Annotated in this window: 57 protein-coding genes (2 of these 57 running past the window's edge); 24 read left to right on the top strand and 33 right to left on the bottom strand. The window is 71.9% G+C overall.

Going from position 1 to position 54,956, the window contains the following annotated elements:
• From ACFYNP_RS33230 to ACFYNP_RS33220, 3 genes are all read left to right on the top strand, one after another.
• Positions 1–250, top strand: the 3' portion of a protein-coding gene (locus ACFYNP_RS33230; protein WP_388790815.1) for a sporulation protein. It extends 533 nt beyond the left edge of the window; 250 of the gene's 783 nt are visible here — the last part of the coding sequence; the start codon falls outside the window, past its left edge; the stop codon is at positions 248–250.
• Between the two features lie 55 nt (positions 251–305).
• Positions 306–842 carry a YbhB/YbcL family Raf kinase inhibitor-like protein gene (locus ACFYNP_RS33225; RefSeq protein WP_388419693.1) on the top strand — a complete coding sequence of 179 codons (537 nt, stop codon included), beginning with the start codon at positions 306–308 and terminating at the stop codon, positions 840–842.
• Between the two features lie 179 nt (positions 843–1,021).
• Positions 1,022–1,537 (top strand): HNH endonuclease, encoded by a 516-nt coding sequence (locus ACFYNP_RS33220; RefSeq protein WP_385019473.1) that lies wholly within the window; start codon positions 1,022–1,024, stop codon positions 1,535–1,537.
• Between the two features lie 106 nt (positions 1,538–1,643).
• Here the strand turns inward: ACFYNP_RS33220 and ACFYNP_RS33215 are convergent, their stop codons facing one another.
• From ACFYNP_RS33215 to ACFYNP_RS33200, 4 genes are all read right to left on the bottom strand, one after another.
• Positions 1,644–2,417, bottom strand: coding sequence for a sulfite exporter TauE/SafE family protein (locus ACFYNP_RS33215; protein WP_388419695.1), 774 nt, complete (start codon positions 2,415–2,417; stop codon positions 1,644–1,646).
• A 142-nt stretch (positions 2,418–2,559) separates the two neighbouring features.
• Entirely contained in the window at positions 2,560–3,507 is a 948-nt protein-coding gene (locus ACFYNP_RS33210) for an SPFH domain-containing protein (protein ID WP_388419697.1), read from the bottom strand.
• 80 nt (positions 3,508–3,587) lie between these two features.
• A complete protein-coding gene (locus ACFYNP_RS33205; RefSeq protein ID WP_388790821.1) occupies positions 3,588–4,019 on the bottom strand; it encodes an NfeD family protein in 432 nt (143 codons plus the stop codon).
• 46 nt (positions 4,020–4,065) lie between these two features.
• Positions 4,066–4,857, bottom strand: a complete 792-nt coding sequence (locus ACFYNP_RS33200) for an ABC transporter ATP-binding protein (RefSeq protein ID WP_388419699.1) — start codon at positions 4,855–4,857, stop codon at positions 4,066–4,068.
• 149 nt (positions 4,858–5,006) lie between these two features.
• Between ACFYNP_RS33200 and ACFYNP_RS33195 the strand changes: the two genes are divergently transcribed.
• On the top strand, positions 5,007–5,792 hold the full coding sequence (locus ACFYNP_RS33195) for a hypothetical protein (RefSeq protein WP_388790813.1): 786 nt from the start codon (positions 5,007–5,009) through the stop codon (positions 5,790–5,792).
• A gap of 76 nt (positions 5,793–5,868) precedes the next feature.
• On the opposite strand, the gene ACFYNP_RS33190 is transcribed toward ACFYNP_RS33195, so the two are convergent.
• The 3 genes from ACFYNP_RS33190 to ACFYNP_RS33180 form a co-directional block, all read right to left on the bottom strand.
• Positions 5,869–6,111: a chaplin gene (locus tag ACFYNP_RS33190; RefSeq protein WP_388419703.1), complete on the bottom strand. Its 243-nt coding sequence runs from the start codon at positions 6,109–6,111 to the stop codon at positions 5,869–5,871.
• A gap of 174 nt (positions 6,112–6,285) precedes the next feature.
• Entirely contained in the window at positions 6,286–6,930 is a 645-nt protein-coding gene (locus ACFYNP_RS33185) for a response regulator (protein WP_388790811.1), read from the bottom strand.
• Positions 6,923–8,101, bottom strand: coding sequence for a GAF domain-containing sensor histidine kinase (locus tag ACFYNP_RS33180; protein ID WP_388419707.1), 1,179 nt, complete (start codon positions 8,099–8,101; stop codon positions 6,923–6,925). The genes ACFYNP_RS33185 and ACFYNP_RS33180 overlap by 8 nt, the downstream gene beginning before the upstream one ends.
• Positions 8,102–8,402: 301 nt before the next feature.
• Between ACFYNP_RS33180 and ACFYNP_RS33175 the strand changes: the two genes are divergently transcribed.
• From ACFYNP_RS33175 to ACFYNP_RS33165, 3 genes are all read left to right on the top strand, one after another.
• Positions 8,403–9,113 (top strand): SDR family NAD(P)-dependent oxidoreductase, encoded by a 711-nt coding sequence (locus tag ACFYNP_RS33175; RefSeq protein ID WP_388790809.1) that lies wholly within the window; start codon positions 8,403–8,405, stop codon positions 9,111–9,113.
• Positions 9,110–10,240: an S-adenosylmethionine:tRNA ribosyltransferase-isomerase gene (locus ACFYNP_RS33170; protein ID WP_388790807.1), complete on the top strand. Its 1,131-nt coding sequence runs from the start codon at positions 9,110–9,112 to the stop codon at positions 10,238–10,240. The genes ACFYNP_RS33175 and ACFYNP_RS33170 overlap by 4 nt, the downstream gene beginning before the upstream one ends.
• A 269-nt stretch (positions 10,241–10,509) precedes the next feature.
• Positions 10,510–11,187 (top strand): transglycosylase SLT domain-containing protein, encoded by a 678-nt coding sequence (locus ACFYNP_RS33165; protein ID WP_388419713.1) that lies wholly within the window; start codon positions 10,510–10,512, stop codon positions 11,185–11,187.
• A 91-nt stretch (positions 11,188–11,278) separates the two neighbouring features.
• On the opposite strand, the gene ACFYNP_RS33160 is transcribed toward ACFYNP_RS33165, so the two are convergent.
• Entirely contained in the window at positions 11,279–13,810 is a 2,532-nt protein-coding gene (locus ACFYNP_RS33160; RefSeq protein ID WP_388790805.1) for an FHA domain-containing protein, read from the bottom strand.
• Positions 13,811–14,157: 347 nt separating this feature from the next.
• Between ACFYNP_RS33160 and ACFYNP_RS33155 the strand changes: the two genes are divergently transcribed.
• Together ACFYNP_RS33155 and serB are read left to right on the top strand one after the other, a co-directional pair.
• Positions 14,158–15,915 carry a streptophobe family protein gene (locus tag ACFYNP_RS33155; RefSeq protein ID WP_388790803.1) on the top strand — a complete coding sequence of 586 codons (1,758 nt, stop codon included), beginning with the start codon at positions 14,158–14,160 and terminating at the stop codon, positions 15,913–15,915.
• Positions 15,916–16,088: 173 nt separating this feature from the next.
• A complete protein-coding gene (gene serB / locus ACFYNP_RS33150; RefSeq protein ID WP_388419719.1) occupies positions 16,089–17,330 on the top strand; it encodes a phosphoserine phosphatase SerB in 1,242 nt (413 codons plus the stop codon).
• Between the two features lie 142 nt (positions 17,331–17,472).
• Here serB and ACFYNP_RS33145 read toward each other — a convergent pair whose 3' ends face one another.
• The 4 genes from ACFYNP_RS33145 to ACFYNP_RS33130 all read right to left on the bottom strand — a co-directional run bounded on the left by ACFYNP_RS33145 (position 17,473) and on the right by ACFYNP_RS33130 (position 20,003).
• Positions 17,473–17,991, bottom strand: coding sequence for a SixA phosphatase family protein (locus ACFYNP_RS33145; RefSeq protein WP_388790801.1), 519 nt, complete (start codon positions 17,989–17,991; stop codon positions 17,473–17,475).
• A gap of 93 nt (positions 17,992–18,084) precedes the next feature.
• Positions 18,085–18,291, bottom strand: a complete 207-nt coding sequence (locus ACFYNP_RS33140; RefSeq protein WP_100574322.1) for a hypothetical protein — start codon at positions 18,289–18,291, stop codon at positions 18,085–18,087.
• 272 nt (positions 18,292–18,563) lie between these two features.
• Complete coding sequence (locus tag ACFYNP_RS33135; RefSeq protein ID WP_261711291.1) at positions 18,564–18,680, bottom strand: SGM_5486 family transporter-associated protein; 117 nt, start codon at positions 18,678–18,680, stop codon at positions 18,564–18,566.
• Positions 18,681–18,710: 30 nt separating this feature from the next.
• Complete coding sequence (locus tag ACFYNP_RS33130) at positions 18,711–20,003, bottom strand: CynX/NimT family MFS transporter (RefSeq protein ID WP_388790798.1); 1,293 nt, start codon at positions 20,001–20,003, stop codon at positions 18,711–18,713.
• Between the two features lie 166 nt (positions 20,004–20,169).
• Between ACFYNP_RS33130 and ACFYNP_RS33125 the strand changes: the two genes are divergently transcribed.
• Entirely contained in the window at positions 20,170–20,853 is a 684-nt protein-coding gene (locus ACFYNP_RS33125) for a FadR/GntR family transcriptional regulator (protein ID WP_388419727.1), read from the top strand.
• A gap of 46 nt (positions 20,854–20,899) precedes the next feature.
• Here the strand turns inward: ACFYNP_RS33125 and ACFYNP_RS33120 are convergent, their stop codons facing one another.
• The 3 genes from ACFYNP_RS33120 to fabG form a co-directional block, all read right to left on the bottom strand.
• The gene (locus ACFYNP_RS33120; RefSeq protein ID WP_388419729.1) at positions 20,900–21,241 is read right to left on the bottom strand and encodes a hypothetical protein; all 342 of its coding nucleotides are present in this window, start codon (positions 21,239–21,241) and stop codon (positions 20,900–20,902) included.
• Between the two features lie 260 nt (positions 21,242–21,501).
• Positions 21,502–22,269, bottom strand: a complete 768-nt coding sequence (fabI, locus tag ACFYNP_RS33115) for an enoyl-ACP reductase FabI (RefSeq protein ID WP_388419731.1) — start codon at positions 22,267–22,269, stop codon at positions 21,502–21,504.
• A 5-nt stretch (positions 22,270–22,274) separates the two neighbouring features.
• Positions 22,275–22,994 (bottom strand): 3-oxoacyl-[acyl-carrier-protein] reductase, encoded by a 720-nt coding sequence (fabG, locus tag ACFYNP_RS33110; RefSeq protein WP_388790796.1) that lies wholly within the window; start codon positions 22,992–22,994, stop codon positions 22,275–22,277.
• Between the two features lie 212 nt (positions 22,995–23,206).
• Here fabG and ACFYNP_RS33105 point away from each other — a divergent pair, with 212 nt between their 5' ends.
• The 3 genes from ACFYNP_RS33105 to tyrS all read left to right on the top strand — a co-directional run bounded on the left by ACFYNP_RS33105 (position 23,207) and on the right by tyrS (position 27,527).
• The gene (locus ACFYNP_RS33105) at positions 23,207–24,718 is read left to right on the top strand and encodes a TldD/PmbA family protein (protein ID WP_388419873.1); all 1,512 of its coding nucleotides are present in this window, start codon (positions 23,207–23,209) and stop codon (positions 24,716–24,718) included.
• 91 nt (positions 24,719–24,809) lie between these two features.
• Positions 24,810–26,207 (top strand): metallopeptidase TldD-related protein, encoded by a 1,398-nt coding sequence (locus ACFYNP_RS33100; protein ID WP_388790794.1) that lies wholly within the window; start codon positions 24,810–24,812, stop codon positions 26,205–26,207.
• A 51-nt stretch (positions 26,208–26,258) separates the two neighbouring features.
• Positions 26,259–27,527, top strand: a complete 1,269-nt coding sequence (gene tyrS / locus ACFYNP_RS33095) for a tyrosine--tRNA ligase (protein WP_388790792.1) — start codon at positions 26,259–26,261, stop codon at positions 27,525–27,527.
• Positions 27,528–27,625: 98 nt separating this feature from the next.
• Here tyrS and ACFYNP_RS33090 read toward each other — a convergent pair whose 3' ends face one another.
• Positions 27,626–27,901 carry a GlsB/YeaQ/YmgE family stress response membrane protein gene (locus tag ACFYNP_RS33090; protein ID WP_161244563.1) on the bottom strand — a complete coding sequence of 92 codons (276 nt, stop codon included), beginning with the start codon at positions 27,899–27,901 and terminating at the stop codon, positions 27,626–27,628.
• Between the two features lie 214 nt (positions 27,902–28,115).
• Here ACFYNP_RS33090 and ACFYNP_RS33085 point away from each other — a divergent pair, with 214 nt between their 5' ends.
• Positions 28,116–28,490 (top strand): DUF3099 domain-containing protein, encoded by a 375-nt coding sequence (locus ACFYNP_RS33085; RefSeq protein ID WP_388419875.1) that lies wholly within the window; start codon positions 28,116–28,118, stop codon positions 28,488–28,490.
• A 218-nt stretch (positions 28,491–28,708) separates the two neighbouring features.
• Positions 28,709–28,942 (top strand): hypothetical protein, encoded by a 234-nt coding sequence (locus ACFYNP_RS33080; RefSeq protein ID WP_388419739.1) that lies wholly within the window; start codon positions 28,709–28,711, stop codon positions 28,940–28,942.
• Here ACFYNP_RS33080 and moaA read toward each other — a convergent pair.
• The 3 genes from moaA to ACFYNP_RS33065 form a co-directional block, all read right to left on the bottom strand.
• Complete coding sequence (gene moaA, locus ACFYNP_RS33075) at positions 28,925–29,914, bottom strand: GTP 3',8-cyclase MoaA (protein ID WP_388419740.1); 990 nt, start codon at positions 29,912–29,914, stop codon at positions 28,925–28,927. The genes ACFYNP_RS33080 and moaA overlap by 18 nt on opposite strands.
• A gap of 198 nt (positions 29,915–30,112) precedes the next feature.
• The gene (locus ACFYNP_RS33070; RefSeq protein ID WP_388419742.1) at positions 30,113–31,741 is read right to left on the bottom strand and encodes a cation acetate symporter; all 1,629 of its coding nucleotides are present in this window, start codon (positions 31,739–31,741) and stop codon (positions 30,113–30,115) included.
• Positions 31,738–32,103, bottom strand: a complete 366-nt coding sequence (locus tag ACFYNP_RS33065; RefSeq protein WP_388419744.1) for a DUF485 domain-containing protein — start codon at positions 32,101–32,103, stop codon at positions 31,738–31,740. Before ACFYNP_RS33065 ends, ACFYNP_RS33070 begins: the two co-directional genes overlap by 4 nt.
• Positions 32,104–32,542: 439 nt before the next feature.
• On the opposite strand from ACFYNP_RS33065, the gene ACFYNP_RS33060 reads away from it, so the two are divergent.
• Positions 32,543–34,084 carry a S8 family serine peptidase gene (locus ACFYNP_RS33060; protein ID WP_388790790.1) on the top strand — a complete coding sequence of 514 codons (1,542 nt, stop codon included), beginning with the start codon at positions 32,543–32,545 and terminating at the stop codon, positions 34,082–34,084.
• 70 nt (positions 34,085–34,154) lie between these two features.
• Here ACFYNP_RS33060 and ACFYNP_RS33055 read toward each other — a convergent pair whose 3' ends face one another.
• The 3 genes from ACFYNP_RS33055 to ACFYNP_RS33045 are packed head-to-tail and all read right to left on the bottom strand — an operon-like array spanning position 34,155 to position 36,874.
• The gene (locus ACFYNP_RS33055) at positions 34,155–35,198 is read right to left on the bottom strand and encodes a zinc-dependent alcohol dehydrogenase family protein (protein ID WP_388790788.1); all 1,044 of its coding nucleotides are present in this window, start codon (positions 35,196–35,198) and stop codon (positions 34,155–34,157) included.
• Between the two features lie 18 nt (positions 35,199–35,216).
• Entirely contained in the window at positions 35,217–35,897 is a 681-nt protein-coding gene (locus ACFYNP_RS33050; RefSeq protein WP_388790786.1) for a lysoplasmalogenase, read from the bottom strand.
• The gene (locus ACFYNP_RS33045; RefSeq protein WP_388790784.1) at positions 35,894–36,874 is read right to left on the bottom strand and encodes a sterol desaturase family protein; all 981 of its coding nucleotides are present in this window, start codon (positions 36,872–36,874) and stop codon (positions 35,894–35,896) included. Before ACFYNP_RS33045 ends, ACFYNP_RS33050 begins: the two co-directional genes overlap by 4 nt.
• Before the next feature lie 178 nt (positions 36,875–37,052).
• Between ACFYNP_RS33045 and ACFYNP_RS33040 the strand changes: the two genes are divergently transcribed.
• A complete protein-coding gene (locus tag ACFYNP_RS33040) occupies positions 37,053–40,106 on the top strand; it encodes an NACHT domain-containing protein (protein ID WP_388790782.1) in 3,054 nt (1,017 codons plus the stop codon).
• A gap of 5 nt (positions 40,107–40,111) precedes the next feature.
• Here the strand turns inward: ACFYNP_RS33040 and ACFYNP_RS33035 are convergent, their stop codons facing one another.
• Genes ACFYNP_RS33035 through ACFYNP_RS33015 form a run of 5 tightly spaced genes read right to left on the bottom strand, consistent with a single transcriptional unit; the run spans position 40,112 to position 45,082 of the window.
• Complete coding sequence (locus ACFYNP_RS33035) at positions 40,112–40,825, bottom strand: VIT family protein (RefSeq protein ID WP_388790780.1); 714 nt, start codon at positions 40,823–40,825, stop codon at positions 40,112–40,114.
• Between the two features lie 25 nt (positions 40,826–40,850).
• Positions 40,851–42,077 carry an amidohydrolase family protein gene (locus tag ACFYNP_RS33030; RefSeq protein WP_388790778.1) on the bottom strand — a complete coding sequence of 409 codons (1,227 nt, stop codon included), beginning with the start codon at positions 42,075–42,077 and terminating at the stop codon, positions 40,851–40,853.
• Positions 42,074–43,384, bottom strand: coding sequence for an amidohydrolase family protein (locus ACFYNP_RS33025; protein WP_388419760.1), 1,311 nt, complete (start codon positions 43,382–43,384; stop codon positions 42,074–42,076). The genes ACFYNP_RS33030 and ACFYNP_RS33025 overlap by 4 nt, the downstream gene beginning before the upstream one ends.
• 13 nt (positions 43,385–43,397) lie before the next feature.
• Positions 43,398–44,282 (bottom strand): SDR family NAD(P)-dependent oxidoreductase, encoded by an 885-nt coding sequence (locus ACFYNP_RS33020; protein WP_388790776.1) that lies wholly within the window; start codon positions 44,280–44,282, stop codon positions 43,398–43,400.
• 2 nt (positions 44,283–44,284) lie between these two features.
• Positions 44,285–45,082: an acetoacetate decarboxylase family protein gene (locus tag ACFYNP_RS33015; RefSeq protein WP_388790774.1), complete on the bottom strand. Its 798-nt coding sequence runs from the start codon at positions 45,080–45,082 to the stop codon at positions 44,285–44,287.
• 112 nt (positions 45,083–45,194) lie between these two features.
• On the opposite strand from ACFYNP_RS33015, the gene ACFYNP_RS33010 reads away from it, so the two are divergent.
• From ACFYNP_RS33010 to ACFYNP_RS32985, 6 genes are all read left to right on the top strand, one after another.
• Entirely contained in the window at positions 45,195–45,872 is a 678-nt protein-coding gene (locus ACFYNP_RS33010; protein WP_388790772.1) for a TetR/AcrR family transcriptional regulator, read from the top strand.
• A gap of 103 nt (positions 45,873–45,975) precedes the next feature.
• A complete protein-coding gene (locus ACFYNP_RS33005; RefSeq protein ID WP_388419767.1) occupies positions 45,976–46,956 on the top strand; it encodes a DEDDh family exonuclease in 981 nt (326 codons plus the stop codon).
• A 54-nt stretch (positions 46,957–47,010) separates the two neighbouring features.
• Positions 47,011–47,244, top strand: a complete 234-nt coding sequence (locus ACFYNP_RS33000) for a hypothetical protein (RefSeq protein WP_100574681.1) — start codon at positions 47,011–47,013, stop codon at positions 47,242–47,244.
• A gap of 153 nt (positions 47,245–47,397) precedes the next feature.
• The gene (locus ACFYNP_RS32995; protein ID WP_388790770.1) at positions 47,398–48,192 is read left to right on the top strand and encodes an SURF1 family protein; all 795 of its coding nucleotides are present in this window, start codon (positions 47,398–47,400) and stop codon (positions 48,190–48,192) included.
• 66 nt (positions 48,193–48,258) lie between these two features.
• A complete protein-coding gene (locus tag ACFYNP_RS32990) occupies positions 48,259–50,067 on the top strand; it encodes a glycoside hydrolase family 15 protein (protein WP_388419771.1) in 1,809 nt (602 codons plus the stop codon).
• Between the two features lie 5 nt (positions 50,068–50,072).
• Positions 50,073–50,828, top strand: a complete 756-nt coding sequence (locus ACFYNP_RS32985; protein ID WP_388790768.1) for an SDR family oxidoreductase — start codon at positions 50,073–50,075, stop codon at positions 50,826–50,828.
• Positions 50,829–50,986: 158 nt separating this feature from the next.
• Here ACFYNP_RS32985 and amaP read toward each other — a convergent pair whose 3' ends face one another.
• From amaP to ACFYNP_RS32960, 5 genes are all read right to left on the bottom strand, one after another.
• Complete coding sequence (amaP, locus tag ACFYNP_RS32980; RefSeq protein WP_388419775.1) at positions 50,987–51,565, bottom strand: alkaline shock response membrane anchor protein AmaP; 579 nt, start codon at positions 51,563–51,565, stop codon at positions 50,987–50,989.
• A 3-nt stretch (positions 51,566–51,568) separates the two neighbouring features.
• Positions 51,569–52,261: a DUF6286 domain-containing protein gene (locus ACFYNP_RS32975; RefSeq protein ID WP_388790766.1), complete on the bottom strand. Its 693-nt coding sequence runs from the start codon at positions 52,259–52,261 to the stop codon at positions 51,569–51,571.
• A complete protein-coding gene (locus tag ACFYNP_RS32970; RefSeq protein WP_388419778.1) occupies positions 52,258–52,602 on the bottom strand; it encodes an iron-sulfur cluster assembly protein in 345 nt (114 codons plus the stop codon). The genes ACFYNP_RS32975 and ACFYNP_RS32970 overlap by 4 nt, the downstream gene beginning before the upstream one ends.
• A gap of 3 nt (positions 52,603–52,605) precedes the next feature.
• Positions 52,606–52,797: a hypothetical protein gene (locus tag ACFYNP_RS32965; protein ID WP_388790764.1), complete on the bottom strand. Its 192-nt coding sequence runs from the start codon at positions 52,795–52,797 to the stop codon at positions 52,606–52,608.
• A gap of 207 nt (positions 52,798–53,004) precedes the next feature.
• Positions 53,005–53,508 (bottom strand): Asp23/Gls24 family envelope stress response protein, encoded by a 504-nt coding sequence (locus tag ACFYNP_RS32960; protein ID WP_388790762.1) that lies wholly within the window; start codon positions 53,506–53,508, stop codon positions 53,005–53,007.
• An 88-nt stretch (positions 53,509–53,596) separates the two neighbouring features.
• Here ACFYNP_RS32960 and ACFYNP_RS32955 point away from each other — a divergent pair, with 88 nt between their 5' ends.
• Positions 53,597–54,262: a hypothetical protein gene (locus ACFYNP_RS32955; RefSeq protein ID WP_388790760.1), complete on the top strand. Its 666-nt coding sequence runs from the start codon at positions 53,597–53,599 to the stop codon at positions 54,260–54,262.
• Between the two features lie 85 nt (positions 54,263–54,347).
• On the opposite strand, the gene ACFYNP_RS32950 is transcribed toward ACFYNP_RS32955, so the two are convergent.
• Positions 54,348–54,956: the 3' portion of an enoyl-CoA hydratase/isomerase family protein gene (locus ACFYNP_RS32950; RefSeq protein ID WP_388790758.1), read on the bottom strand. It continues 192 nt past the right edge of the window; only the last 609 of its 801 coding nucleotides appear in the window; its start codon lies beyond the right edge, outside the window; it ends in the stop codon at positions 54,348–54,350.

Below are 54,956 nucleotides of genomic sequence, written 5' to 3'. Positions count from 1 at the left end.
CTACCAGGAGATCGAGTTCTATCCGCCGGCGCAGTACCGGGGTCTGAACCAGGTGGAGCTGTCGTTCGTCGCGGACGACCGCGAGATGGACGTGGTCCTGGAGATGGACAAGAAGCCGGGCCTGTTCAGCGAGGGCAGCGACTCCTACCGCTCGTTCCGGGTCGGTCTGCACGATTTCCACGGGACGGACTGGACCGGGTACGTCAACGAGTGGCTGGCCGAGGTCGGCGGGCGGCGGGCCTGGTTCTGAGTGCGGGCCCGTAGGCTCGGGCGTACCAGTTGCCGACGAATCAGGAGGTGCCGACGTGAGCGAGCTCAAGAGGCCGCCGCTTCCCCATGACTTCCACCCCGAGGTGCCGTCGTTCACGGTGGTGAGCGAGGACGTCGAGCCGGGTGCCGTGCTCAAGGACGCCCAGGTCTACGCGGCCGGAAACACTTCGCCGCAGCTGCGGTGGGAGGGTTTCCCGGCCGGCACGAAGAGCTTCGCGGTGACGTGCTTCGACCCGGACGCGCCGACGGGCAGCGGGTTCTGGCACTGGTCGGTGTTCGACATCCCGGCGTCGGTGACGGAGCTGCCGGCGGGCGCGGGCAGCGGGAAGTTCGAGGGGCTGCCGGCCGGCGCGGTGCAGGTGCGCAACGACTACGGGTCGAGGGACTTCGGCGGGGCCGCGCCGCCCGCCGGGGAGACGCACCGGTACGTGTTCACGGTGTACGCGGTCGACAGCGAGAAGCTCGGTCCGGACGCGGATGCCTCGCCCGCCGCGGTGGGTTTCAATCTGCGCTTCCACACGCTCGGGCGGGCTCAGCTCGTCGGTGAGTACACGGCTCCCGCGGAGAGCTGAGCGTTCGTTTTCCGTTTGCCCTGCCCTGGTCTTGGAGAGATCAGGGCAGGGCATTTTTCTGTTGTCGGTCCGGGTTCACCGCCCGGGCGGGCGCGGATATTGCGTTGTCCATCGTGGCGAGCCCGGCCAGAGTTGATCCCAGCCCGCGTCGGTGGGCCGGCACTACGGAGGTGGGCAGGATGCGGGACACGCTGGTACTCAACGCGAGCTTCGAGCCGCTGTCGACGGTGACGCTCAACCGTGCCGTGGTGCTGGTGCTCCAGGACAAGGCCGTGGTCGAGCAGTCCCATCCCGAGCTGCGGATGCGTGCGGCGACGATGGACATACCGGTGCCGCGGGTGATCCGGCTGTGCAGATATGTCCGGGTGCCCTTCCGAAGACAGGCTCCGTGGTCGAGGCGGGGGGTGCTGATCAGGGACCAGCAGCGGTGCGCGTACTGCGGGCGGCGGGCGACGACCGTGGACCATGTGGTGCCGCGGGCGCAGGGCGGCCGGGACGGGTGGCTGAACACGGTGGCGTCGTGTGCCGAGGACAATCACCGCAAGGCGGACCGGACGCCGGAGGAGGCGGGGATGCCGTTGCTGCGGCAGCCGTTCGTGCCGTCGCCCGCCGATGCGATGCTGCTCGCGATGGCGGTCGGGGACCGCTCGGAGCTGCCGGAGTGGCTGTCCACGGGGGCCGTGCCGGCGGCGTAGGGGGCGCTCCGGCTGGAGTGACGTACGGGGTCTATGGGTTTGCGGGAGCCCGCCTTCGATCGAATCGAGGGCGGGCTCTTTGGTGTGCCTACGGGGCGTACTGCCTTTATTTGAGCGTCAGTTGGAGGATCGCGACGATGCCGACGGCGATGATCACCGCACGCAGTACGGCGGGCTTGAGGCGGCGGCCGACCTTGGCGCCGATCTGGCCTCCTATGGTCGAGCCGACGGCGATGAGCAGGACGGCGGTCCAGTCGAACTCGGCGACGAAGAGGAAGAAGACGGCCGCGATGCCGTTGACGACGGCGCCGAGGATGTTCTTGACGGCGTTGATGCGTTGCAGGCTCTCGGAGAGGAGCAGGCCCATCAGGGAGAGGTAGAGCACTCCTTGTGCGGCGCCGAAGTAGCCGCCGTACATGCTGGCGAGGAAGAGGCCGGCGAGGAGGGCGGGGCCGCCTTCGGGGTGGGCTTCGGTGCCTTGGGCCTCGCGGCGGCGCTTGATGGCGGCGGCCAGGCGGGGCTGGAGCAGGACGAGGACGAGGGCCAGGCCGACCAGGACGGGGACGATGGCGTCGAACGACGAGGAGGGCAGGGCGAGCAGCAGGGCCGCTCCGGCGAGCCCGCCGGCGAGGCCTGCGGCGCCGAGGCGCAGGACGCGGCTGGTCTGGCCGCGCAGTTCGTGGCGGTAGCCGATGGCGCCGCTGATGGAGCCGGGGACCAGGCCGAGGGCGTTGGAGACGTTGGCGGTGATCGGCGGCAGGCCGGTCGCCAGGAGCACGGGGAAGGTGAGCAGCGTGCCGGATCCGACGATCGTGTTGATGGTGCCGGCGCCGATTCCGGCCGCGAAGACGGCGAGTGCTTCCCAGATGGACAAGGCCATCTCCTTACACGTTCAGTGGGTCGCCTCCCCGCCATGGAGGTCGAGGGGCCGCACTGATCATGCATGAACCGTGTACGGGGCAGTCAACTGGCCCCGTACGGCGGCTCGTTCGGGCCGTGTGTGTCGGCCGGTGGGGTCCGGCTCAGTCCACGGGGGGTTCTTCGCGGCGCTCGACGGTGCCGTTGCCCTGGTTGCCGGTGTTGAAGCCGGGCATGCCGCCGCCGAGGTTGCCGAAGGCGCCGGAGAGGCCCTTGAGGGCGTCGCCGATCTCGCTGGGCACGATCCAGAGCTTGTTGGCGTCGCCTTCGGCGATCTTGGGGAGCATCTGGAGGTACTGGTAGGAGAGCAGCTTCTGGTCGGGGTCGCCGGCGTGGATGGACTCGAAGACGGTCCGGATGGCCTGGGCCTCGCCCTCGGCGCGCAGGGCGGCGGCCTTGGCCTCGCCCTCGGCGCGCAGGATCGCGGACTGCTTCTCGCCCTCGGCGCGCAGGATCTCCGACTGCCGTACACCTTCGGCCTGGAGGATCGCGGCGCGCTTGTCGCGGTCGGCGCGCATCTGCTTCTCCATCGAGTCCTGGATGGAGGTGGGCGGCTCGATGGCCTTGAGCTCGACGCGGTTGACGCGGATGCCCCATTTGCCGGTGGCTTCGTCGAGGACGCCGCGCAGGGCCGCGTTGATCTCCTCGCGGGAGGTGAGGGTCCGCTCCAGGTCCATGCCGCCGATGATGTTGCGGAGGGTGGTGACGGTGAGCTGCTCGATCGCCTGGATGTAGCTGGCGACTTCGTAGGTGGCGGCCCGGGCGTCGGTCACCTGGTAGTAGATGACGGTGTCGATGTTGACGACCAGGTTGTCCTGGGTGATCACCGGCTGGGGCGGGAAGGGGACGACCTGTTCGCGGAGGTCGATCCGGTTGCGGATCGAGTCGATGAACGGGACGACGATGTTCAGGCCCGCGTTCAGGGTCCGGGTGTAGCGGCCGAAGCGCTCCACGATGGCGGCGCTGGCCTGTGGGATCACCTGGATGGTCTTGATCAGGGCGATGAAGACCAGCACCACCAGAATGATCAGGACGATGATGATCGGTTGCATCGCTTATCCCCGTGCCCTTCTTGCTCTCGGATGCTCCGGAAAGCGTTGGCGTTTACCGGACTTGATGATCCTGGCATGGTTCACATGACGATGGCAGTGGCTCCGTCGATCTCGACGACGTCGACCTGGTGGCCGGGCTCGTACACGGAGTCCGTGTCGAGTGCGCGGGCCGACCAGACCTCGCCGGCGAGTTTGATCCGGCCGCCTTCGGCGTCGACCCGTTCCAGGACGGTGGCCTGACGGCCCTTCAACACCTCGGTGCCGGTGGCGAGTTGGGGACGGCCGGCGCTGTGGCGGGCGGCGATGGGGCGTACGACGGCGATGAGGGCGACGGAGACGGCGATGAACAGGAGGACCTGTCCGACGGGTCCGAGGCCGAGGCTCGCGCCGATGGCGGCGGCGCCCGCGCCGACCGCCATCATGCCGAACTCGGGCATGGCGGTCAGCACCAGGGGGATGCCCAGTGCCACCGCGGCCATCAGCCACCACACCCACGCCTCGATGTTCACCAGGTCATGGTAGGTCCGGGCGTCCCTCGTCCGACAGGGCGCGAAGGCCCTAGCTCATCGGGAGCCCCGTCGCCGTGTAGCGGTCGCCGCGGTGCTCGACGAGGAGGGGCAGGCCGAAGCAGAGGGAGAGGTTGCGGGAGGTGAGTTCGGTCTCCATGGGGCCGGCGGCGAGGACCTTGCCCTGGCGGATCATGAGGACGTGGGTGAAGCCGGGGGCGATCTCCTCGACGTGGTGGGTGACCATGACCATGGAGGGCGCGTACGGGTCGCGGGCGAGCCGGCCGAGGCGGCGGACCAGGTCCTCGCGGCCGCCGAGGTCGAGTCCGGCGGCGGGCTCGTCGAGGAGGAGGAGCTCGGGGTCGGTCATCATGGCGCGGGCGATCAGGGTGCGCTTGCGCTCGCCCTCGGAGAGGGTGCCGAACTTGCGGTCGAGGAAGTCCGTCATGCCGAGCCGGTCGAGGAAGGCGCGGGCGCGGTCCTCGTCGACGGCGTCGTACTGCTCCTGCCAGGTGGCGGTCATGCCGTAGGCGGCGGTGAGGACGGTCTGCAGGACGGTCTGGCGCTTGGGGAGCTTGTCGGCCATGGCGACGCCGGCCACGCCGATGCGCGGGCGCAGCTCGAAGACGTCGACCCGGCCGAGCTGCTCACCGAGGATCTTGGCGGTGCCGGTGCTCGGGAAGAGGTAGCTGGAGGCGATGTTGAGGAGGGTGGTCTTGCCGGCGCCGTTGGGTCCGAGGATGACCCAGCGCTCGCCTTCCTTGACCGACCAGGAGACGTCGTCCACCAGAGCGCGTCCGTCGCGGACCACGGATACGTCCACCAGCTCCAGTACATCGCTCATGAGCGCGTTGTCTCCCCATGCCATCGTCTTGAGTTCGCGAGTGCGTTCCGGGCCGCGCCGGTGGGCGCGGTCCCCAGGGAAAACCTACGCCACTGGCGAAGTGATCCCGCCTCTAGGTCCGGTCGCAGGGTTTCCCTAGGCTGGAGTCCATGTTCTCGGAACCACGTTCAGGTCGGCTGGCCGCTTGGGGAAATGCCCTGTTGGCCGGAAATGTCTCGCCGGACGACGCGGCGCTCTCGATCGTCGGGGACGATGCGGTGCACCGCGTCGAGGGGCTGCCGGGCGAGTCCGCGCCCGTGGGGCTCACCCTCGCGCTCGGGCGGCTGCGCACGCTCGGGGTGAGCGGGTGGCGGCTCGCGCTCCCGGTGGCCGGGCATCCGCTGGGGCTCAGCGGTCCCGCAGAGTTCAACGCGCGGGCGCTCGACGCCGAGGAGGCCGTGGTCGGGTTCGGGGCGCCGTACGGCCTGGTGCCCGAGGTGTACGAGGCCGGGCCCGCCGGGGACGTGCACGTGGAGGTCGTGTGGCGCTGCCTCGCGGTGCGTGAGGCGCCGCCCGCGGACGTGCCCTCGCTCGGCGAGGCGGAGCGCGAGCTCGCGGAGGGGCTGCGGGACGCGACGGCCGCGCTGACCCGGCTCGACGTGGCGGCTTCCGGTCCGGCGGCGGCCGCCGCGATCGACGCGTACCGCTCGCGGGTCGAGGGGCCCGACGAGGAGCTGCTGGCACCGGGGTATCCGCCCCGTGCGGTACGGGTGTTGGAGCTGGCCCGGCGGGTGTCGCTGCTGGTGTCGCTGGCGTACGGGAACGGGCACGGGGGCGCGGTGAGCGCTTCCGAGATCGCGGCGCGGGGCGAGGTGCTGCGCCCGGTGGAGCGGGTGGCGCGGCGGGCCCGGGTCGCGGCGTACAACGCGTATGTCGAGGAGCGGCAGCGGGGCTGAGCCCCGGGCAGCGGGGCGGGAAAGGGGACGGCCCCCGGGTGGGACCCGGGGGCCGGAGGTCACCGCGGGGGCGCGGTCAGAAGTTGGAGCTCTGGTTCCCGAAGACGGGGTTGAGGACGCCGATCACGCTGACCGTGTTGCCCGTCGCGTTCACCGGCACGTGCACCGGAACCTGGACCAGGTTGCCGGAGACGGCACCCGGGGAGTTCTGGGCCTTGCCGTCGGCGTCGGCCCCGCCGTGGGCGGAGGCTGCACCGGTCGCGGCGGCGAGGGCGCCTCCGGCGAGCACGGTGACGGCGAGAGCCTTGTTGAGCTTCATGTTCTGGATCCTCCTGGTCGTCGCCGCGGCCAGGCCGGCGCGGCATGCCATGGAGAACGCCGGGTCCTTCCGGGGGATGCGCTATGTGGGTGACATCCACACGACGGTATGAATCTTCTACCGGACCCTGACGGTCCGCTTTCCCGTTCGGCGCACCGTTCGGTCCGCCGCGTTTCAGCCGGTCACACCGTGCCGCACGGCCCACAGGGCGGCCTGGGTGCGGTCGGCCAGGTCCAGTTTCATCAGGATGTTCGACACGTGGGTCTTGACGGTCTTCTCGGACAGGACGAGGTGGCGGGCGATCTCGCGGTTGGAGCGGCCGTCCGCGATCAGCGCGAGAACCTCCTTCTCGCGTTCGGTCAGGGTCGTGCCGCGCCCGGTGCCGCCGTATCCCTCGTCCTGGCTGAGCAGGGCGCCGGCGACCTCGGGCTGGAGCAGTACGTGGCCGGCGTGCACCGAGCGGATGGCTCCGGCCAGCGCTTCGGGGTCGACGTCCTTGTACACATAGCCGGAGGCGCCGGCGCGCAGGGCGGGCACGACGGTGCGCTGCTCGGTGAAGCTGGTGACGACGAGGACCTTCGCCGGGTTGGCGAGCTCGCGGAGTTTGCGCAGGGCCTCGATGCCGTCCACGCCCGGCATCTTGACGTCCATCAGGACGACGTCCGGCTTGAGCTCCTGGGCCCGGGCGACGCCCTCGGCGCCGTCGGAGGCCTCCCCCACCACCTCTATGTCGTCCTGGACTTCCAGGAACGTACGCAGTCCTCGGCGGACCACCTGGTGGTCGTCCACGAGCAGGACCCTGATCACCTTCTCAGCCACCGGGGACCTCCATCTCGATCGTGGCGCCCTCGCCGGGTGCCGATTGCACGGTGAGCCTGCCGCCGACTCCGCTCGCCCGGTGCCGCATCGACACCAGGCCGAGGTGGCGGCCCGCGCGACCGACCAGGCCCGGGTCGAAGCCCCGGCCGTCGTCGCTGATCCGCAGGAGGGCGCCCTGGCCGCTGCGCTCCAGGACCACCTCGACGCGGCCGGCGCCGGAGTGGCGAAGGGCGTTGTGCAGGGCTTCCTGGGCGACGCGCAGCAGGGCCTCCTCCTGCGCCGGGGGCAGGGCGCGCACACCCCGGTTGTCGAAGGTGACGCGGGCCGCGTGCGCCCGGTCGAGGACCTGGATCTGGGTGCGCAGGGTGTGCACCAGGCCGTCCTCCTCCAGGGCTGCGGGCCTCAACTCCACGACGGCGGCGCGCAGTTCGTCGGCGGCTTCGGCGGCGAGGGAGGCGACCTGCTGGAGCTCACCCTTGGCGCGGGCCGGGTCGCGGTCGATCAGGGCGGTGGCTGCCTGGGCGGTGAGGCGGAGCGAGAAGAGCTTCTGGCTGACCGCGTCGTGCAGTTCGTGGGCGAGCCGGGAGCGCTCCTCGGCGATGGTCAGCTCGCGGCTGCGTTCGTAGAGGCGGGCGTTGGTGAGGGCGATCGCGGCGTGCTGGGCGAGCAGCCGCAGCAGTTCCTCGTCGTGCTCGGTGAAGCCGCAGCCGCCGCCGGGCCGCGGGCAGCGCTTGTTGGCGAGGAAGAGGGCGCCGAGCGTCTCGTCGCCGTCGCGGATCGGCATGCCGAGGAAGTCGGACATGTCGGGGTGGGCGGCGGGCCAGCCCTCGAACCGGGAGTCCTTGCGGACGTCGTCGAGGCGCTCGGCCTTCTCCTCGTGGAGCATCGCGGCGAGGATGCCGTGCTGGCGCGGCAGCGGTCCGATGGCCCGCCACTGCTCGTCGCTGACGCCGTCGACCACGAACTGGGCGAAGCCGCCGTGGTCGTCGGGGACGCCGAGCGCCGCGTACTCGGCGTCGAGCAGTTCGCGTGCGGACGCGGTGATCGTCTTGAGGACGTCCCCGACCTCCAGATGCCGGCTCATGGCGAGCAGGGCGGTGCTCACGGCGGCGAGGCCGGCGCTCGGGGACGGGCTCTGACCTGCTGCGGCGGGGTCGGGCGGACGGCTCATGTGGTCACCGTACCGGCGGGGTGGGACAGCGCGCCTCGGCCTGTGGACGGCCACCGCCTAGGGCGCGCGGCCTAGGCCGCAGTGCCCCTGACGGGCCACCGGCCCTAGGGCGAAGTGCCGCCCGGGCCCAGCCCCGCGTCCGAGGCGGCGCGGGTGGGGCGGGAGCCACGCTGAATCCGTCGACGCACGCGGCGGCCGACCGGTCGGCGCACGGTCCGGCAGGACGGGCCGCTGCGCACGCGGCGCACGGCGACAGCTCGTCGGACAGAACCCGACGGCCGGAACAGAGGGGTCGGACATCATGCCGGTTGCGATCATCACGGGGGCCTCGAAGGGGCTCGGCAGGGCCTTGGCCGAGGCGCTCGCGGAGCGGGGCTGGGACCTGGTCCTGGACGCCCGGACGGCATCCGTACTGAAGGAGGCGGCGCGCGGCCTCGGAGCGTACGGCACGAAGGTCGTGGCGCTGCCCGGGGACGTCACCGATGCGCGGCACCGGGCGGACCTCGTGGCGGCGGCACGGGAGCTCGGCGGGCTCGATCTGCTGGTGAACAACGCCTCCGCGCTGGGCGCCGAGCCGCTCGTAGCGCTCGCGGAGCTGGATCTCGCGGGGCTGCGGTCGGCTCTGGAGACCAATGTGGTCGCGGCGCTCGGGCTCGTGCAGGAGGGACTCGGGCCGCTGCGGGCGGCCCCGGCGGGCGCGGTGGTCGCGGTCAGTTCGGACGCGGCGGCCGAGGCGTACGGGACGTGGGGCGGGTACGGGGCGTCGAAGGCGGCCCTGGAGCAGTTGGCGGCGGTGCTCGCCGTGGAGGAGCCGGCGCTGCGGGTGTGGGCGGTGGACCCGGGCGACATGCGCACCGACCTGTACGCGGCGGCGGTGCCGGACGACGACTCCGGGCGGCCCGAGCCGTCGGCGGTGGTGCCGGGCTTCCTGCGGCTGCTCGACGAGCGCCCGCCGAGCGGCCGGTACGGCGCTCCCGCGCTGGTGGCCGGCCACGGGGAGGCCGGGCGATGACCGCGCCCCTGGAGGTGCGGGTGCCGGACGGTCTGCTCGCCTCGGTGCCGGCGGAGGTGCGCGGGGCGGGGCGCGACGACGTACGCCTGATGGTGTCGCGCGGCACGGTGGTCTCCCACCACGCCTTCCGTGATCTGCCGGGGCAGCTGCGGGCCGGGGACGTCCTGGTGGTCAACACCTCGCAGACGCTGCCCGCCGCGGTCGACGGCACGGTGGCGGGGGCGCCGGTGGTGGTGCACTTCTCGACGCTGGGCGCGGACGGGCGCTGGGCGGTGGAGCTGCGCAAGCCCACGGCGTCCGGGAGCACCGAGCGGCGCACCGGGGACCGGGCCGGGACCGCCGTGGCGCTGCCCGGCGGGGAGCGGCTGGTGCTCGACGAGGCGCTGAGCCCGGACCGGCTGTGGTGGGCGCGGGTGTCGGCGGGGGACGTGCCGGGGCTCATGCGCCGGTACGGGCGGCCCATCCGGTACTCCTACACCGAGCGGGACCAGCCGCTCTCCGCGTACCAGACGGTGTTCGCGCTGCCCGCGCCCGACGGGCTCGGCTCGGCGGAGATGCCGAGCGCGGCGCGGCCCTTCACGGCCGGGCTCGTCGCGGAGCTGGTGCGGCGGGGCATCCGCTTCGCGCCGGTCACGCTGCATACGGGGGTGGCGTCGGCGGAGGCGCACGAGCCGCCGTACCCGGAGCGCTTCGAGGTGCCGCGGTCGACGGCCCTGCTGGTGAACGCGGCCCGGGCGGGCAGCAGGAGGGGCGCGCGAAGCGCTTCCCCGGAAGGGCGGCGGCGGGAGGGGGGTGGGCGCATCGTGGCCGTAGGGACCACGGCGGTGCGGGCCCTGGAGTCGGCGACCGGGCCCGACGGGGTGGTGCGGGAGGCGGCCGGGTTCACGGATCTCGTGGTGACGCCGCGGCGCGGGGTGCGGGTGGTGGACGGCCTCCTGACGGGGCTGCACGAGCCGGAGGCCTCGCATCTGCTGATGCTGGAGGCGGTCGCGGGGCGCGAGGCGCTGGCCGTCGCCTACGACCAGGCGCTGAGCCGGCTCTACCTGTGGCACGAGTTCGGGGACGTCCACCTCCTCCTCCCGGAGGATAACCCTCACCGTGCGCATTGCTCCAGCAACGTCTGGTGATTCTGTTACCTGTCCGATGTGAGCCCGCGCATAGGACGCACATCACTTACGAAGCCGGCTAGTGGACGAATAAAGGGGGTGTTAGCCCGTCGTGAGTGGGTACGAGGCGCCTTTCGTCGGCTCCTGATCCACTACCCGGCTTCGTATGGAGCAGCTTTGCCACGAGATTTTGCGGCCGCTAACAATGGCTCTCGTCGCACAGCGCTGCGGCCAACCGCCGCGGCGCTTCACTGCGCCGTCCCCAGTCATTCGGAAGAGGTCCAACAGCCATGCCCGAGTCCAGCAACCCTGGTCACAGTCGTCTGCCCCAGACGCACAAGATCTCGATTGCCGGTGTCGCCGTCCTCGGCGCCGCCGCTCTCGCCCTCTCGGTCTTCCCCGGGACGGGTCAGTCGGGCAACGCCGCGACCATAGCCGCCGAGCCCGCCGCCTTCTCGGCGACCGTCGCCAGCGCCAAGACGGTCTCGCAGAACGTCGCCAAGCAGCAGGTGACCGCGGACAAGCAGGCCCAGGTCGCCGCGAAGGCCAAGGCCGCCGCGGACGCCAAGGCGAAGGCCGAGGCCGAGGCGAAGAAGCGTGACGAGGCCGCCGCCGCGAGCCGCGCCGCCGCCCGCAAGCCGGTGTACGCCAACAACCTCGACGGCTGGATCCGCCAGTCCCTCGACATCATGAAGAGCAAGGGCATCCCGGGCACCTACGACGGTCTGCACCGCAACATCATGCGCGAGTCGACCGGCAACCCGAACGCCATCAACGGCTGGGACATCAACGCCATCAACGGCATCCCGTCGAAGGGCCTGCTCCAGGTCATCCAGCCGACGTTCAACGCGTACCACGTGCCCGGCACCTCGTGGAACATCTACGACCCGGTCGCCAACATCACGGCCGCCGCCAACTACGCGGCCGACAAGTACGGCTCGATGGACAACGTCAACAGCGCCTACTGATCCCTTCGGCGAAGAAGGCCGGTCATGCCGAAGGGCGGCACCCCGTGCGGGGTGCCGCCCTTCGGCGTGACCGGGTCCGGTCAGGAGCGGGTCACTTGCGCATGACCTCGGGCTCGTGGCGGCGCAGCAGTCGTGCGACGACGAAGCCGAGGGCGATGCCGATCACCAGGAGCACCGAGATGTCGGTGAACCACTGCGCGGCGTCGTGCTTCCACAGCGGGTCGAGGTTGGTCGGATCGCTCTGGTCCATCGGCGCCATCAGGTGCGAGAGGTCGAGCGTCGTGCCGACGCCCGCGATGGCCCAGCGCGAGGGCATCAGCCAGGCGAACTGCTCCAGGCCGAGTGAGTCGTAGACCTTGAACAGGATGCCGGTGAAGACGACCTGGACGATGGCGAACATGACCAGGAGCGGCATGGTCTTCTCGGAGGTCTTCACCAGGGCCGAGATGATCAGGCCGAACATCATCGAGGTGAAGCCGAGAGCGATCACGACCAGGCACATCTCGACCGCGGGCGGCATCACCAGGCCCTCGGTGGGCAGCTTGCGGGTCGAGAAGCCGATGACGCAGAGGATCACGCCCTGGAAGGCCGTGATGACGCCGAGCACCAGGATCTTGGACATCAGGTACGCCGAGCGGGACAGGCCGGTGGCCCGTTCCCGTTCGTAGATGACCCGTTCCTTGATCAGTTCTCGTACGGAGTTGGCCGCGCCGGAGAAGCACATGCCGACCGCGAGGATCAGCATGATCGTGCCGGCGTCGCCGTTGAACCGGGCCGGCGGAGTGGGCGGCGCGAGGCCGAACTTCGCCGGGATGACCACGCTGACCGAGCCGATCACCGCCGGCAGGGCCACCGACAGGGCGAGGAAGCCCTTGTCGGAGGCGATGACGGAGACGTAGCGGCGCATCAGCGTCCACAGCTGGGAGACCCAGCCCTGCGGCTTGGGCGGCTTGATCGCCTGGGCCGGCGGCATCTGCACCGACTGCGGGGCGACGGCGTCGATGTCCGCGGCGTACATCTGGTAGTGCTGCGAGCCCTTCCAGCGGCCCGCCCAGTCGTAGTCGCGGTAGCTCTCGAAGGCGGAGAAGACATCGGCCCAGGTGCCGTAGCCGAAGAAGTTCAGCGCCTCCTCGGGCGGCCCGAAGTAGGCGACCGAGCCGCCCGGCGCCATCACGAGCAGCTTGTCGCAGATCGCGAGCTCGGCCACCGAGTGGGTGACGACCAGGACGGTTCGGCCGTCGTCGGCGAGACCGCGCAGGAGCTGCATGACGTCGCGGTCCATGCCCGGGTCGAGGCCGGAGGTGGGCTCGTCGAGGAAGATCAGCGACGGCTTGGTCAGGAGCTCCAGGGCCACCGAGACGCGCTTGCGCTGGCCGCCGGAGAGGGAGGTGACCTTCTTCTCCTTGTGGATGTCCAGCTTGAGCTCGCGCAGCACCTCGTCGATGCGCTGCTGGCGCTCGCTCTCGGTGGTGTCGGCGGGGAAGCGCAGCTTGGCCGCGTACTTCAGCGCCTTCTTGACGGTCAGCTCCTTGTGCAGGATGTCGTCCTGCGGGACCAGACCGATGCGCTGGCGCAGCTCGGCGAACTGCTTGTAGAGGTTGCGGTTGTCGTAGAGGACGTCGCCCTTGTTGGCGGGCCGGTAGCCGGTGAGCGCCTTGAGCAGGGTCGACTTTCCGGAGCCCGAGGGGCCGATGACCGCGATGAGGGACTTCTCGGGGACGCCGAAGGAGACGTCCTTGAGGATGTCCTTGCCGCCGTCGACCGTGACGGTCAGATGGCGGGCGGAGAAGGAGACGTCACCGGTGTCGACGAACTCTTCGAGCCGGTCGCCGACGATGCGGAAGGTGGAGTGGCCGACGCCGACGATGTCCTGCGGGCCGAGCAGGACGCTGCCGCCCTTGGCGATCGGCTGGCCGTTGACGTAGGTGCCGTTGTGGGATCCGAGGTCGCGGATCTCCATCCGGCCGTCGGGCGTCGCGTGGAACTCGGCGTGGTGGCGCGAGACCTGGAGGTCGGAGACGACCAGCTCGTTCTCCAGGGCACGGCCGATGCGCATGACGCGGCCGAGCGCGACCTGGTGGAACGTGGTCGGGCTGCGGTCGCCGTAGGCGGGCGCGGACCCCGCCGGGCCGCCGCCCTGCTGCGGGAACTGCGGCTGCTGGGGCTGCGGTTGCTGCCACTGCTGCTGCGGAACCTGCGCCTGCTGGGGCTGCTGGGGCTGCTGGGGCTGCTGGGACCAGCCGCCCTGCTGGGGCGGGGCCTGCTGGGGTTGGGGGTGGGCGGGGGCGGCCTGCGCCTGCTGGGCGGCGGGCTGTGCGTAGGCGGCCGCGGCGGCGCCGGTCAGATTCAGCCGCGGGCCGTCGGTCGCGTTGCCGAGGTGGACCGAGGAGCCGGGGCCGATGTCCATCTGGTGGATCCGCTGGCCCCGCACATAGGTGCCGTTGGTCGATCCGTGGTCCTCGATGACCCAACTCCGGCCGTTCCAGCTGACCGTGGCGTGCCGCCACGAGACTCTGGCGTCGTCGACCACGAGGTCACCTTGCGGATCACGTCCGAGGGTGTACGACCTGGACGGATCGAGCGTCCAGGTGCTGCCATTCAATTCCAGTACGAGTTCCGGCACTCCAGCCCCACTTGTCGTCCCCCGAAAGACCTCCGCACCGGAGGCCTGTGACTCCCGACACAGGGAGTCTAGGGATGGTGAACATCGTGGGGAACTATTTCAGGCCCAGGCTCGTATCCGAAACCCGGGCCTTGTGAATTACCGGCACAGACCTTGCACAGTACGGTTCCGTTCCTGCAACAGGCCCTGAGCGCCTGCCCGTTGACGGGTGCCAAACACGCCCCGAGAGTAGTAAGCACCCATGAGTGCGTATGGATCATGATGTTCACGCATAAATGATCTGGCGAACGATGAAAACGCGCTCTCTGTATGCAATGGGGCAAGTCGGCTCGTATCGGGGGGCTCTGATGAGCAGGGGCGGCCATGCGGTCCGGGGCGCGATCCGCTGGGGCGATGTCGTGCTCGCCGCGATCGCCGCGGTGGGCTGGGCCCTGGTCGCGATGGCGGGCACGGCCGCGCTCGGGCTGCATCTGCTGGGGGCGGACGCGGCGGGCTCGCTCGGACCGATGACGGCGGCCGTGGTGGTGCTCGGCGCGGGTGGCTCGGTCACCCCGTCCGGCGATGTCTCGGCGTTCGGCCTGAGCGGCGCCGAGGCGCGGACGACCATCGATTTCACGCCACTGGGCGTCGGTCTCGCGGGCGCGCTGCTGCTCGCCCTCTTCTTCCTGCGCTCACTGCGGGCGGCCGGGGCCACGGTCCCCGGCACCGAACTGGCGGCCCGCGCGGCCGCGGTGGCGGCGCTCTTCGTCGCCGTCGTCGCCGGCCTCGCCCGGGCCGGGCACGACCTCGTCACGCTGGACGGTACCCAACTGGGCCCGAGCGGGGTGAAGGTGCCCGCGGTGCCGGGCGTCCCCGGCCTCGGGGACATCGCCGGACTGCTGCCGGGCCGGCTCGCCGGCCTCGCGGGCGCCAAGGCGCGGGTCGGCTTCGGCGTGGACACGGGGCACTCGCTGGCGGGCGCGGCGTGCTGGGTGGGCGCGGTCCTGGTGATCGCCCTCCTCGCCTCGCGCCGCACGCCGCTGCCGCGCACCTGGTCGGCGCTGCACCGGACGGTACGCCCCGCGGCGTCCGCCGTGGTGACGGTGGTCCTGGTGGCGGTGGCGGCGGGGCTCGCGGCGGCGGCGTACGCGGCGACCGGGGACGCGCATCCGGCGCGGATCGCGGGCGCGGCCCTGCTCGGCGCGCCCAACGGAGTGGGGCCGGCGATCCCGCTGGGCCTGTTCGTGCCGTGGCGCGGGCACGCCACCGGGGCGCTCGCCACCGTGCTCCCCGATCCGGTCGGACGGCTGCTCACCAGCGGCTCCGACCAGCCCTTGACCCTGGGGCGGCTCGCCCAACTCGACCAGCGGGTCTGGCTGTTGGCGGTCGCGGCGGCCTGCCTGATGCTGTGCGCGGGGGTGCTGGCCGCGGTCCGTACTCCGGTGGGCGGGCGTTGGGGAGGTGCTTTCACGGGGCGGTGCGCGCTGTCGCTGGCCGCCGTCGGCGCGGTGGCGCTGCCCCTTCTGGTGTGGCTCACCGGGGTGTCCGCGAACGCGTCCCTTTCGGTGCTGGGCTTCGACACGTTCGGGGCGGGTCTGGAGCTGCACGGCAACGCGGGGCTCGCCCTGCCGATCGGCGCCGCGTGGGGCGCCGCGGCGGGCGCCCTGGGCGCGCTGCTCGCCCGGAGGTCGGGAGCGGCGGGGCGCGGCGCGGCGGTGCTCGCGAGGCTGAGCCGGGCCGGGGCGGTCGGGGCGGCGACGGCACCGGGCGGCGCACCAGCGGCGGCCGACGGGCGCGTACCGGGGCGGAACCACTCGCCCGCACCGCCCGACCAGCGCGTACCCGGGCCGAGCCTCCCGTCCGCACCGCCCGAGGAGCGGGCACCGGGGCCGCGCCACCCGGGGCCGGGAGGGACACCCGCACCGCCCGGCGAGCGGGCGCCGGGGCCGTATCGCCCCGCGCCGTCCCACCGCCCGCCGAACCCGGACACCAACCCCTATCTGAAGCCGCCCCCGGACCCGCACGGCTCCCCCACCCTGCCGGGACCTCGCCGGGGGCACCGGCCCCGGCCGCGTCCCGAGGAGGGGCCGCCTCCCCCGCCCGGGACGCCGCGGGGGCGCGGCTGAAGCGGGCAGGCCCGGGCGCGGCTGAACCGGGCCGGCCGGGGCATGGCGGAACCGGGCGGCCCGCGCATGGCGGAAGCGGGCGGCCAGCGGACACGGCCGTCCGAGGGCGGCCGTGTCCGCTGGGCGGGACGCCGTGCAGGCGAGGCACCGCGTGCCGATACGGTGGGATCACCATGACGCCATCGCCCCTGCCCCCCGCCGGCCAGGGCTCCGACGCCGGTCAGAGCTCTGACGTACCGACCCTCCTCGTCAAGATCTTCGGCAAGGACCGCCCCGGCATCACCGCCGGGCTCTTCGACACCCTCGCCGCCTACGCCGTCGACGTCGTCGACATCGAGCAGGTCGTCTCCCGCGGCCGGCTCGTGCTGTGCGCACTGGTCACCGAGCCGACCGTGGCCTCCCAGGGCGAGCTGCGCGCCACCGTGCACAGCTGGGCCGAGTCGCTCCGCCTGGAGGCCGAGATCATCTCCGGCACCGGTGACAACAGACCGCGCGGCAGCGGCCGTTCACATGTCACCGTGCTCGGGCATCCGCTGACCGCGGAGTCCACGGCGGCCATAGCGGCCCGTATCGCCGGCACCGGCGGCAACATCGACCGTATCTTCCGGCTCGCCAAGTACCCGGTCACGGCAGTGGAGTTCGCGGTGTCCGGCGTCGAGACGGCGCCCCTGCGCACCGCGCTCGCCACCGAGGCCGCGGCCCAGGGCGTGGACGTGGCCGTCGTCTCGGCGGGGCTGCACCGGCGGGCCCAGCGGCTCGTGGTGATGGACGTGGACTCCACGCTGATCCAGGACGAGGTGATCGAGCTCTTCGCCGCGCACGCCGGCTGCGAGGGCGAGGTCGCCGAGGTCACCGCCCGTGCGATGCGCGGCGAGCTGGACTTCGAGCAGTCCCTGCACGCCCGGGTGGCGCTGCTGCGGGGCCTGGACGCCTCGGTCGTGGACAAGGTGCGGGCCGAGGTCCGGCTCACCCCGGGCGCCCGTACCCTGATCCGCACCCTCAAGGCGCTCGGCTATCAAGTGGGCGTCGTGTCGGGCGGGTTCACCCAGGTCACCGACGACCTCAAGGAACGGCTCGGACTCGACTTCGCCTCCGCCAACACCCTGGAGATCGAGGACGGCAGGCTCACCGGCCGGGTCACGGGCGAGATCGTCGACCGGGCCGGCAAGGCACGGCTGCTGCGCAGGTTCGCCGCCGAGGCGGGGGTGCCGCTGGCCCAGACGGTGGCGATCGGCGACGGCGCCAACGACCTCGACATGCTGAACGCGGCGGGCCTCGGCGTCGCCTTCAACGCCAAGCCGGTCGTGCGCGAGGCCGCGCACACCGCGGTGAACGTGCCCTTCCTCGACACCGTGCTCTATCTGCTCGGCATCACCCGGGAAGAGGTCGAGGCGGCCGACGGTCTCGTCGACTGAGAACCGCCGCACCGAGACAGGCATGACCGAGACAGGCATACGGGAGCCGTAGCAAGACTCACATGCGGGAACACCTACGGGAGAGGCCCCGGCGCGCGGTGGGTGCGCCGGGGCCTTCGTCGCGTACGGGACAGGGGGGCCGTCAGTCGTGCGGGGCCCAGAAGTCGACGAGCGTGGCGACGCCGTGCTCCACGGTCTTCCAGGAGCCGTTGAAGGTGAGCACGGCGATGGACGAGGTGGGGAAGCCGCTGCGGTTCATCCGCGAGAGCGCGTCGCCCTCGGCGTCGCCCGCGAGCGCGTCGGCCAGGGCGTGCATCCCGGGGTTGTGGCCGATGAGCAGCAGGTCACCGACGTCTTCGGGGGTCTCGTTGACCAGCGCGATCAGCTCGCCGAGGGACGCCTCGTACATCCGCTCCTCGTACACCGTCCGGGGGCGCTGCGGCAGTTCGTGGACGGCGAGCTTCCAGGTCTCGCGGGTCCTGACGGCACTGGAGCACAGGGCGAGGTCCGGTGTGATGCCGGCCGCGGCCAGTCGGCGGCCCGCGGCGGGGGCGTCCGCCCTGCCCCGTTCGGCGAGCGGCCGGTCGTGGTCGGACACCTCGGGCCAGTCGGCTTTGGCGTGCCGGAGAAGGACGATCCTGTGCGGTGTATCGACGCTCATGGTCCCCAGCTTCGCATGAATCGCGCCATCGGGCGCAGGGTGTTGAAGGCTCGGCCGGAGGGGTGACACACGTGCCCGGAGAGGCGGCCCGCGTCAGCGCGCGAGGCTGTGCTGGATGCGGTCGACGAGGTGGGTGAGGGTGCCGTCGCCGGTGGCGGCGTGGGCGTCGCCCGAGCCGATGACGAGGGCGAGGAGCACGAAGAACGCGACGGCGGGCAGCACGACGCCCCACCACGGCAGCTTGAAGTCGACGCCACCGGCGCCCTGTTGGGGGGACCTGGGGTGGGTGTGGGCCGACATGACCGCCTCCGTGAGGTGCTGGGTTCGGGCTCCGCGGGCGGACGGGGTGTCCGTCGCGGTACCTCAAAACCTACGGATGCGAGGGGTGTCGTCCCATCCGGTGACCCACCCACTTGACCCTGACCCTGACCCCCTAGGGGATGGGGGGGCTAGCACCACCACGACCCGGCCGGGGCGTCGTTCGGGGGCGCGGCCGGGCCCTCGGCCGGGCCTTCCCCGGACCTTCGCCGGGCCTTCCCCGCGGCGGCGGCCGGGCCGCGGCCGTGCTCCGATCAGGGGGAGGCGAGCGTCGCGATGACGGCGACCACGACCGTGACGGCGAGCATCGCGCCGAGCACGAGCAGGAGCTTCTTGTGGCTGTTCTGCGGATTGGGTTCGAGCACTGGCATGCGGTCAGTGTCGCATCCCGGTTCGGTCCGCTATCGCCGGGCCCCGGCCTCGTCCTCGATCGTACGGTCGCGCCCGGCCAGGACGCCCACGACGATCTGCGGGACCATCAGGCCCGCCATCAGGGCGATGGGCAGGTCCCAGCCGCCGCTGCGGTCGTGCAGGACGCCGACCAGGAGGGGGCCCGGGATGGAGAGCAGGTAGCCGACGCACTGGGCGAAGGCCGACAGGCGCACCACGCCCGCGTGGCTCCGGGACCGCTTGCTGATCATCGTCAGGGCGAGCGGGAAGGCGCAGTTGGAGACGCCGAGCAGCAGCGCCCAGGCCCAGGCACCGGAGGCCGGCGCGAGGTAGAGCCCGGCGTAGCCGGCCAGACCGCAGGCGCCGAGCGCGACCACGATCGGGCCCTGACTGCGCAGCCGGTTGACGAGCCACGGGATGACGAAGCCGAGCGGCACGCCCATGACCATGGTGATGGACAGGAGCAGCCCGGCGGTCCCGGCCGAGACGCCCGCGTCGCGGAAGATCGTCGGCATCCAGCCCATGGTGATGTAGGCGCCGGTGGCCTGGAGGCCGAAGAAGCAGGCGAGGGCCCAGGCGGTGCCGCTGCGGGTGATGCGCAGGGCGGGGGCCGCCTCGTCCGGGGCGCCGATGGCCGGGCCCGCACTGCCGGAGCGGTCGCGCGTCAGCGGGATCCAGACCGCCACGGCGACGACGGCGAGCAGCGCCCAGATGCCGAGGCCCTGGCGCCAGCTGCCGCCGAGCGCGTCGGTGAGGGGCACGGTGGTGACGGCGGCGAGCGAGGTTCCCGCGGCGAGCGCCATCGAGTAGAGCCCGGTCATCGAGCCGACCCGGTCCGGGAAGTACCGCTTGACGATGACCGGCATCAGGACGTTGCTGAGGGCTATGCCCATCAGGGCGAGCGCGCTGGCCGCGAGGAAGGTGACGGTGCCGCCCGCGAAGGAGCGCAGGAGCAGGCCCGCGGTGATGGCGGCCATGCCCGCGAAGACGACGGCGCCGGGGCCGAAGCGGCGGGCCAGACGCGGCGCCATGATGCCGAAGACGGCGAAGCAGAACGCGGGCACCGAGGTGAGGACGCCCGCGATGCCGCCACTCATGTGCAGCCCGCCGGTGACCTCCTTCATCAGCGAGCCGAGGCTGGTGATCGCGGGGCGCAGGTTGACCGCGGCGAGCACCAGCGCGAGCGGTACGAGCCAGCGCGTCCACGTCGGCACCCCGGCCGCGCCGACGGGTGCGGGGGCTTCCGGGGCCGTGGCGGGGACGGTGGGCGCGGGGCTCAGCGTGGTGGTCTCTTCGTCGGGCATGATGCCATCATAGAATCATGGGATGATTGGTTGTCCAATCGTTGCCCGCTAGATTTTCGGTATTCCAACCCGCTCGATCCCACCCCGCTCGATCCCACCCCGCTCGATCCCACCCCGCTCGATCCCGCCCCCCTCTCGATCCCGCCCCCTCTCCGACTGGAGCACCATGACGCTCAGCTCTCCCCGGCGATCCGCCCTCGCCGACCAGGTGATCGCGCAGCTGCGCAACCAGATCACCTCGGGCGAGTGGCCGGTGGGCTCGCGCATCCCCACCGAGCCGGAGCTGGTCGAGCAGCTCGGGGTGGCACGCAACACGGTCCGCGAGGCGGTCCGGGCCCTCGCCCACAACGGGCTGCTCGACATCCGTCAGGGCTCGGGCACCTATGTCGTGGCGACGAGCGAGCTGGCCGGGGTGATGCACCGCCGCTTCGCGGACGCCGATCCCCGCCATGTGGCCGAGCTGCGCTCCACGCTGGAGTCGTCGGCGGCCAAGCTGGCCGCCGAGCGGCGTACCGAGCGCGAGCTCAAGCAGCTGGACGCGCTCCTGGAGCGGCGCGAGGAGGCCTGGGCCTCGGGTGACCGGGAGGCGTTCGTGGCGGCCGACGCGACGCTGCACCTCGCGGTCGTGGCGGCCTCGCACAACGACGTGCTGACCGAGCTGTACGCGGACCTCGGGCATCTGCTGCGCGACTGGCTGCGGGACGACGTGGCTCTGGAGATGACGCCGGAGAACCACATGGACCACGCCCGGATGGTCGACGCGATCCGGCTCGGCGACGCGCAGACGGCCGCGTCCGAGGCCGCGGCCCATGCCTTCATCTGCCTGCCGGACCGCCTCGAAGCCCGCTGAGCGCGGTAGGCCCTCACCGCGCCGCCGAGCGCGGGACCGTCCGTCCTCATCGCGCCTTCTGGTGGCTCACCCACACCGCGCGCACGTCCTTCCAGCACCGGTCGGTGAGGCGCACGGTCTGCCCCGGACCCACCTCCACCGCGGCCGCGTCCGCGTCCAGGTCCCACCAGTTGGCGCAGTCGGTGTGCAGTCGCACCCGGTCGACGTCCGGGTAGGGGTTGTGGCAGTACGCCGTCACGTGCGAGCCCTGTACGGAGGTGTGGCACGCGGCTCCGAACGGCTCGGGCTCGGGGGCCGCGGGCGGGGCCTCGGGGGCGGTGGCGGCCCGCACCACGGAAGGTGCCGCGAACCCGGCCGCCGCCACCAGCAGGACGAACAGCAGGGCCAACGCCCGCCGTTGCCCGACCCTCAGCGGGTGCGCGAGCGGAGGGCGCCGGACCCGGCGCGGGCCTGGACCCCCCTCGTCCGGGGGACGTGCGCGCGAGGCGTCCACACCCCCACCTCCTCCCCGGCCGACCGCCCGACATGTCCGTTTCGATCAGTCTGCGGGGAAGTAGCGGCGCACGCACGGCGGGAAGTCGCGGCGCACGCGCTGCGGCCGCCCGCCGGAAGGCTCCGGTGGGCGGCCGCAGAACGAGCTGTGCGGGGTCAGGCACCCACGGCGTGCAGACCGCCGTCGACGTGGATGATCTCGCCCGTGGTCTTCGGGAACCAGTCCGAAAGGAGCGCGACGACGCCCTTGCCGGCCGGCTCGGGGTCGGACACGTTCCACTCCATCGGGGAGCGGTGGTTCCACACGTCGGCGAGCTCGCCGAAGCCCGGGATGGACTTGGCGGCCATGGAGCCGATCGGGCCCGCCGAGATCAGGTTGCAGCGGATGTCGTCCTTGCCCAGGTCGCGGGCCATGTACCGGGAGGTCGCCTCCAGAGCGGCCTTGGCCGGGCCCATCCAGTCGTACTGCGGCCAGGCGTACTGCGCGTCGAAGGTGAGGCCGACGACCGCGCTGCCCGGCGCGAGCAGCTCGCGCAGCGACATGGTGAGCGACTTCAGCGAGAACGCCGAGACGTGCATGGCGGTGGCGACCGACTCGAACGGCGTGTTGAGGAAGTTGCCGCCGAGCGCGTCCTGCGGGGCGAAGCCGATGGAGTGCACGATGCCGTCGAGGCCGCCGAGCTCCTCCTTGACCAGGCCCGCGATCCGGTCCAGGTGCTCCTGGTTGGTCACGTCGAGCTCAAGGACCTTGGCGGGCTTGGGGAGCTTCTTGGCGATGCGCTCGGTCAGGGTCGGCCGCGGGAAGGCGGTCAGGATGACCTCGGCACCCTGCTCCTGAGCCAGCTTCGCGGCGTGGAAGGCGATGGAGGACTCCATCAGCACACCGGTGATCAGGATGCGCTTGCCCTCAAGAATTCCGCTCATGGTGATCAGTGACCCATGCCCAATCCGCCGTCAACCGGGATGACGGCTCCAGTGATGTACGAGGCGTCGTCCGAGGCGAGGAACTTCACCGCGGCGGCGATCTCCTCGGGCTGCGCGTAGCGGCCCAGCGGCACCTGGGACACGATGCCCGAGCGCTGCTCCTCGGTGAGCACCTTGGTCATGTCGGTGTCGACGAAACCGGGTGCCACGACGTTGAAAGTGATGTTCCGGGACCCGAGCTCACGCGCGAGCGACCGGGCGAAGCCCACCAGACCGGCCTTGGAGGCGGCGTAGTTGGCCTGCCCCGCCGAGCCGAGCAGCCCCACGACGGAGGAGATCAGCACCACGCGGCCCTTCTTGGCGCGCAGCATCGCACGGTTGGCGCGCTTGACCACGCGGAAGGTGCCGGTGAGGTTGGTGTCGAGGACGGAGGTGAAGTCGTCCTCGGACATGCGCATCAGGAGCTGGTCCTTGGTGACGCCGGCATTGGCGATCAGGACCTCGACGGGACCGTGCTTGTCCTCGATCTCCTTGTAGGCCTGCTCCACCTGCTCGGTGTCCGTGATGTCGCACTTGACGGCGAGGACACCCAGCTCGGTCAGGGCGGCCGGCGGCTCCCCGGTGCGGTACGTGATCGCGACCTTGTCGCCGCTGTCGGCAAAAGCGCGGGCGATGGCGAGGCCGATGCCCCGGTTACCTCCGGTGATGAGAACCGAGCGGCTCAACGGATCACCCTTTCGATAGGCGGATTCGTACTCCACGCAAACTATCGGTACCGCCCGACTTACGAGGAATCGGGCCCTGACAGTGGCGTGGAACGAGCGCTGTCGGGTCCCTACAGAAAGGCCGTAGTCATGAGGCCGGTCGGCGCGACATGATCGGGGGCGACCGGTCTCGTACGACAGGGGAGACAGCTGTGCCATCAGGGACCCATTCCATCGACGACGCCTTCACGGCGCTGCCGCTGCGCGCACTTGCCGACGCGGCGCTCGCGCGGGCCCGCGCGCTCGGTGCCGAGCACGCCGACTTCCGCTTCGAGCGGGTGCGCAGCGCCGCCCGCCGGCTGCGGGACGCGCGGCCCGCCGGCTCCTCCGACACCACCGACCTCGGCTACGCGGTGCGGGTGGTGCACGGCGGGGCCTGGGGATTCGCCTCGGGCGTCGATCTCTCGATGGACGCGGCGGCCAAGGTCGCCTCCCGCGCGGTGGCCATGGCCAAGCTGTCCGCTCAGGTCATCGCGGCCGCCGGGTCGAATGAGCGGGTGGAGCTCGCGGACGAGCCGGTGCACTCCGAGAAGACCTGGATCTCGTCCTACGAGATCGACCCCTTCAGCGTGCCGGACGAGGACAAGAGCGCCCTGCTCGCCGACTGGAGCGCGCGGCTGCTCGGCGCGGCCGGGGTCGAGCACGTGGACGCGTCGCTGCTCACGGTGCACGAGAACAAGTTCTACGCGGACACCGCGGGCACCGTGACCACCCAGCAGCGGGTGCGGCTGCACCCCCAGCTCACCGCGATCGCGGTGGACCGCACGACCGGCGAGTTCGACTCGATGCGCACCCTCGCGCCGCCGGCCGGGCGCGGCTGGGAGTACCTGACCGGGACCGGCTGGGACTGGGACGCGGAGCTGGAGGAGATCCCGGCGCTTCTGGCCGAGAAGATGCGGGCACCCGGCGTCGAGGGCGGCCGCTACGACCTGGTGGTGGACCCGTCCAACCTGTGGCTGACCATCCACGAGTCGATCGGCCACGCCACCGAGCTGGACCGGGCGCTGGGCTATGAGGCGGCCTACGCGGGCACCTCGTTCGCCACGTTCGACCAGCTGGGGAAGCTGGCGTACGGCTCACAGGTGATGAACGTGACCGGCGACCGGACCGCGGAGCACGGGCTCGCGACGATCGGCTACGACGACGAGGGCGTGGCGGCGCAGTCCTGGGACCTGGTGAAGGACGGCACCCTCGTCGGCTATCAACTCGACCGCAGGATCGCGAAGTTGACCGGTCTCGGCCGTTCCAACGGCTGCGCCTTCGCCGACTCCCCCGGGCACGTCCCGGTCCAGCGGATGGCGAACGTCTCGCTCCAGCCGGACCCGGGCGGCCTCGCCACGGAGGATCTGATCGGCGGGGTGGAGCGGGGCATCTACGTGGTCGGCGACCGCTCGTGGTCGATCGACATGCAGCGCTACAACTTCCAGTTCACCGGCCAGCGCTTCTTCCGCATCGAGAACGGGCGCTTGGCGGGCCAGCTCCGCGATGTCGCCTACCAGGCGACCACCACCGACTTCTGGGGCTCCATGGAGAAGGTCGGCGGCCCCCAGACCTATGTCCTGGGCGGCGCCTTCAACTGCGGCAAGGCCCAGCCGGGCCAGATCGCCGCGGTCTCCCACGGCTGCCCCTCCGCCCTGTTCCGCGGCGTCAACATCCTCAACACGACTCAGGAGGCCGGGCGATGAGGCACGGATCCCACCACCGCGCCCCCGGCCGGGGGTCCGGGGGACGCCCCCCGGGCCAGCACCGTCTCACCACGACTCAGGAGGCCGGGCGATGAGCTCGCGTACGACCGTCAAGCCGCACGAGATCGTCGAGCGGGCCCTGGAGCTGTCCACCGCGGACGGCTGTGTGGTCATCGCCGACGAGCACTCCTCGGCCAATCTGCGCTGGGCCGGCAACGCGCTGACCACCAACGGCGTGACCCGGGGACGCACCCTCACCGTGATCGCGACGGTGGACGGCGCCCAGGGCACCGCCTCCGGTGTCGTCTCGCGTTCGGCCGTCACCGCCGACGACCTGGAGTCCCTGGTGCGTGCCGCGGAGGCGGCCGCGCGCGGGGCCGGGCCCGCCGAGGACGCCCAGCCGCTGGTCACCGGCGTGCCGGTGGCGGCGGACTTCACCGACGCGCCCGCCGAGACCAGCTCCGCCGTGTTCACCGACTTCGCGCCCGCCCTCGGCGAGGCCTTCGCGCGGGCCCGGGCCGGCGGGCGTGAGCTGTACGGCTTCGCCAACCACGAGCTGAGCTCCACCTACCTGGGTACGTCCACGGGTCTGCGGCTGCGCCACGACCAGCCCAACGGCACCCTGGAGCTCAATGCCAAGTCCCCGGACCGGACCCGCTCGGCGTGGGCGGGGCGGGCGACGGCGGACTTCAAGGACGTCGACCCGGGCGCGCTCGACGACGAGCTCGCCCGCCGCCTCGGCTGGGCCGAGCGCCGCATCGACCTGCCCGCCGGCCGGTACGAGACCCTGCTGCCGCCGACCGCGGTGGCCGACCTGCTGATCTACCAGATCTGGTCGGCCGCGGCCCGGGACGCCGCCGAGGGCCGGACCGTCTTCTCGAAGCAGGGCGGCGGCACCCGCCTCGGCGACACCCTCTCCCCGCTCCCGCTCACCCTGCGCAGCGACCCGAACGAGCCGGGCCTGGAGTACGCGCCGTTCCAGGTGGCGCACTCCTCGGGCGACACGGAGTCGGTGTTCGACAACGGGCTCCCGCTGACCGCGACCGACTGGATCCGCGAGGGCCGGCTGGAGAACCTGGTCACCACCCGGCACAGCGCCGCCCTGACCGGCCTGCCGCTCGCCCCCTCCCCCGGCAACCTGATCCTGGACGCCGGCGGCGGGCGCACCCTGGACGAGATGGTCGCCGCCACCGAGCGCGGGCTGCTCCTGACGTGCCTGTGGTACATCCGCGAGGTGGACCCGGCCACGCTGCTCCTGACCGGTCTGACCCGCGACGGGGTGTATCTCGTGGAGAACGGCGAGGTGGTCGGCGAGGTGAACAACTTCCGGTTCAACGAGTCGCCGGTGGACCTCCTGTCGCGGGCCACCGAGGCGGGCCGCACCGGCAAGACCCTGCCGCGAGAGTGGAACGACTACTTCACCCGGACCGCGATGCCCGCGCTGCGCGTCCCCGACTTCAACATGAGCTCGGTCAGCCGGGGTGTGTGACCCGCCTAGACTGGCGGTCCCACCCCCATCACCACAAGGAGACCCGGAACCGTGACGGACATCGTCGACGAGCTGAAGTGGCGCGGGCTTTTCTCGCTGTCCACTGACGAGGACGCATTGCGCAAGGCTCTCGCGGACGGTCCCGTCACGTTCTATTGCGGCTTCGACCCGACCGCGGCAAGCCTGCACGTCGGGCACCTGGTGCAGGTCCTCACCGTCCGCCGGCTCCAGCAGGTCGGGCACCGGCCGCTGGCGCTCGTGGGCGGCGCGACCGGCCAGATCGGTGACCCGCGCCCGACCGCCGAGCGCACCCTGAACGACCCGGAGACGGTCGCGAACTGGGTCGACCGGCTGCGGAGCCAGATCGAGCCGTACCTGTCCTTCGAGGGCGAGAACGCGGCCGTGATGGTCAACAACCTGGACTGGACCGCGGGCATGTCCGCGATCGAGTTCCTGCGGGACATCGGCAAGCACTTCCGGGTCAACAAGATGCTCACCAAGGACTCGGTGGCCCGCCGTCTGGAGTCCGAACAGGGCATCAGCTACACGGAGTTCAGCTACCAGCTGCTCCAGGGCATGGACTTCCTGGAGCTGTACCGGCGCTACGGCTGCACCCTCCAGCAGGGCGGCAGCGACCAGTGGGGCAACCTCACCGCCGGGCTGGACCTGATCCACCGCCTGGAGCCGGACGCCGAGGTGCACTGCCTGGCGACGCCGCTGATGGTCAAGGCGGACGGCACCAAGTTCGGCAAGACCGAGGGCGGGGCCGTGTGGCTCGACCCGGAGATGACCACGCCGTACGCGTTCTACCAGTTCTGGCTGAACGTGGACGACCGGGACATCTCGACCTACATGCGCATCCTCTCCTTCAAGTCCCGCGAGGAGCTGGAGGAGATCGAGAAGCTCACCGAGGAGCGCCCGCAGGCGCGGGCCGCCCAGCGGGCGCTCGCCGAGGAGCTGACCACCCTGGTGCACGGCGCGGACCAGTGCGCGGCCGTCATCGACGCGTCCAAGGCGCTGTTCGGCCAGGGCGAGCTCGCCGAGCTCGACGAGGCGACGCTGGCCGCCGCCCTGTCCGAGCTGCCGAACGCGAAGGTGACCGAGCTCGGCCCGGTCACCGACCTGTTCGCCGAGGTGGGCCTGGTGGCCAGCAAGTCGGCGGCCCGCCGCACCGTGAAGGAGGGCGGCGCCTACGTGAACAACGTGAAGGTGACGGCCGAGGACGCGGTGGCCACGGCGGAGGAACTCCTGCACGGGCGCTGGCTGGTGCTGCGCCGGGGCAAGAAGAACCTGGCGGCCGTCGAGGTCGTCGGCGCCTGACCGGGACCGCCCGACCGGACACGGCACGACGGCGCCCTGGCCATGGACAGCGCAAAAGGGGGCGGCTCCTTCGCGGAGCCGCCCCCTTTCCGCTGCCGTCAGGCTCTCTGCTTGTTGCCCCGCACCGCCATGTAGAGCATGTCGCCCAGGAAGACGATGACGACGGCGGCCGCGATCTGGAGTCCGTGCCGGCCCCAGTCGATGCCCTTGGTCTCGGCGATCCCGATCGCCCGGGCGATCGAGTTGCCGACCACGCCGCCGATGATGCCGAAGATGGTGGTCAGCCAGAGCGGACTGTGCTGCTTGCCGGGAATGATCGCCTTGGCGATGAGACCGAGCACGAATCCCACGATGATGGCCCACAACCAGCCCATGGCTGCCTCCTTGTACGGCTCGACGTGAGCAGGTTCAGCCAGTGTCGGCCCGTCCTCGGTACGGCGCATGTCGGATACGTCCATACGTGGTGGGTACTGGGGCATCCGCGCAGGTTGAAGCCGCCCCGGTCTCGAACCCGGCGGACCCGCGGCGTACGGTGATAGCAGTCCGGGCCGGGGAGAGCCCGCCGTGGAATTCGGGTGGTGGAACGTGATGCGGAAGCAGAGCAGCGGCCAGGTCTTCCGGATCACCGGAGCCCGCCGGTCGCTCGACGAGGACGTCCGGGGCCGGCAGCGCCGCTATGTGATCTCGATGTCGATCCGCACGCTTTCGGTGGTGCTGACCGCGGTGCTGTGGAACGTCGAGCGTCCTGTCGCCATTGTGACGCTGGTGCTCGGCGCACTGCTGCCCTATGTGGCGGTCGTGTTCGCCAACGCGGGCCGGGAGAACGTGACTTCGCTGCCCTCCACCTTCATCCCCGCACCGGTCCGGCCGGCACTTGGCGCGGCCCCCGTGGGGGGCGCCGCGGAATCCCCGACGGAAGCCGGAGACGGTGACCCGCAGTGGCGTGCGCACGAGCACGGCTGATCCGTCACCGTCCGCGAAGCTCAAGAAAACCTCAGATCAATCATGAAGTTCCGGTGCACCACACCGGGTCCCCCATGACATACTTCGTAAGCGCTCCGCATCCCCCGTCGGAGCGACGGACCGACGCCGGGCAGCTCCCCCCGTGGCTGCTCGGCGTCGCCTTTGTACGGGGGCGGTGCCCCGTTTCGCATCGGGCCGCATGCCGCACAATTGTCTCTGTGAGTGACGAGACCAGTGCCGAGACCCCCCTCTGTTCCGCCAAGGGCTGCCGTGCCGACGCCGTGTGGGTGCTGGCGTGGAACAACTCGAAGATCCACACCCCGGAGCGCCGCAAGACGTGGCTCGCGTGCGACGAGCACCGCGAGCACCTGTCCCAATTCCTGGGCGTACGGGGCTTCTTGAAGGACGTGGTGACGCTCGCCGAGTGGGAGTCGTCAGCCGCCGATCGCTGACATCGGGCGGTCGGGCTGGAGGAACGAGGGGTCGTCGAGGCCGGAGCCGGCCTTCTTGCCCCACATCGCCAGCTTCCACAGGCGGGCGATCTCCTCGTCCCCGGCGTCCGAGCGCAGGGCCGCGCGCAGATCGGACTCCTCGCGGGCGAACAGGCAGGTGCGCACCTGGCCGTCGGCGGTGAGCCGGGTCCGGTCGCAGGAGCCGCAGAACGGGCGGGTCACCGAGGCGATGACACCCACGGTGTGGGGGCCGCCGTCGACCACCCAGCGCTCGGCGGGCGCGGAGCCCCGCTCGTCCTCCCCCTCGGGCGTCAGCGTGAAGCGCGTACGCAGCGAGGCCAGGATGTCACCGGCGGTGATCATGCCGTCGCGCTTCCAGCCGTGCTGGGCGTCGAGCGGCATCTGCTCGATGAACCGGAGCTCGTAGTCGTGCTCGACGGCCCAGGCCAGCAGGTCGGGGGCCTCGTCGCCGTTGAGGCCCGGCATCAGGACGGTGTTGACCTTGACCGGGGTCAGACCCGCCTCGCGGGCGGCTTCCATGCCCTCGATGACGTCCTTGTGGCGGTCGCGCCGGGTCAGGGTCTTGAAGACCTCGGGGCGCAGGGTGTCCAGCGAGACGTTGACGCGGTCGAGGCCCGCCGTCTTCAGGGCCGCGGCGGTGCGCTTGAGGCCGATGCCGTTGGTCGTGATCGACATCCGGGGGCGCGGCTCCAGGGCCGCGCAGCGCTCGACGATCCCGACCAGGCCGGGCCGCAGCAGCGGCTCGCCGCCGGTGAAGCGGACCTCGGTGATGCCGAGGTCGGTGACGGCGATGCGGATGAGCCGGACGATCTCGTCGTCGGTCAGCAGATCCGGCTTGGCCAGCCACTGCAAGCCCTCTTCCGGCATGCAGTACGTGCACCGCAGGTTGCACCGGTCGGTGAGCGAGACGCGCAGGTCGGTGGCCACCCGGCCGTAGGTGTCGATGAGCACTTGTGGGCCCCCTCCCCTGTCCGTCGGTGTCCGGCCGGAATCCGGTCGAACGTCTGCCGAATGTGTATACACCCGAGCCTACGCGAGACCCGTGACAACGGGAGGGGCCGATTGTCACGAGGTGCGGCGAGGCCGTGTCGTAGGGTCCTACGACACGGCCTCGGCCATCCGCCGTGCGGATGTACGTCGCGGGCGGCCTCAGTGGGCGCCGATGCCCGTCAGGGACTTCACCTCCAGCTCGGCGTACTTGCCCCGGTCCGGCTCCTCCTTCGAGAGCAGCGATCCGATCCAGCCGAGCAGGAAACCCAGCGGGATCGAGATCAGGCCCGGGTTCTCCAGCGGGAACCAGTGGAAGTCGACGCCCTTGAACATGGACGTCTTCGGGTTGCCGGAGACGACGGGCGAGAACAGCACCAGGAACACCGAGCTGAACAGGCCGCCGTAGATCGACCAGAGGGCGCCCTGGGTGGTGAAGCGCTTCCAGAACAGGCTGTAGAGGATGGTCGGCAGGTTCGCCGAGGCGGCCACCGCGAAGGCGAGCGCGACCAGGCCCGCCACGTTCATGTCGCGGGCGAAGGCGCCGAGCACGATCGCGACGGCGCCGATGAAGACGGTGGCCCAGCGCGCGGCCCGCATCTCCTCCTTCTCGGTCGCCTTCCCCTTGCGGATGACGTTGGCGTAGATGTCGTGCGCGAAGGAGGACGACGAGGCGAGGGTGAGGCCGGCGACGACGGCGAGGATGGTCGCGAAGGCGACCGCCGAGATCACCGCGAGCAGGGTCGCGCCGCCGGTGGTGCCGACGCCGCCGCCGAGGTACTCGGCGAGCTGCGGGGCCGCGGTGTTGCCCGCCGGGTTCTGCGCCTTGATGGCGGCGGGCCCGACCAGGGCCGCCGCGCCGAAGCCGAGCGCGATCGTCATCAGGTAGAAGGCGCCGATGATGCCGATCGCCCAGTTCACCGACTTCCGGGCGGCCTTGGCGGTGGGCACCGTGTAGAAGCGGATCAGGATGTGCGGCAGGCCCGCGGTGCCGAGCACCAGCGCGATGCCGAGCGAGAGGAAGTCCAGCTTGGAGGTGCCGTTCACGCCGTACTTCAGGCCGGGCTCCAGGAACGCCGCGCCCTTGCCGCTCTTCTCGGCCGCGGTGCCGAGCAGGTCGGAGACGTTGAAGTGGAACTTGAGCAGCACCATGAACGTCATGAGGATCGCGCCCGCGATGAGCAGCACGGCCTTGACCATCTGCACCCAGGTGGTGCCCTTCATGCCGCCGATGGTGACGTACACGATCATCAGGACGCCGACGAGGGCGACGATGAGGATCTTGCCCGCGTCGGTGGTGATGCCGAGCAGCAGCGAGACGAGGACTCCGGCGCCGGCCATCTGCGCCAGCAGGTAGAAGATCGACACGACGATGGTGGAGGCGCCGGCCGCGGTGCGCACGGGCCGCTGCCTCATCCGGTAGGCGAGCACATCGCCCATCGTGTAGCGGCCGGAGTTGCGCAGCGGCTCGGCGACGAGCAGCAGCGCCACCAGCCAGGCGACCAGGAAGCCGATGGAGTAGAGGAAGCCGTCGTAGCCGAACAGGGCGATGGCTCCGGCGATGCCGAGGAAGGACGCGGCGGACATGTAGTCGCCGGAGACCGCGAGGCCGTTCTGGAACGCGGTGAACTGGCGGCCGCCCGCGTAGAAGTCGGAGGCGTTCTTGGTCTGCCGGCCGGCCCAGACGGTGATGGCGAGGGTCGCGGCGACGAACACCGCGAACAGGGTGATGATCAGTGGCCGGTGTTCGGTGGTCGAGACGGCGGCGAGCGGGACCAGGGCGGGGCTCATGCGTCGGCCTCCATACGGGACTTGATGGCCTCGGCCTTGGGGTCGAGCTTCGCCGCGGCGTGCCGCGAGTAGAACCAGGCGATGAGGAACGTGGTCAGGAACTGGGCGAGGCCGAAGACGAAGGCCACATTGATGTTGCCGATGACCTTGGTGCCCATGAAGCCGCCCGCGTAGTTGGACAGCAGCACGTAGAGCAGGTACCAGATGATGAAGGCGATGGTCAGCGGGAAGGCGAACGAGCGGTGGGCGCGGCGGAGTTCACCGAATTCCGCGCTCTGCTGCTCCGCGACGAATGCCTCGGTGCTGGGCTGGACTGGGCCGGGGGCCGCCCCGGCTTCGGGCGGCGGCGCGTCGGTGGCCACGGAATCTCCTCGCGGTGCGGAAGCGGATCCGGATGGTGCGGATACGGACGGTGGTGATGCAGGTGGTGCGGACGGTGGCGGTGCGGATGCGGACGGTACGGACGCAGGCGGTGCGGATGCGGACGGCGGTGGGGACGGGGATGCGGCGGGTAGGGACAGGTCGGACATGGGGTCTCCGCTGGGGATGCGATGCGGTCCCCCTGACAACGGCACGGGGCGCGGGCCGTCTCGGTTCAGTCCGGCCGTTTTTCTCCTTGGCGGATCCCGGACGGGCGCGTGGCGCGTTCCGCGCTCCCCCTGGCGCGACCGCGTGACTTTCTGCGCGAACTCGGCGGAAGCCGTTGATCCGCCGAGATGATCGGCGATAGCTTCACAGCTCCTCCTTCCGTCTTCTCCTTCCGTTACGTACCGAGAGTTCCGCCAACCCCATGGAGACCCCATGCCGTTGCACATCTCCCGTACGCGCCGCGCCGTCGCGGCCTCGGCGGGCCTGGCCACCGCCGTCGCGCTCGCGCTGCTCCCCGGCACCGCTTCGGCCGCCGCCACCGCTGCCGGAGCCACCACCGCGAAGGCGGCGGCGACCGCCGGTCCCGAGCTGAGCTACATCGTCAACGTCCGTCCCGGGCAAGGGAATTCGGCCCGCGTCCAGCGAGCAGTGGCCCAGGCGGGCGGCTCGGTGCTCCAGGCCTACGACCGGATAGGCGTGCTCGTCGTGCACTCCGCCAACGCGGACTTCGCGAAGACGATCCGCACGGTGCGGGGCGTCGAATCGGCGGGCGCGACGCGCACCGCGCCGCTGCCCGCGCAGTCCACCACCGACGTGGGCAGCCCGAAGCACCTCACCGCCGAGGACCTGAAGGCGGCCTCCGCCAAGGCCGCGCCGGGCGAGGACCCGCTTGAGCCGCTCCAGTGGGACCTGAAGGCGATCAAGGCGGACAAGGCGCACGAGAAGACGCTGGGCAGCTCCAAGGTGACGGTCGGGGTGATCGACACGGGCGTGGACGACACCCATCCGGACATCGCGCCCAACTTCGACCGCGCCAAGTCGGTCAGCTGCATCACCGGCAAGCCGGACACCACGGACGGCGCCTGGCGCCCGTTCACCACCGGCGGCTCCCCGCACGGCACCCATGTCGCCGGCGAGATCGCGGGCGCCATGAACGGCGTGGGCATCACCGGGGTGGCGCCGGGCGTGAAGGTCGCGGCCATCAAGGTGTCCACGCAGGGCGGCAGCTTCTTCTACACCGAGGCCGTGGTCTGCGGCTTCGTGTGGGCGGCCGAGCACCACATCGACGTGACGAACAACAGCTATTACACCGACCCGTGGTACTTCAACTGCAAGAACGACCCCGACCAGAGGGCGCTGGTCGAGGCGATCACCCGGGCCTCGAAGTACGCCGAGTCCAAGGGCACGGTGAACGTGGCCGCGGCCGGCAACGAGAACTACGACCTCGCGTCCGACTCGATCACCGACCCCGCCAGCCCCAACGACACCACCCCGGGCAGCCGGGTGATCGACCCGCACCAGTGCCTGGACATCCCGACCCAGCTGCCGGGTGTGGTGACGGTCGCGTCGACCGGCGCCAAGGGCGTCAAGTCGTCGTTCTCCAACTACGGGCTCGGTGTCATCGACATCGCGGCCCCGGGCGGCGACTCGACCGCGTACCAGCCGCCGCAGGCCCCGGCCACCAGTGGTCTCATCCTCGGTCCGGTGCCCGGCGGTACGTGGGCGTACATGGCCGGAACGTCCATGGCGACGCCCCATGTGGTGGGCGTGGCGGCCCTGTTGAAGTCGACGCACCCGCATGCGTCGGCGTTCCGGATCAAGGCGCTGCTCGCGCTCCAGGCGGACCGTACGCCGTGCACCACCCCGTACGACATCGACGGTGACGGCACGGTGGACGCGGTCTGCCAGGGCGGAAAGTTCTACAACGGCTTCTACGGGGCGGGCATCACCAACGCCCTCAACGCCGTGAAGTAACAGACGGGTTGAGGAAGTCGGAGGGGGCCGCCCGCATCGCGGACGGCCCCCTTCGGTGTGCTGTGGCCCGTTACGGCTTGACGAGGACCTTGAGAGCGGTGCGGTCGTCCATCGCCCGGTAGCCGTCGGGCACGCCCTCGATGCCGACCGTGCGGTCGAAGACCGGGGACGGGTCGATGGTGCCGTCGAGGACGTCGGCGAGCAGCTCGGGGATGTAGGTGCGCACGGGGGCGACGCCGCCGCGCAGCGCGATGTTGCGGTCGAACATGATGCCGAGGTCGAGCCCGGTGCCGCTGCCGTGCGGGACGCCGACGTAGCCGATGGCGCCGCCGTCGCGGGTGATGTCGACCGCGGTGCGCATGGACTGCTCGGTGCCGACGGCCTCGATGACGGCGTGCGCGCCCTGGCCGCGGGTCAGCTCGCGCACCGCGGCCACGGCGGCCTCACCGCGCTCGGCGACGACGTCGGTGGCGCCGAAGAGCTTCGCGATGTCGGTGCGGACCTGGTGGCGGCCGAGCGCGATGATGCGCTCCGCGCCGAGCCGCTTGGCGGCGAGCACCCCGCACAGGCCGACGGCGCCGTCACCGACGACGGCGACGGTCGAGCCGCGCTCGACGCCGGCGCCGATGGCCGCGTGGTGGCCGGTGCCCATGACGTCGGACAGCGCGAGCAGCGCGGTGAGCAGGCGGTCGTCGGAGGCGGCTTCGGCAGGGAGCTTGACGAGGGTGCCGTCGGCGAACGGCACGCGGACGGCTTCGCCCTGGCCGCCGTCCGAGCCGACCGAGCCCCAGAACCCGCCCTGCGGGCAGGAGGTGGTCAGGCCCTCGGAGCAGAAGTCGCAGGTGCCGTCGGACCAGACGAAGGGCGCGACGACGAGGTCGCCCTTGCGCAGGCCGCGGACCCCGGAGCCCGCCTCCTCGACGATGCCGAGGAACTCGTGGCCGATGCGCTGCCCGGGCTGTCGGGCGGACTCGCCGCGGTAGGCCCACAGGTCGCTGCCGCAGATGCAGGCCCGCAGGACCCGGACGACCGCGTCGGTGGACACCTGGATGCTGGGGTCCGGCACCTCCTCCACCCGGATGTCGTGGGGGGCGTGGATGACGGTCGCGCGCATGCTACGGGTCCTTGCCGGTCAGGGGGTGGTGCGGGACTCCTCACGGTACGCCTGTGCGAGAAGTGCCTGCGCCCCGAGATAGGTCAGCATGATCCAGAAGTCGGGGCGGGGCGGCTGCGGCCAGTTCGCGACGCCGGTGGCGATGAGGGTGTCGGACAGCAGGAACAGGGCGCCGCCGAGGCCGACGAGCGGTCCGAGCCGGGAGGAGCGGTAGGCCATCGCGGTGAGCAGCAGGCTGTAGCCGGCGACCGGGATCCGCAGCCCGGCGGGCAGGTCCGGCCAGAGCGCGGCCACGGCGGCCACGAGTGCGATCCCGTACGCGGCGCCGAGCCCGGGGTGGGTGCGGCCACGCCCGAACAGGACGAGGTAGCAGACGTGCCCGGCGGCGAAGCAGCCCATGCCGAGCAGGAAGGCGGCATCGGCGCCGGAGAGCAGGAACACATCGCCGCCCCAGCCGCACAGCAGCGCGGCGACGAGCAGTCGCGGCCCGCCCCGCGCGTACACGTGCGCGGCGAGCAGGGGCATGAGGAGCGGCTTGGCAATCAGGTGCCCGGGGTGCCACCCGGCGAGCAGCGCGAGCAGGTCGAGGGCGCCGGCGGCCGCGAAGGCGAGCAGGAGCGGGGTGACCGCGGCGGGCAGCCGCGCGCCCGTGCCCGCCCGGGTCCCGGGCGCGACGGCATCCGCGCCCGGTCGCGTCATACGGCGCGCTCCGCCACGGCGGCGGGCCCGATGGCCGGCTCGGTGGCGGTGGCCGGCTCGGTGGCGGTGGCGGTGGCGGTGGCCGGCTCGGTGGCCGGTGCCGAGGTGGTCGTCGCCGCTGCCGCCAACGCCGCTGCCACCACTGCCCGCGGCTGCCAGCCCGGGCCGCGGAAGATCCGGCCGGCCCGCTCCGGCCAGCTGCGGGCGGCGCGTACGTCGCGGGCGATGGCGGCGTACTCGTGGGTGGCGACGCGCAGCGGGTTGTAGGTGGCGATGTTCTTGGTGAGCCCGAACACGGGCCGCTCGGTCTCGGCGGTGAACGAGCCGAACATCCGGTCCCAGATGATCAGGATGCCGCCGAAGTTCCGGTCCAGGTAGCCGCCCTGCGAGGCGTGGTGCACCCGGTGGTGGGAAGGCGTGTTGAGGACGAACTCGAAGGGGCGGGGCAGCTTCCCGACCCGCTCGGTGTGCACCCAGAACTGGTAGACGAGGTTCGCCGAGGAACAGAAAGCGAGCACCGCCGGATGCACGCCGAGCGCGATGAGCGGCACGTAGAACGGCCACACGGTCCAGGTCGTCCAGGGCTGGCGCAGGGCGGTGGTGAGGTTGAACTTGCGGCTGGAGTGGTGCACCACGTGGCAGGCCCACAGGATCCGGATCACGTGGTGGCCGCGGTGCGACCAGTAGTAGAAGAAGTCCTGTCCGAGCAGCATCAGCGGCACGGTCCACCACAGGACCGGGATCGCGAGCGGGGTGAGGGCGTAGACCGCCGTGTAGAGGGCGACGATCGGAATCTTCCACAACGCGTCGAAGACCAGACTGCCGAGCCCCATGCCGACGCTGGTGGCGGCGTCCTTCGTCTCGTACCCGGCGGCGTCCTCGTCCGGATGGAGCCGGTAGCTCACCATCTCGACGACGGTGAGCAGCACGAAGGCGGGTATCGACCACAGCACGACATCGGGCAGGTTCGGCGACATGCCTGCACCGTAGGGGCGGGGCGGCGGCCCCGGCTAGATGGTGTTACCGACAAGTATGCGAGACGCGTTGTCAGCAGGCTTTGGTGAGTTCTGCCAATCGGAGCGAGCGGCCCCGGCGTACGATCGCTGGCACCGGTGCGCTCTGGGGGAGGCAACTGCGGTGCCAGGCTTGGAAGTTGTGGTCGTACGTCTCGCGAGCACGGTGATCTCGACGGTCGCGAAGTCGATCCTGGCCCCCCGGCCGGGCGCGGGCCTGGTGACGGGGCCGCTGCGCCCCCTGCCCAGACCGGCCTCCCCGGACCGCCTAGCCAAGGCCCTCGGCCACCGCCTCGACGAGGCGTACGGCTCGCTCCCCGAGCACGAGCGGACGTCGGCGGTCGATGCCGTGCGGGATTCCTTCGCGGCGGCGGGGACGCTGGACGCGGACCGCCTCTTCGCGCTCGGCCTCGCCCCCGAGCGCCTGGCCGCCGAACTGCGCCGCCCGCACCCCGGACCCGGCGAGGCCCTCTACGAGGAACTCCTGGCCCTGTGCTGCGCCCATGTCCTGGAACAGCTCACCGCCCACCCCTCGTTCGCGGCGCGGGCGGCGGTCGAGCAGACGAGGACGGCGGGCGCGGCACGGGAGCTGATCGAGGACGTACGCGACCGGGTGGGCCCGCACCCCGAGGCGGCCGCCCTCGCCTTCGAGGAGAGGTACGCGCGGTACGTGGCCCAGGCCCACGGCCGCCTCGAACTGTTCGGACTCACCCTCGGGCGCTCGGCGAGCGAATGGCCGCTGGACACCGCGTACATCAGCCTCTCGGTGAGCGGTGAGCCCCGCCGGGCGGTGGGGCTGCCCGACACCGGGGCCGCGACGGTGAGCGTGGAGCAGGCACTGGCCGGCACCGACCGGCTGCTTCTGCGCGGCGCGGCGGGCTCGGGCAAGTCCACGCTGATCCAGTGGCTGGCGCTGAACTCCGCGCGCCGGACCTTCGGCCCCGAACTCGCCGACTGGAACAGGTGCGTTCCCTTCGTCCTGCGCCTGCGGGCGTTCACCGCGGCCGAGTCGCTGCCGATGCCGGAGGACTTCCTGCGCTCGGCCGGGGTGCCGTTCGCTCCCCCGCCCGGCTGGACCGAATCCCTCCTGTCCGAAGGCCGGGCGCTGGTCCTGGTGGACGGCGTGGACGAGGTGCCGCTGCGCCTGCGGGCCCGCACGGAGGCCTGGCTGAAGTCCCTGGTCACGGCGTTCCCCAGCGCCCGGTACGTGGTGACGACCCGGCCGTCGGCGGTCTCGGAGGACTGGCTCGCGGGCCGGGGCTTCGTGGCGCACTCGCTGCTGCCGATGGAGCGGGAGGGCGTCCGCGCGTTCGTCGCCCATTGGCACGGCTCGGCGCGGCTCGGCTGCCCGTCGCCCGAGGAGCGCGCCCGCCTCGACGCGTACGAGGCCTCCCTCCTGAGCGCGGTGACCTCCCGGCGCGACCTGGGGAGGCTCGCCACCAACCCGCTGATGTGCGCGCTGCTGTGCGCCCTGAACCGGGACCGCCGTATGCAACTGCCGCGCGCCCGGAAGGAGTTGTACGACGCGGCCCTGGACATGCTGCTCGTGCGCCGGGACACCGAGCGGGAGATCACCGGCGTCGAGGGCGTCATCCTCACCCGCGAAGAACAGACGGCCCTGCTCCAGCGGCTCGCGTACTGGCTGATCCGCAACGGGCTCGCGGAGGCGGACCGGGACGAGGCCGCCGCGATGGTGACGGAGTGGCTCGGCGCGATGCCGCAGGTGACGGGCGAGCCCGACCAGGTCTTCGCCCACCTCCTCATCCGCAGCGGCCTGCTGCGCGAGCCGGTGCCGGGCTCGGTCGGCTTCGTACACCGCACCTTCCAGGACTACCTGGGCGCGAAGGCGGCGGTGGAGGACCGGGACTTCGGGGTCCTCGTACGCAACGCGCACGACGACACGTGGGACGACGTGGTGCGGATGGCCGTGGGGCATGCGCGGCCCGACGAACGGGCCCGGCTGTTGCGCCAGTTGCTCCGCCGGGCCGACCACGCACCGCGCCTGCGGCACCGCCTGGTCCTGCTGGCCGCGGCCTGCCTGGAGCACGCGCCGGAGCTCGACCCCGCGGTGCGGGGCGATGTGGAGACGCGGGCGCGGGAGTTGATGCCGCCGCGGACGTGGGGTGAGGCTGAGGCCCTGGCCAAGGTGGGGCCGCTGGTGCTTGAGCTGCTGCCGGGGCCGGACGAGTTGACCGAGAGGGAGGCAGCCGCCGTCGTGCGGACCGCCGGGATCATCGGCGAAGATGCGGCGCTGGAGGTCCTCAAAAGGTTCGGAGCGGAGGAACGCTCCATGGTCCGGGCCCAACTCAGCATGTTCTGGAACAGGTTCGACGCAGCGACCTATGCGACCGAAGTGCTCGCCAGGTCGACCGGATGGGACAACGTCTACCTCAACGTTCGGACCGAGGAGCAACGGGCGCAGCTGGGACGGCTGCACGGAATGAGGCTGATCACCCTGGAGGGCGACCAGCCCCTCAGGGACGACGTGCTGTCCCTTCCGAACCTCATCCACCTGGTGCTCGTGTCGAACAATGCCGTCGCCGACCTGAGCCCGCTGAGCCGGCTGCCCGCCCTGGAGCGGCTGGGACTCGACACCTGCCGGGAGGTCCGGGACATCGGGCCGGTCTGCGACCTTCCCGGGATGCGCTCCCTGTCCCTCCTCAATCTCGGCCCCGGTCTGTCCCTCGCGCCCCTGTCCCGGCTCGGCGGTCTCACCGGCCTGATGCTGGGAACTCCCGGCGGGACGCGCAGCCTCGGTGAACTCCCGCCCCTGGAAGGGCTTGTCGTCCTCGGGCTGTACCGCCAGTCCGCGGGGATCAGCCTGGACGGCATCGAACGATGGCCGCATCTGCACACGCTGACCATCACGGGCGAGGCTCAGGCGAGGGGGCTCGCCCGGGCGCCCGTGCCTCAGGAACTGATCTCTCTCCAGGTCCTCGACCACCCGGGCCTGAACGTGTCGGAGCTGACTCGGTACGTCGGCCTGAAGTCACTCCAGCTCAGCGGGTGCCACCTGGTGGGCGGCCTCTCGGCCCTGCGCGAGCTGCCGGAGCTGCGCCATGTGAGCTTCTACAACTGCACGGGCCAGGTCGATCTCGGCGCACTCGTCCCGCTGGACCGGCTCCAGATCCACTGCCGGCTCACGAGGACGACGGGCGCCGAGTCCATCCCGCCCGAACGCCTGCACCGGGAGTGACGACCTCAGACCCCCACCGCCCCCAGCAGCACCCCCGCCCCATACGTCACCCCCATGGCCACCGCGCCCCCACCCACGTTCCGCCAGATCGCGCGGCCCGCCGGGGCGGAGCCGAGGCGGGCGCTGCCCCAGCCCGTGAGGGCGAGCGCGGCCAGGACCGAGCCGACCGTCACGTAGAGGCGGACGGAGGCGGGTGGCAGCACGATCGCGAGGAGGGGGAGCAGCGCGCCCGCCGTGAAGGCGAGGAAGCTGGCCCAGGCCGCGTGCCAGGGGTTGGTGAGCTCGTCGGGGTCGATGCCGAGCTCGACGCTGGCGTGCGCGCGCAACGCGTCGCGTTCGGTGAGCTGGAGCGCCGCCTCGCGGGCCACCTCCTCGCTGAGGCCACGGTCGGCCAACAGGCCGGTCAGCTCGGCGAGTTCGGCCTCGGGCGACTCTTTCAGCTCGCGCCGCTCCTGTGCGAGCGCGGCCCTCTCGGAGTCCCGCTGGGTGGAGACGGAGACGTACTCGCCGGCCGCCATGGACATGGAGCCGGCGAGCAGTCCGGCCAGGCCCGCCGTCAGGAGGGCCGAGCGGGAGTCCGTCGCCCCGGCCACGCCGACGACGAGACCGGCCGTGGAGACGATGCCGTCGTTGGCGCCGAGGACCGCGGCCCGCAGCCAGTTGAGCCGCGAGCCGAGCGCCCCGCTGTGCGCCTCTTCGTGCTGGTCGGTTGAGCTCATGCGGGGCAGGGTCTCACCCTGCCCCTCACCACACGCGCACCGACCCACCCAGCGCGAACGCCGGACTGGACGCCTCGGCCGGGATCTCCTTCAGCGGTTCGGCGACCTCCGCCACCGTGGGACCGACCCGGGACGCGACCTCGTCCAGGAAGGGAAGGTCGAAGCCGTAGACGCGGGCCGCGTTGCCGCCGACCATCGCCGCGACCTCGTCGCTCGGCAGGCCCGCGTAGGCGATGCGCAGGCCCTCCCGGGAGAAGGGGGTGGTGCCCTCGTCGTGCGGGTAGTCGCTGCCCCACATGATCTTGTCGAGGCCGATCCGGTCCCGCAGCGGCACCTCGTGCGGCCGCATGAAGCTCGCGCCGACGAAGCAGTTGTCCCGCCACACCTGCGAGGGGCCCCGGCCCATGGACTCGGCCAAGCCCGCGCCGAACTTGGACTCGGCCGTGGAGGACTTCGTCGCGGCCGCCATCAGCCGCCCGTGGTAGTAGTCCAGCATGTCCAGGACGCCGGGGATCCAGCCCGACCCCTGCTCGGTGAGGACGAGCTTGAGGGAGGGGTACCGGTCGAAGGCGCCGCCGAAGATCAGGTGCCACAGCGCGCGGTGCGAGAACCATGTGGTCTCCACCATGAACACCGCCCGCGCCGCCGGCTCCTCCCCCAGCGGCGGGGACGCGGATCCGCCGTGATGGTTGACCGGTACGCCGAGTTCGGCGCAGACCGCCCAGATCGGGTCGTACGCACCGGAGTACAGCTCGGGGATCCCGGAGCCCGGTGGGGCGCCGGGCAGCATGATGCCGCCGGTCAGGCCCGCCTCCTTGACCCGCCGGATCTCGCGCACCGCCTCCTCGACGTCGTTCAGGAGGATCTGCGCGACGCCCGCCCGGCGTCCCGGGGCCTCGGCGCAGAAGTCGGCGAGCCAGCGGTTGTGGGCGCGCAGGCCCGCCCAGCGCTGCTCGAACTCCTCGCGGGTGGGCGCGGGCGCCATGAGGGAGGCGGAGGGGAAGAACGGCGGGATCGTGTTGGGGAAGACGACCTCCGCGACGATGCCGTCCTCCTCCAACTCGGCAAGCCGGCGTGCGGAGTTCCAGTTGCGGTCGGCGGTGTCGGCCATCAGGTCCTCGTAAGGATTGACGTAGGTGGCCGCCCACGCGTCGAAGGCGTCGTGGTACGCCGACTCCAGGTAGGGCCGGTAGTCCAGGAGGTCGGCCCCGGCGTGGCAGTCCGCCGAGATGACGGTGTAGCGCTCGGTCACCGGTCCACCCCCAGCACGGGGAAGTCGTGTTCGGTCAGCCAGTGGCGGCCCACCTCGCGCGAGCGCGCCCAGGACGCCTCGACGGTCAACTGGTCGTCGGGCTGGCCCAGTTCGGCCGGGGTCGGCCCGATCCTGCGGGCGGTCGGCGCCAGCTTCGCGGTGTCGAAGCCGAACACCTCGGCCGCCGCCAGGCCGAGCATGCGCCGGGTCTCGCTCACCGGGATGTCGTGGAAGGTGTTCTTCAGCCACTCGCGGGTGTTCGGCCACGTCCCCTCCGGGTGCGGGAAGTCCGAGCCCCAGAGGATGTTGTCGACGCCGATCTCGTAGCGCTGGGCCAGCTCGCGCCGCTTGGTGTTGGTGGCGCAGATGAAGATCTGCCGGTCGAGGTATTCGCTCGGCGGCCGTTTCAGCTCGGCGAAGGGCGAGAGCTTCTTGCCGCCGTGGGCGCCGAGGTAGAGGCGGTCCATGAACCACAGCAGGTTCGGCAGCCACCAGCAACCCGACTCCGCCACACCGAACTTGAGGCCGGGGTGCCGCTCGAAGACGCCCGACCACAGCAGGAACCACAGCGGGCGGGCGGGCCACCACGTCACCTCGGACACATAGATGCCCAGGTGGTCGCCGTACTCGTGGCGCGGCGCCGCGCCCGAGTGGGTCACGAGCGGCAGGCCGGCCTCGGCGGCCGCCGCCCAGACGGGGTCGTAGCGGCGGTCGTGGTACGGGGCCCGGTCCACCCACATCGAGGGGATCATCAGCGCGCCGAGCCCGGACTCCTTGGCGCGGTGGATCTCGGCGACCACCCGGTCGACCTCGCCCGTGACGGGCAACAGGGCCACCCCGCAGTGCCGTTCGGGGTTCTGTCCGACGAACTCGGCGAGCCAGCGGTTGTGCGCCTGCGCGCCCGCCATGCCGAGGTCGGGGTCCTGGTCGCCGGAGAGGCCGAGGCCCACGCCGAAGGGGGCGGCGGTGCGGCTGTCGACGGCGTCCGCGTCGGGGAAGACGACCTCGGCGGCCACCCCGTCCCCGTCGAGCTCCTTGAGGCGCTGCACCGCGTCCCAACCCCCGCGCAGCCCCTGCTCGTTGTCACTGAACCAGCGGTCGGCGAAGGCCTCGTTGCGTACGCCGAGCCGGGTCATCTCCTCGCGGCGGCGGTCGCGCCCCGCGAGGAACTCGTCGAACTCCCGGTGGAAACGGGCGTCCAGATAGGGCCGGTACTCCTCGGTGGGGAGCCCGGCGTGGCAGTCGGAGGAGATGATCAGGTACGGGTCGTTCTGCGCTGATGCGCGTGCTGCGTTCTGTGCTGTCATCGCACGTCCCTCGTCAGTCCAGGATGAAGCTTTCCAGGTACGCCGGGTTCGCCCGGTCGAGCATCGCCTGCGAACGGGCTCTGATCTGCCGGTCGCTGTGCTCGCTCGCGGGCAGCATCCAGAACCGGTCGGCGCGGATCCCGTCGACGACCTCCGCCGCGACGGCCTCGACCGGGGTGAACTCGATCTCGTGGCCGGCCGCCTTCATGGCCGACTCCCACTGGTCGAGGCTGCGGTAGGGGGTCTTGCGCGGGCGCTCCTTGGCGAAGCGCTCGGGCCGGTTGCGGTGCGACTCCCACAGGCCGGTGCGCAGCATGTGCGGCCCGGGGAACAGCACCGAGGCGCCGATCGGGGCGCCCTCGGCCTTCAGGTGGGCGTACAGGGACTCGGTCATGGTGACGACGGCCGACTTGGTGACGGCGTACACGGACGCGGTCGGCAGCGGGGCGATTCCGCCGTCGCCGGAGGAGGTGTTGACGATCCGGCCGGGCTCGCCGCCGGCGATCATCCGGGGCACGAAGGCCTGGATGCCGTGGAAGACGCCCCACACGTTGACCGCGAAGGCCCACTTCCAGTCGTTGACCTCGTGCTCCCACATGCGGCCCTCGGCACCCGAGCCGACCCCGGCGTTGTTGCACAGCACGTGCACCGCCCCGAAGCGCTCGTACGCGGCGTCCGCGAGGGCGAGCACCGAGTCCCGCTCGCTGACGTCGACGGTCCGGGCCAGCACCTCGGCCCCGTCCTCGCGCAGCTGCCCCGCCGCCTTCTCCAGGGCGCCCTCCTCGACGTCGGCGAGGACGACCTTCAGCCCCTCGGCGGCGAACCGCCGGGCCATCGCGAGCCCGATCCCGCTCGCCGCGCCGGTGACCACGGCGACCTGCCCCTGCCCGAGCTCCATGGTCAGACGCTCCCCTCGGGCGGCCCGTCGAGGATCTGCTGGGGGTCGTCGTAGCGCTGGTGGATGTAGGGCAACAGGGCCTGGGCGCTGACCCGTTCGGCCACCGTGCCCTTCTGGTCGGTGGTCTTCTCGCCGATGGTGATCTCCACCAGGCGGCGCACCGGCAGGTCGGCGACGGGGTCGTACATCGACTCGCGCAGCACCACGTCGCCGGTGATCTTCTCCAGCTTGCGCACCTTCTCGTTGCGTACGCAGTGGACGAGGACGGGGTCCGCGTCGAAGCCCTCGCCGTCGACGGCCGGCAGGAACTTGAAGTAGAAGTCGGTCTTGCGCGTCGGCCCGGGCAGCGGCAGCGGCCCCTCGACGGCGCCCCGCACCTCGACGAACGCGATGCCGTGCCGGGCGAGCGAGGCGCGCACGACCAGGCCGTCGCGCTCGACGTCCACCTCCCCGAGCTTCTTCGGCTCGCCGAACACCTCGCGCCCGCCGATCAGGGCCCGCTCGTGGGTCATCGGCATGACCAGCGGATACCAGCCCTCCTGTCCGTCGTGCACGGCGGCGACCGCCACCGAGCCCGCGCCGAGCGGATAGCCGGGCAGGTCGACCTTGCTGATGTTGGCCCGCACCAGCGGGCGTTCGGCGGGCTTGAGCGGCGGCGGCAGGACGGCCGCGACCGCGTCGGGGTCGCTCTCCCAGACCGCCACCACACCGGTCGACCAGATGTCGGGGAGCTTGGCGCTCGCGGTGCGCGCGGCCTGGATCTCGGCCTCGGTGCGCGCCCCGTACCGTACGCGTGCCATGTCGTACCACCCTTCGCAGGCTGTTCTCTTCCGGGGGTCTGTAACACAGTTACACCGACCGCAATGAAGGGTAAAGAGCCGTGCACCCACGTGAATTGATGGAGCATCAGATATGACGCGTACGTCACTCACCCGCGAGGAGATCCTGGCCGCGGCCGCCTCCCTGGTCAGACAGCACGGCCCGGCCGCCCTCACGATGCGCAAACTCGCCGCCGAGCTCGGCACCGCCGTCACCTCGATCTACTGGCACGTCGGCAACCGCGAGTCGCTCCTGGACGCGCTCGTCGAGCGGACCGTCGAGGAGCTGGGCGAGATCCGGCCGCGCGGGCGCACCCCGGCGGCGCGCGTGCTCTCGGTGGCCCGCGCCCTGCGCCGCGAGCTGCGCGCGCGCCCGCACCTGATCGCGATGGTGCACGAACGCGGTCTGACCGACCGGATGTTCCTGCCCGCCCAGCAGGCCCTGGTCCACGAGGTGCACGCGGCGGGCCTGCGCGGCGCCCGCGCGGCGCAGGCGGTGCGGGCCATCCAGTTCCAGGTGGTCGGTTACGTCCTGATCGAGCGCAACCGTGAACGGGCCCCCCTCCAGCGCCCGGCGGAGGAGGAGCTGTGGGACCCCACGACGGCCGAACAGGACCCGGCGCTGGCACGTGCGCTGGCGGGGACGGTGGATCAGGACAGGCTGTTCACCGACTCGGTACGGGCGCTCGTGGCCGGACTGCTCCCGGAGGCCCCGGGCCGATCGCTCCGCGGCGAGGACCGGGCGGGCCCCCGAGGGCCTCAAAGAGGTTGACACCAGGGCAGGTTGACGGAATCCGACCATCGGTGCCGGGCACCGCGGGGCCCGGCACCCGACCGGCCCCGGCCCGGAGTGTCAGTCGGGCCCCGTATTCTCTGTGACCATGCTCGACGACCTGACGACAGCAGCGACGTGGCCGGCCGCCTACCCACAGGGGTACGCGGTCGTCGACGTGGAGACCACCGGACTCGCCCGCGACGACCGGATAATCTCGGCTGCCGTCTACCGGCTCGACGCCCAGGGCAATGTCGAGGACCACTGGTACACGCTGGTCAATCCCGAGCGCGACCCCGGCCCGGTGTGGATCCACGGGCTGAGCAGCGATGTGCTCGAAGGCGCCCCGCTCTTCCCGGAGATCGCCGAGGAGTTCGCGGCGCGGCTCGACGGGCGGGTCCTGGTCGCGCACAACGCGATCTTCGACTGGCAGATGATCGCGCGCGAGTACGCGCGGGCCAGGAGCACCGCGCCGGTCCGTCAGCGGCTGTGCACCATCGCCCTTTCGAAGGAACTGGCGCTGCCCCTGCCCAACCACAAACTGGAGTCGCTCGCCGCGCACTACGGCGTCGTGCAGCAGCGCGCCCACCACGCGCTGGACGACGCGCGGGTGCTGGCCGAGGCGTTCCGGCCGAGCCTGCACGCGGCGGCGGCCGGCGGAGTGCGCCTCCCGCTGCTCGAATGCCGGCCGCTGACCGAGTGGACGGACTCGCCGGTCACCCCCCGCATCGGCTACCAGGCCTCCTACCGCGGCGGCGCGGGGACGTGGCGGGCCTCGCGCAAGCGCCCCGCCTGCCCCTACCCCAACCCGGGGCGCTACGAGCCGGACCGGCCCCTGAAGCAGGGCATGCGGGTGGCGTTCTCCGGGGACACCTCCGTCGACCGCGAGCTCCTGGAGGACCGGGCCGTCGAGGCGGGGCTGCACGTCGCGACGAGCGTGTCGCGGCTCACCAGCCTGCTCGTCACCAACGACCCCGACTCGGCCACGTCCAAGACCGTCAAGGCGAAGTCGTTCGGGACCCCGGTCGTCGACGAGGCCGCCTTCACGCAGCTGCTGCGGGACGTCGCACCGGCAGACGGGTGAGTGCCGGGGCGCGGCGCCCACCGCGTGCGCCGGTCAGCCCCCACCCTGTGGCGCATGGCACGTTGCGAGGTCTGCGGAAACGACTACGGGATGTCCTTCGAGGTGCACGCGCAGGGCGCGGTGCACGTCTTCGACTGCTTCTCGTGCGCCATCCACCGCATGGCGCCCATCTGTGAACACTGCCGGGTCCAGATCATCGGCCAGGGGGTCGAGGTCGAGGGCTCGTGGTTCTGCGGGGCGCACTGCGCCCGCGCGGAGGGAAAGGCGGGCATCGTCGACAAGGTCTGACCCCCTCCCCGTCCGGCCCCGTCCGGCCCCTTCCGCCGTTCGCCGCCCCCCGTCCGGCCGCTTCCACCGTCCGGACCCTTCCGCCGGTTTCCCCCCGGTGGTTCCCGCCACCCCACCCGGCGCACCCCGTGACCCGAGTTGTACGGTCATGGGGTGTACCGCTTCCTGTTGTCCCGGCAGTGGGTGCTCGTCACCCTTCTGGCCCTCGCTCTCATCCCCACGATGATCGAGCTGGGTTTCTGGCAGCTGCACCGGCACGAGCACAAGGTCGCCCAGAACTCGCTGATCGCCGACAACCTCAAGGCGAAGCCGGTCCCGGTGACCGACCTCACCTCCCCCGGCCACACCGTCCCGCGCGCGGACTACTGGCGCCAGGTCACCGCGACCGGCAGCTACGACACCGCGCACGAGGTCGTCGTACGACGCAGGACCGCGGCCGACGGCCGGGTCGGCTACCACGTGCTCACCCCGTTCGTCCTGGCCGGCGGCGGCCCCACCGTGATGGTCAACCGGGGCTGGATCGCCGACAACGGCAACCAGACGGACTTCCCGAAGATCCCGGCACCGCCCGCCGGCAGGGTCACCGTGACCGGCCGGCTGATGGCCGACCAGACGACGGCGGCCAGCGGCATCAAGGACGTCAAGGGCCTGCCGCCGCGCCAGGTCATGCTGATCAACAGCGCCGAGCAGGCCAAGGCGCTCGACCGCACGGTGCTCGGCGGCTACATCGAGCAGACCGCACCCGAGTCGCCCGACAACTCCCCCGAGCTGATCCCGGCCCCCGACGACAGCTCGATCGGCCCGCACATGGCGTACGCCGTCCAGTGGTGGCTGTTCTCGGCCGCGGTCCCGGTCGGCTGGTTCATCCTCGTACGGCGTGAGAAGCAGGACCGCGAGGCCGCGGCGGCCGAGCCCGCCGCCGCGCCCGAGCCCGTGACCGCCGCGTAGCGATCCGCGGTAGCCCGACGATCTCCGTCTGCTTAGCAATTTGCCCGGCCGGGAACACGCCTTGGCGTGACCCAACGTACTCAGCGCATCGAGGACTACGCCCTCATCGGCGATCTCCAGACCGCCGCCCTGGTCGGCCTCGACGGATCCATCGACTGGCTCTGCCTGCCCCACTTCGACTCCGCCGCCTGCTTCGCGGCGCTGCTCGGCGACGAGAACAACGGCCACTGGCGGATCGCCCCGGCCGAGGCAGGCCACTCGGGGCGGTGCGAGCGGCGCGCCTATCTGGATGACTCGCTCGTCCTGGAGACCTACTGGGAGACCAGCACCGGCACGGTGAAGGTCATCGACTTCATGCCGCAGCGCGACAAGGCGCCCGATGTCACCCGCATCGTGGAGGGCGTCAACGGCACCGTCGAGATGGGCTCGGTGCTCAGGCTCCGCTTCGACTACGGTCATGTGGTGCCCTGGGTGCGGCGCTCGGACGGGCACCGGGTGGCGATCGCGGGCCCCGACTCGGTGTGGCTGCGCAGCGAGCCCGAGGTCAAGACATGGGGCCAGGACATGAGCACCCGCTCCTCGTTCACGGTCCACGAGGGGGAGAAGGTCGCCTTCGTCCTCACCTGGCACCCCTCGCACGAGCCGCGCCCCGACCTCATCGACCCGTACGAGGCCCTGGAGCAGTCCCTCACCGACTGGCGCGAGTGGGCGGCCCGCTGCCAGTACGAGGGGCCCTACCGGGACGCCGTGATCCGCTCCCTGATCACGCTCAAGGCGCTCACCTTCGCCCCCACCGGCGGCATCGTGGCGGCCCCCACCACCTCGCTGCCCGAGGAGCTCGGCGGCATCCGCAACTGGGACTACCGCTACTGCTGGCTGCGCGACTCCACCCTCACCCTCGAAGCACTGCTCTCGGCCGGCTACCTGGAGGAGGCCGCGCACTGGCGGAACTGGCTGCTGAGGGCCGTCGCCGGGGACCCGGCCGACCTCCAGATCATGTACGGCCTGTCCGGCGAGCGCCGCCTGCCCGAGGTCGAACTCCCCTGGCTGAAGGGCCACTTGGGGTCGGCGCCGGTACGGATCGGCAACGCGGCGGTCGAACAGCTCCAGCTCGATGTGTACGGGGAGGTGATCGACTCGCTCTATCTGGCGCGCGAGGCGGGCCTCCAGAGCGAGACGCACGCCTGGAACCTCCAGCTGAGCCTGCTCGACTTCCTGGAGGCGCGCTGGCGCGAGCCGGACGAGGGCCTGTGGGAGGTACGCGGGCCGCGCCGGCACTTCGTGCACTCCAAGGTGATGGCCTGGGTGGCCGCGGACCGCGCGGTGCGCACCCTGGAGTCCGACCCGGAGCTGCGCGGGGACGCCGGGCGCTGGCGCCGGATGCGCGACGAGGTGCACAAGGAGGTGTGCGAGAAGGGCTTCGACCCGGTCCGCAACACCTTCACCCAGGCGTACGGCTCCGCGGAACTGGACGCGGCGACCCTGCTCATCCCGCGGGTCGGCTTCCTGCCGCCGGACGATCCCCGGGTGATCGGCACGGTCGACGCGATCCACGCCGAGCTCGGCGGCAGCGGTTTCGTACGCCGCTACACCACGGACGCCACCACCGTGGACGGGCTGCCCGGCGCCGAGGGCACGTTCCTGGTGTGCTCCTTCTGGATGGCGGACGCGCTGCGCCTGACCGGCCGGGTGAAGGAGGCGCGGGAACTCTTCGAGCGGCTCCTGACGCTCCGCAACGACGTCGGGCTGCTCGCCGAGGAGTACGACCCCTCGGCCGACCGCCAGCTCGGCAACTTCCCGCAGGCCTTCAGCCACATCGGTCTGGTCGCCACCGCCTGCGCACTGGAGCCGGGCTGCGGGAACGAGGCAGGATAGCCACCATGGATCTTGGACTGAAGGACCGTGTGTACGTCGTCACCGGGGCCTCGCGGGGCCTCGGTCTCGCGTCCGCCCGCGCGCTCGTCGCGGACGGCGCGAAGGCCGTCATCACCGGCCGCGACGAGAAGACGCTGGCCGACGCCGCCGCCGAACTCGGCCCCGGCGCGCTCCCGGTGACCTCCGACAACGCCGACCCGGAGGCGGCGGCCCGCCTGATCGCCGCCGCCCGCGAGCACTTCGGGCGCTTCGACGGCGTGCTGATCAGCGTGGGCGGCCCGGCGCCGGGCTTCGTCGCGGACAACACCGACGAGCAGTGGCAGTCGGCCTTCGAGTCGGTGTTCCTCGGCGCGGTGCGCCTCGCCCGGGCGGCGGCCGCCGAACTGGAGGAGGGCGGGGTGATCGGCTTCGTCCTGTCCGGCTCGGTCCACGAGCCGATCCCGGGCCTGACCATCTCCAACGGCCTGCGCCCGGGCCTCGCGGGCTTCGCCAAGTCGCTGGCGGACGAGCTGGGGCCGCGCGGCATCCGCGTGGTGGGCCTGCTGCCGTCCCGCATCGACACCGACCGGGTGCGTCAGCTCGACGAGCTGTCCGGCGACGCGGAGGCGACGCGGGCGGCCAACGAGGCCCGCATCCCGCTGCGCCGCTACGGCACGCCTGAGGAGTTCGGCCGCGCGGCCGCGTTCCTGCTGTCGCCGGCGGCCTCGTACCTCACGGGTGTGATGCTGCCGGTGGACGGCGGCGCCCGGCACGGCTTCTGACCGTGGGTCAGCCGGTGTGCCCCGGCCTCCGTTCCCCGGGGCACACCCCAACCCCCTTGAGAATGCGGCCTGTTGGACCCGCTCGTGCGGATTCTCCGGGCCTGTAGGTGGACCGGGAGGGTTGCGGGAAGGGGCGGGGTGGGGAAGATCCCCGCGGCTCACGTCACCCGGTGGGCCCGGTGCTTGACCGCCCGGAGACGCACCTCCGCAGGCAGCGCGGCTAGCCCCACCGAGTCCCGCGCATGAGCCAGGGACTCGGACTCCAGCCGCTCCAACGCGGACGCGGGCTGCGCATGCGGCTCCAGCAGAAGCGCGACCCGGGCGGCGGGCGCGGCCCGTCGCCCGGTCAGGGTGACCTGAGCCCGAGCCACCCCCTCCAGGCCCTCCGCCTCGCCCGCGAGCACGGACTCCAGCGCCCGCCCCCGCAGCAACGCCCCTTCCCCGTCACCCGAGTCCACCAGGATCTCGGCGAGCCGCGCCCGGCGCAGCTGAGCTAGCAGCCACCACAGGGCGAGCAGCACGACCAGGGCGAGGGCCGCGATGACCACCGGCCACCACCAGCCCTGGTCGTGCCAGTGCAAGCGACGGGACCGGCTCAGCAGGACGTCGTGCTTGGTGCCCCAGGGCCACCAGGACGGCACTTCGAGGCCGAGCCCGACGGCCAGCACCGCCCCGCCGACGAGGAGCAGCACCAGGCCCACGAGGCCCAGCACCACCCGATTGACCGTCCTCAGCATGGCTCAGCCCTTCCGTACCGAGCGGCTCACATGGACCGCGAGCCCGGGCGACCCGGCAAGACCGAGTTCCCGGATGCCCGCACCCAGCGCCGCGTCCAAGTCGGCCCGTACGTCGTCGAGTTCACGGAAGTGCGACAGGGCCTTCACCACCACGCGCCTGCGGCCCAGACGGACCCGGGCCGACTGGATGCCGGACACCTCCATCGCCCGGTCGCGCAGCACGAGAGCCGCCGCGGCCCGGTCGAGCCCGGCACGCACGGCCGACGAGCGCCGCCGCATCGGCAGGATGCCGCGCAGGCCGGGAGTGAGCGCGAGCACGATCAGCCAGAGGCCGAGCAGTGCGACGACCGCCGCGCCCGCGAGCACCGCCACGTCGTCGACGGGGTGCCGCGCGAGCCAGTCCGCCAGCCCGGACCGCCAGCGCATGGCCGAGCGATGGGCGCGTACGGCGGCGATGTCGTAGAGGAGGATGCCGGACGCGGCCAGGATCAGGAGCGCGCACAGCCCCGCGGGCACCCGGCGCACCGACCAGAAGCGGCCCGCCTTCCCGCCGTCGCCCTCGGCGAGGACCGGCACGGTGTCGTAGTCGGCGGCCGAGGCCGACTGGTCGAGCCCGGGCCCGGCGGCCGGGTCGGGGGCCTGCCCGATCACGGGAAGCCGCTGCGTGCTGTGCTCGCCCTCGTACGGCCCGCTCATCGGATCCTCCCCCGGTCCGCCGTGCCCTCGGCGTGCAGACGCTCGATCTGCACGGCCACTTCGGGCACCTCCATGCCCGCCAACGCCCTTACCCGCTCGGCGACCTGGCGACGCACCGCGCCGCACTGGCCGCCGAGGTCGCCGGGGTAGCCGAGTTCCAGGCTGACCCGCACGCGGGCGGAGTCCTGGTGGACGGTCACGGTGGCGCGGGGCGGGGCACCGCCGTCGGGGATCCGGTCGAGGGCCTCTCTGGCCGCCTGTGCGGCGATCTTCGCGACGACCCGGTCGGCGATCCGGGTGGCGCCGCGCTGGGCGGGCTCGATCTGTTCGGCCACCGCCATCGGTCAGCGCCGCCGGTCGCCGCGGTCGCGGGGGCGGAAGAAGTCGCCCGGTTCCAGATCGCCGTCCACGAAACGGCCCACCACGAAGCCGATCGCGCCGAGCGCCGCTACCAGCAGGAAGGCTCCGAAGCCACCGAAGTATCCGGCGAAACCGAGTGCCATGCCGACCATCAGGCCAACCACCGCCATGCTCATGCCGAACTCCTCGGTCCGATGAGTCGAGATCAGTTCACGTCGAGATCAATGCCGGCCGGCGTCGTCGCCGACGGCATCCGTTCCGTTGGGCCTCCGTACCGCTGAGCGTCCGTACCGGACGGCATCCGCACCGGGAGGCATCCGCGCCGATGCCGATCGGCGCCACCGCCCGCACCCCTTCATGCCGCTCCGTACCGCGCCGTGCCCCTACTGGAGTCTGGACTCCGGCTCGTCGTCCTCCTCGTCGGGCAGCTTCACGTCGCTGACCGCGATGTTGACCTCGACGACCTCAAGGCCGGTCATGCGCTCCACCGCGGAGATCACGTTCTCCCGCACGTCCCGGGCGACCTCGGCGATGGACACGCCGTACTCGACGACGATTTCGAGGTCGAGCGCGGTCTGTACCTCGCCCACCTCCGCCTTCACTCCGCGCGAGACGCCCGACTTGCCGCCGCCGGGCACCCGGTCCCTGACAGCGCCGAAGGTACGGGAGAGACCGCTGCCCATGGCATGGACACCGATGACATCACGCGCCGCGAGGCCCGCGATCTTCTCCACGACGCCGTCGGCGATCGTGGTGCGGCCGCGGCCGCCCGCGTCTCCGCCGCCGCGCTTGGTGACGGACATCTTCTTCGCCTGCTCGGCGGATTCGCCGACCGACTCGCTCCCGGGTGCACCGGGCCGGTTGCGCTGTGCGCTGGTGTCGCTCATGACCGTTCGTCCCTTCGCCCTTGGACTCCATTGCCCACATTAAGTGCGCTTGCCCCGACTCGCGCCCGGGATGCGGCAGGCTGGAGCCATGACGGGTGACGCATGGAGTGCCGCGGTACGCCGCCGGCTGGGTCTGGGCCGGCTGCTCGCGCTGGGCGGTCCGCAGGACGGATCGTGGATCACCGAACGGGCCGCGGTCGCGGTCCTCGGGGCCGCGGCGGCCGCCCTGCCGGGCCTCGCGACGACGTCCCTCAGGCTGGGCCCGGCGGACCCGGAGGCCAGGGCGGAGCCGCTGGTTCCGGCCCCGCCGAGCGCTTTGGCGCCGGTCCCGCTGCGGGTGACGGCGCGGCTCGCGGCGCTCGGCGGGCTCCCGCTGCCCGAGCTGACGGCGGCGCTGCGGGAGGTGCTGTTCAGCACGGCGGACGAACGCCTCGGCTTGGACGTCTCGGACGTCGATCTCCAAGTGGCGGATCTGCTCGACGCCCTTCCGGAACACCCGGACGGCGGTCCCCCGGTCGGCCCAGCCGAGCCGCCCGCGACGGCCGCCGCCGCGGCCGCCCTCGCCACGCCCGGCGTGGCTCATCTGACGAACGAGCTGGGCGCGCCGGTGCACGAGGCGGACGGCCATGTCCGCGTGGAGCTGGCCACGACGGGTCACCCCCTGGAGGTGGCCCGAGCGGTGCGCGCGGCGGTGGCCCGGGCGGTGCCGCGGGCGGATTCGGTGGGGGTCCTCGTCACCTGGGCCGGCCCCTAGGGCCGGCTCCGGCCGGCAGCGCGCCGAGCCCGCCCGCGGCACCGCCCGGGGCACGTGCGGGACCTGTCCGGGCCCGCCCCGGGGCTCAGTCGGAGAGGCCGGCCAGGTCGCGAAGGCGCCGGGCCTGCGCGGCGCGCTCGGCGCGGCGCTGCTCCTCGTAGTCCCGTCCGGCCGCACCGCGCAGCAGGGCCTTCGTCTCGACCACGGCGTCGCGCGGCGCGGCAAGGAGCGCGCCCGCCAAGTCCCGTACGGCGGAGTCGAGTTCATCGGCAGGCACGGCGAGGTTGGCCAGGCCGACGCGCTCGGCCTCGTCGGCTCCCACGAACCGTCCGGTCGCGCAGATTTCGAGCGCGCGGGCGTATCCGACGAGTCCGACCAGCGGGTGCGTACCGGTGAGGTCGGGGACGAGTCCGAGGCTGGTCTCGCGCATCGCGAACTGCACGTCCTGCGCCACGACCCGGAGGTCGCAGGCGAGGGCGAGCTGGAAGCCGGCACCGATCGCATGCCCCTGGACGGCCGCGATCGACACGATGTCGTTGCGGCGCCACCAGGTGAACGCCTCCTGGTACTCGGCGATGGCCCCGTCGAGTACCTCGTCGGAGCCGCGCGCGAGGTCGAGGAAGGAGGGCTCGCCGTCGAAGCCCTCGGGGGTGAAGGCCTGGCGGTCGAGTCCGGCGGAGAAGGACTTGCCCTC

The organism is Streptomyces sp. NPDC006691 (assembly GCF_042869955.1).
GTDB lineage: Bacteria > Actinomycetota > Actinomycetes > Streptomycetales > Streptomycetaceae > Streptomyces.
The sequence above is the reverse complement of the archived record's forward strand: the minus strand, read 5'-3'. Positions and strand labels throughout refer to the sequence as shown.

Bases quoted from the DNA above. Each gene is read 5' to 3' on its own strand.
- ACFYNP_RS33220 (WP_385019473.1), top strand. From the start codon at position 1,022: ATGCGGGACACGCTGGTACTCAACGCGAGCTTCGAGCCGCTGTCGACG.
- ACFYNP_RS33215 (WP_388419695.1), bottom strand. From the start codon at position 2,417: ATGGCCTTGTCCATCTGGGAAGCACTCGCCGTCTTCGCGGCCGGAATC.
- ACFYNP_RS33210 (WP_388419697.1), bottom strand. From the start codon at position 3,507: ATGCAACCGATCATCATCGTCCTGATCATTCTGGTGGTGCTGGTCTTC.
- ACFYNP_RS33200 (WP_388419699.1), bottom strand. From the start codon at position 4,857: ATGAGCGATGTACTGGAGCTGGTGGACGTATCCGTGGTCCGCGACGGA.
- ACFYNP_RS33195 (WP_388790813.1), top strand. From the start codon at position 5,007: ATGTTCTCGGAACCACGTTCAGGTCGGCTGGCCGCTTGGGGAAATGCC.
- ACFYNP_RS33190 (WP_388419703.1), bottom strand. From the start codon at position 6,111: ATGAAGCTCAACAAGGCTCTCGCCGTCACCGTGCTCGCCGGAGGCGCC.
- ACFYNP_RS33180 (WP_388419707.1), bottom strand. From the start codon at position 8,101: ATGAGCCGTCCGCCCGACCCCGCCGCAGCAGGTCAGAGCCCGTCCCCG.
- ACFYNP_RS33175 (WP_388790809.1), top strand. From the start codon at position 8,403: ATGCCGGTTGCGATCATCACGGGGGCCTCGAAGGGGCTCGGCAGGGCC.
- ACFYNP_RS33170 (WP_388790807.1), top strand. From the start codon at position 9,110: ATGACCGCGCCCCTGGAGGTGCGGGTGCCGGACGGTCTGCTCGCCTCG.
- ACFYNP_RS33165 (WP_388419713.1), top strand. From the start codon at position 10,510: ATGCCCGAGTCCAGCAACCCTGGTCACAGTCGTCTGCCCCAGACGCAC.
- ACFYNP_RS33155 (WP_388790803.1), top strand. From the start codon at position 14,158: ATGAGCAGGGGCGGCCATGCGGTCCGGGGCGCGATCCGCTGGGGCGAT.
- serB (WP_388419719.1), top strand. From the start codon at position 16,089: ATGACGCCATCGCCCCTGCCCCCCGCCGGCCAGGGCTCCGACGCCGGT.
- ACFYNP_RS33145 (WP_388790801.1), bottom strand. From the start codon at position 17,991: ATGAGCGTCGATACACCGCACAGGATCGTCCTTCTCCGGCACGCCAAA.
- ACFYNP_RS33140 (WP_100574322.1), bottom strand. From the start codon at position 18,291: ATGTCGGCCCACACCCACCCCAGGTCCCCCCAACAGGGCGCCGGTGGC.
- ACFYNP_RS33135 (WP_261711291.1), bottom strand. From the start codon at position 18,680: ATGCCAGTGCTCGAACCCAATCCGCAGAACAGCCACAAGAAGCTCCTG.
- ACFYNP_RS33130 (WP_388790798.1), bottom strand. From the start codon at position 20,003: ATGCCCGACGAAGAGACCACCACGCTGAGCCCCGCGCCCACCGTCCCC.
- ACFYNP_RS33125 (WP_388419727.1), top strand. From the start codon at position 20,170: ATGACGCTCAGCTCTCCCCGGCGATCCGCCCTCGCCGACCAGGTGATC.
- fabI (WP_388419731.1), bottom strand. From the start codon at position 22,269: ATGAGCGGAATTCTTGAGGGCAAGCGCATCCTGATCACCGGTGTGCTG.
- ACFYNP_RS33100 (WP_388790794.1), top strand. From the start codon at position 24,810: ATGAGCTCGCGTACGACCGTCAAGCCGCACGAGATCGTCGAGCGGGCC.
- ACFYNP_RS33090 (WP_161244563.1), bottom strand. From the start codon at position 27,901: ATGGGCTGGTTGTGGGCCATCATCGTGGGATTCGTGCTCGGTCTCATC.
- ACFYNP_RS33085 (WP_388419875.1), top strand. From the start codon at position 28,116: ATGCGGAAGCAGAGCAGCGGCCAGGTCTTCCGGATCACCGGAGCCCGC.
- ACFYNP_RS33070 (WP_388419742.1), bottom strand. From the start codon at position 31,741: ATGAGCCCCGCCCTGGTCCCGCTCGCCGCCGTCTCGACCACCGAACAC.
- ACFYNP_RS33060 (WP_388790790.1), top strand. From the start codon at position 32,543: ATGCCGTTGCACATCTCCCGTACGCGCCGCGCCGTCGCGGCCTCGGCG.
- ACFYNP_RS33055 (WP_388790788.1), bottom strand. From the start codon at position 35,198: ATGCGCGCGACCGTCATCCACGCCCCCCACGACATCCGGGTGGAGGAG.
- ACFYNP_RS33050 (WP_388790786.1), bottom strand. From the start codon at position 35,897: ATGACGCGACCGGGCGCGGATGCCGTCGCGCCCGGGACCCGGGCGGGC.
- ACFYNP_RS33045 (WP_388790784.1), bottom strand. From the start codon at position 36,874: ATGTCGCCGAACCTGCCCGATGTCGTGCTGTGGTCGATACCCGCCTTC.
- ACFYNP_RS33035 (WP_388790780.1), bottom strand. From the start codon at position 40,825: ATGAGCTCAACCGACCAGCACGAAGAGGCGCACAGCGGGGCGCTCGGC.
- ACFYNP_RS33025 (WP_388419760.1), bottom strand. From the start codon at position 43,384: ATGACAGCACAGAACGCAGCACGCGCATCAGCGCAGAACGACCCGTAC.
- ACFYNP_RS33020 (WP_388790776.1), bottom strand. From the start codon at position 44,282: ATGGAGCTCGGGCAGGGGCAGGTCGCCGTGGTCACCGGCGCGGCGAGC.
- ACFYNP_RS33015 (WP_388790774.1), bottom strand. From the start codon at position 45,082: ATGGCACGCGTACGGTACGGGGCGCGCACCGAGGCCGAGATCCAGGCC.
- ACFYNP_RS33010 (WP_388790772.1), top strand. From the start codon at position 45,195: ATGACGCGTACGTCACTCACCCGCGAGGAGATCCTGGCCGCGGCCGCC.
- ACFYNP_RS33000 (WP_100574681.1), top strand. From the start codon at position 47,011: ATGGCACGTTGCGAGGTCTGCGGAAACGACTACGGGATGTCCTTCGAG.
- ACFYNP_RS32985 (WP_388790768.1), top strand. From the start codon at position 50,073: ATGGATCTTGGACTGAAGGACCGTGTGTACGTCGTCACCGGGGCCTCG.
- amaP (WP_388419775.1), bottom strand. From the start codon at position 51,565: ATGCTGAGGACGGTCAATCGGGTGGTGCTGGGCCTCGTGGGCCTGGTG.
- ACFYNP_RS32975 (WP_388790766.1), bottom strand. From the start codon at position 52,261: ATGAGCGGGCCGTACGAGGGCGAGCACAGCACGCAGCGGCTTCCCGTG.
- ACFYNP_RS32970 (WP_388419778.1), bottom strand. From the start codon at position 52,602: ATGGCGGTGGCCGAACAGATCGAGCCCGCCCAGCGCGGCGCCACCCGG.
- ACFYNP_RS32965 (WP_388790764.1), bottom strand. From the start codon at position 52,797: ATGAGCATGGCGGTGGTTGGCCTGATGGTCGGCATGGCACTCGGTTTC.
- ACFYNP_RS32960 (WP_388790762.1), bottom strand. From the start codon at position 53,508: ATGAGCGACACCAGCGCACAGCGCAACCGGCCCGGTGCACCCGGGAGC.
- ACFYNP_RS32955 (WP_388790760.1), top strand. From the start codon at position 53,597: ATGACGGGTGACGCATGGAGTGCCGCGGTACGCCGCCGGCTGGGTCTG.